Annotated in this window: 41 protein-coding genes and 1 riboswitch (1 of these 42 running past the window's edge); of the genes, 33 read left to right on the top strand and 8 right to left on the bottom strand. The window is 35.0% G+C overall.

What is annotated here, in order from left to right; genetic code table 11:
• The 12 genes from pdxR to RTP52_RS15420 all read left to right on the top strand — a co-directional run.
• Positions 1 to 882, top strand: the 3' portion of a protein-coding gene (gene pdxR / locus RTP52_RS15475; protein ID WP_312103431.1) for a MocR-like pyridoxine biosynthesis transcription factor PdxR. 525 nt of this gene lie to the left of the window's left edge; only the last 882 of its 1407 coding nucleotides appear in the window; the start codon falls outside the window, past its left edge; its stop codon occupies positions 880 to 882.
• Positions 883 to 1305: 423 nt separating this feature from the next.
• Positions 1306 to 2970 carry a Na/Pi cotransporter family protein gene (locus RTP52_RS15470; RefSeq protein WP_312103428.1) on the top strand — a complete coding sequence of 555 codons (1665 nt, stop codon included), beginning with the start codon at positions 1306 to 1308 and terminating at the stop codon, positions 2968 to 2970.
• A 151-nt stretch (positions 2971 to 3121) separates the two neighbouring features.
• Positions 3122 to 3388, top strand: a complete 267-nt coding sequence (gene rpsO / locus RTP52_RS15465) for a 30S ribosomal protein S15 (RefSeq protein WP_312103426.1) — start codon at positions 3122 to 3124, stop codon at positions 3386 to 3388.
• Positions 3389 to 3560: 172 nt separating this feature from the next.
• Positions 3561 to 4922 carry an MATE family efflux transporter gene (locus RTP52_RS15460; RefSeq protein ID WP_312372350.1) on the top strand — a complete coding sequence of 454 codons (1362 nt, stop codon included), beginning with the start codon at positions 3561 to 3563 and terminating at the stop codon, positions 4920 to 4922.
• Positions 4923 to 5034: 112 nt separating this feature from the next.
• A riboswitch (THF riboswitch) is annotated at positions 5035 to 5132 on the top strand.
• A gap of 144 nt (positions 5133 to 5276) precedes the next feature.
• On the top strand, positions 5277 to 5843 hold the full coding sequence (locus RTP52_RS15455; protein WP_312372349.1) for a folate family ECF transporter S component: 567 nt from the start codon (positions 5277 to 5279) through the stop codon (positions 5841 to 5843).
• A gap of 241 nt (positions 5844 to 6084) precedes the next feature.
• Positions 6085 to 7359, top strand: coding sequence for a bifunctional folylpolyglutamate synthase/dihydrofolate synthase (locus RTP52_RS15450; protein ID WP_312372348.1), 1275 nt, complete (start codon positions 6085 to 6087; stop codon positions 7357 to 7359).
• Between the two features lie 340 nt (positions 7360 to 7699).
• Positions 7700 to 9022: an ABC transporter substrate-binding protein gene (locus RTP52_RS15445; protein ID WP_312372347.1), complete on the top strand. Its 1323-nt coding sequence runs from the start codon at positions 7700 to 7702 to the stop codon at positions 9020 to 9022.
• Between the two features lie 208 nt (positions 9023 to 9230).
• Positions 9231 to 10100, top strand: a complete 870-nt coding sequence (locus RTP52_RS15440; RefSeq protein WP_312372346.1) for a carbohydrate ABC transporter permease — start codon at positions 9231 to 9233, stop codon at positions 10098 to 10100.
• Between the two features lie 13 nt (positions 10101 to 10113).
• Positions 10114 to 10941, top strand: coding sequence for a carbohydrate ABC transporter permease (locus tag RTP52_RS15435; protein WP_312107676.1), 828 nt, complete (start codon positions 10114 to 10116; stop codon positions 10939 to 10941).
• A gap of 284 nt (positions 10942 to 11225) precedes the next feature.
• Positions 11226 to 13010: a sensor histidine kinase gene (locus tag RTP52_RS15430; protein WP_312372345.1), complete on the top strand. Its 1785-nt coding sequence runs from the start codon at positions 11226 to 11228 to the stop codon at positions 13008 to 13010.
• Positions 13007 to 14524, top strand: a complete 1518-nt coding sequence (locus RTP52_RS15425) for a response regulator transcription factor (RefSeq protein WP_312372344.1) — start codon at positions 13007 to 13009, stop codon at positions 14522 to 14524. Before RTP52_RS15430 ends, RTP52_RS15425 begins: the two co-directional genes overlap by 4 nt.
• A gap of 477 nt (positions 14525 to 15001) precedes the next feature.
• The gene (locus RTP52_RS15420; RefSeq protein ID WP_312372342.1) at positions 15002 to 17095 is read left to right on the top strand and encodes a polyribonucleotide nucleotidyltransferase; all 2094 of its coding nucleotides are present in this window, start codon (positions 15002 to 15004) and stop codon (positions 17093 to 17095) included.
• A gap of 217 nt (positions 17096 to 17312) precedes the next feature.
• Here the strand turns inward: RTP52_RS15420 and RTP52_RS15415 are convergent, their stop codons facing one another.
• On the bottom strand, positions 17313 to 17501 hold the full coding sequence (locus tag RTP52_RS15415; protein ID WP_312372340.1) for a hypothetical protein: 189 nt from the start codon (positions 17499 to 17501) through the stop codon (positions 17313 to 17315).
• Between the two features lie 358 nt (positions 17502 to 17859).
• On the opposite strand from RTP52_RS15415, the gene RTP52_RS15410 reads away from it, so the two are divergent.
• The 6 genes from RTP52_RS15410 (at position 17860) to RTP52_RS15385 (ending at position 27368) form a co-directional block, all read left to right on the top strand.
• Positions 17860 to 18726, top strand: a complete 867-nt coding sequence (locus RTP52_RS15410) for a PTS sugar transporter subunit IIA (protein WP_312372339.1) — start codon at positions 17860 to 17862, stop codon at positions 18724 to 18726.
• Between the two features lie 174 nt (positions 18727 to 18900).
• Positions 18901 to 20271: a M16 family metallopeptidase gene (locus RTP52_RS15405; protein ID WP_312372337.1), complete on the top strand. Its 1371-nt coding sequence runs from the start codon at positions 18901 to 18903 to the stop codon at positions 20269 to 20271.
• A 182-nt stretch (positions 20272 to 20453) separates the two neighbouring features.
• Positions 20454 to 21731 carry an O-acetylhomoserine aminocarboxypropyltransferase/cysteine synthase family protein gene (locus tag RTP52_RS15400; protein ID WP_312372335.1) on the top strand — a complete coding sequence of 426 codons (1278 nt, stop codon included), beginning with the start codon at positions 20454 to 20456 and terminating at the stop codon, positions 21729 to 21731.
• 846 nt (positions 21732 to 22577) lie between these two features.
• The gene (locus RTP52_RS15395) at positions 22578 to 23306 is read left to right on the top strand and encodes a ClpP family protease (protein WP_442913542.1); all 729 of its coding nucleotides are present in this window, start codon (positions 22578 to 22580) and stop codon (positions 23304 to 23306) included.
• A 225-nt stretch (positions 23307 to 23531) separates the two neighbouring features.
• Positions 23532 to 24353, top strand: coding sequence for an undecaprenyl-diphosphate phosphatase (locus tag RTP52_RS15390; protein WP_312107581.1), 822 nt, complete (start codon positions 23532 to 23534; stop codon positions 24351 to 24353).
• Positions 24354 to 24533: 180 nt separating this feature from the next.
• Positions 24534 to 27368, top strand: a complete 2835-nt coding sequence (locus tag RTP52_RS15385; protein WP_312372333.1) for a DNA translocase FtsK — start codon at positions 24534 to 24536, stop codon at positions 27366 to 27368.
• Positions 27369 to 27491: 123 nt separating this feature from the next.
• On the opposite strand, the gene RTP52_RS15380 is transcribed toward RTP52_RS15385, so the two are convergent.
• Positions 27492 to 28823, bottom strand: a complete 1332-nt coding sequence (locus RTP52_RS15380; RefSeq protein WP_312372331.1) for a hypothetical protein — start codon at positions 28821 to 28823, stop codon at positions 27492 to 27494.
• Positions 28824 to 29197: 374 nt separating this feature from the next.
• Here RTP52_RS15380 and RTP52_RS15375 point away from each other — a divergent pair, with 374 nt between their 5' ends.
• From RTP52_RS15375 to RTP52_RS15360, 4 genes are all read left to right on the top strand, one after another.
• Positions 29198 to 30097, top strand: a complete 900-nt coding sequence (locus RTP52_RS15375) for an ATP-grasp domain-containing protein (RefSeq protein WP_312372329.1) — start codon at positions 29198 to 29200, stop codon at positions 30095 to 30097.
• Entirely contained in the window at positions 30091 to 30954 is an 864-nt protein-coding gene (locus tag RTP52_RS15370) for an ATP-grasp domain-containing protein (RefSeq protein ID WP_312372328.1), read from the top strand. Before RTP52_RS15375 ends, RTP52_RS15370 begins: the two co-directional genes overlap by 7 nt.
• 617 nt (positions 30955 to 31571) lie before the next feature.
• The gene (locus RTP52_RS15365) at positions 31572 to 33281 is read left to right on the top strand and encodes a methyl-accepting chemotaxis protein (protein ID WP_312372327.1); all 1710 of its coding nucleotides are present in this window, start codon (positions 31572 to 31574) and stop codon (positions 33279 to 33281) included.
• A 154-nt stretch (positions 33282 to 33435) separates the two neighbouring features.
• Positions 33436 to 35106: a formate--tetrahydrofolate ligase gene (locus RTP52_RS15360; RefSeq protein ID WP_312372326.1), complete on the top strand. Its 1671-nt coding sequence runs from the start codon at positions 33436 to 33438 to the stop codon at positions 35104 to 35106.
• Between the two features lie 315 nt (positions 35107 to 35421).
• Here the strand turns inward: RTP52_RS15360 and RTP52_RS15355 are convergent, their stop codons facing one another.
• Together RTP52_RS15355 and pyrB are read right to left on the bottom strand one after the other, a co-directional pair.
• Positions 35422 to 35853, bottom strand: a complete 432-nt coding sequence (locus RTP52_RS15355) for an aspartate carbamoyltransferase regulatory subunit (protein ID WP_312100082.1) — start codon at positions 35851 to 35853, stop codon at positions 35422 to 35424.
• A gap of 67 nt (positions 35854 to 35920) precedes the next feature.
• Positions 35921 to 36844, bottom strand: a complete 924-nt coding sequence (gene pyrB / locus RTP52_RS15350; protein ID WP_312372325.1) for an aspartate carbamoyltransferase — start codon at positions 36842 to 36844, stop codon at positions 35921 to 35923.
• Positions 36845 to 37126: 282 nt separating this feature from the next.
• On the opposite strand from pyrB, the gene RTP52_RS15345 reads away from it, so the two are divergent.
• Complete coding sequence (locus tag RTP52_RS15345; RefSeq protein WP_312372324.1) at positions 37127 to 37915, top strand: carbohydrate-binding protein; 789 nt, start codon at positions 37127 to 37129, stop codon at positions 37913 to 37915.
• A 164-nt stretch (positions 37916 to 38079) separates the two neighbouring features.
• On the opposite strand, the gene uxaC is transcribed toward RTP52_RS15345, so the two are convergent.
• Entirely contained in the window at positions 38080 to 39480 is a 1401-nt protein-coding gene (gene uxaC, locus RTP52_RS15340; RefSeq protein ID WP_312372323.1) for a glucuronate isomerase, read from the bottom strand.
• A gap of 71 nt (positions 39481 to 39551) precedes the next feature.
• Positions 39552 to 40553 (bottom strand): LacI family DNA-binding transcriptional regulator, encoded by a 1002-nt coding sequence (locus RTP52_RS15335; RefSeq protein ID WP_312372322.1) that lies wholly within the window; start codon positions 40551 to 40553, stop codon positions 39552 to 39554.
• Between the two features lie 518 nt (positions 40554 to 41071).
• Here RTP52_RS15335 and RTP52_RS15330 point away from each other — a divergent pair.
• The 6 genes from RTP52_RS15330 to RTP52_RS15305 all read left to right on the top strand — a co-directional run bounded on the left by RTP52_RS15330 (position 41072) and on the right by RTP52_RS15305 (position 49192).
• The gene (locus RTP52_RS15330) at positions 41072 to 42529 is read left to right on the top strand and encodes a tagaturonate reductase (protein WP_312372321.1); all 1458 of its coding nucleotides are present in this window, start codon (positions 41072 to 41074) and stop codon (positions 42527 to 42529) included.
• A 100-nt stretch (positions 42530 to 42629) separates the two neighbouring features.
• Positions 42630 to 44111 (top strand): UxaA family hydrolase, encoded by a 1482-nt coding sequence (locus RTP52_RS15325; RefSeq protein ID WP_312372319.1) that lies wholly within the window; start codon positions 42630 to 42632, stop codon positions 44109 to 44111.
• Between the two features lie 250 nt (positions 44112 to 44361).
• Positions 44362 to 45393 (top strand): sugar kinase, encoded by a 1032-nt coding sequence (locus tag RTP52_RS15320; RefSeq protein WP_312100093.1) that lies wholly within the window; start codon positions 44362 to 44364, stop codon positions 45391 to 45393.
• A gap of 331 nt (positions 45394 to 45724) precedes the next feature.
• Positions 45725 to 46555 (top strand): 5-dehydro-4-deoxy-D-glucuronate isomerase, encoded by an 831-nt coding sequence (kduI, locus tag RTP52_RS15315; protein WP_312372317.1) that lies wholly within the window; start codon positions 45725 to 45727, stop codon positions 46553 to 46555.
• Positions 46556 to 46660: 105 nt separating this feature from the next.
• A complete protein-coding gene (locus tag RTP52_RS15310; protein ID WP_312372315.1) occupies positions 46661 to 47569 on the top strand; it encodes a glycoside hydrolase family 88 protein in 909 nt (302 codons plus the stop codon).
• A gap of 66 nt (positions 47570 to 47635) precedes the next feature.
• Positions 47636 to 49192, top strand: a complete 1557-nt coding sequence (locus RTP52_RS15305; protein ID WP_312372314.1) for a glycoside hydrolase family 28 protein — start codon at positions 47636 to 47638, stop codon at positions 49190 to 49192.
• Between the two features lie 245 nt (positions 49193 to 49437).
• Here the strand turns inward: RTP52_RS15305 and RTP52_RS15300 are convergent, their stop codons facing one another.
• Together RTP52_RS15300 and RTP52_RS15295 are read right to left on the bottom strand one after the other, a co-directional pair.
• Positions 49438 to 50157, bottom strand: a complete 720-nt coding sequence (locus RTP52_RS15300) for a rhamnogalacturonan acetylesterase (protein WP_312372313.1) — start codon at positions 50155 to 50157, stop codon at positions 49438 to 49440.
• A gap of 19 nt (positions 50158 to 50176) precedes the next feature.
• Positions 50177 to 52486 carry a helix-turn-helix domain-containing protein gene (locus tag RTP52_RS15295; protein ID WP_312372312.1) on the bottom strand — a complete coding sequence of 770 codons (2310 nt, stop codon included), beginning with the start codon at positions 52484 to 52486 and terminating at the stop codon, positions 50177 to 50179.
• A gap of 447 nt (positions 52487 to 52933) precedes the next feature.
• Between RTP52_RS15295 and RTP52_RS15290 the strand changes: the two genes are divergently transcribed.
• From RTP52_RS15290 to RTP52_RS15275, 4 genes are all read left to right on the top strand, one after another.
• Positions 52934 to 54535, top strand: coding sequence for an extracellular solute-binding protein (locus tag RTP52_RS15290; protein WP_312372311.1), 1602 nt, complete (start codon positions 52934 to 52936; stop codon positions 54533 to 54535).
• A 131-nt stretch (positions 54536 to 54666) separates the two neighbouring features.
• Entirely contained in the window at positions 54667 to 55617 is a 951-nt protein-coding gene (locus RTP52_RS15285) for an ABC transporter permease (protein ID WP_312372309.1), read from the top strand.
• A 12-nt stretch (positions 55618 to 55629) separates the two neighbouring features.
• Positions 55630 to 56484: a carbohydrate ABC transporter permease gene (locus RTP52_RS15280; protein ID WP_312372307.1), complete on the top strand. Its 855-nt coding sequence runs from the start codon at positions 55630 to 55632 to the stop codon at positions 56482 to 56484.
• A 314-nt stretch (positions 56485 to 56798) separates the two neighbouring features.
• Positions 56799 to 57608 (top strand): polysaccharide deacetylase family protein, encoded by an 810-nt coding sequence (locus RTP52_RS15275; protein WP_312372306.1) that lies wholly within the window; start codon positions 56799 to 56801, stop codon positions 57606 to 57608.
• Positions 57609 to 57671: the final 63 nt, after the last annotated feature.

The following is a 57671-nucleotide window of genomic DNA, read 5'->3' as shown; positions in this document are numbered from 1 at the left end:
GGTGCAGATTATCTATTGGTTTTATTATCTCAGATTCTAGGTAATGATCAAATTATTGCAATGGAGAATCCAGTTTATAAACGAGCTTATCGCATCTTTCAAGGAGTTCCCTATCCGGTTCGACCAATTACCGTAAATACAGATGGAATTAGTATTGAGGAATTAACGAGAACGGATGCTTCGATTGTTTATGTAACACCATCTCATCAATATCCTCTAGGAACTGTTATGCCAATAAAGCGAAGACTTGAGCTTTTGCAATGGGCAGCAAAGGGTGAGAATCGATATATTATTGAAGATGACCATGACTCGGAGTTTCGGTATAAGGGAAAACCGATCCCTTCCCTTCAAGGAATTGATGAAAACGATCGGGTGATTTATCTTGGAACATTTTCTCGTGCTATAGCACCTGCCATTCGTATGGGTTTTATGGTTCTGCCGCAGAGGTTATATCAAGTCTATAGAGAAAAGTATTCTTTTTATGCTTCCACCGTATCAAGAATTGATCAAGCGATTGTGTGCGAGTTCTTAAATGGTGGTTATTTTGAGCGACACGTTAACAAGATGAGAAAACGCTACAAAATGAAGCATGATTTATTGCTCCATGAGTTAAAACCATACGAAGATAGAATAACAATCACCGGTGAGAACGCTGGTCTTCATATCGTGGTAAGTTTTCATACTTCATTAACGGAAGAAGAGATTCTAAAAAAAGTGCATAAGAAAGAAATTGAGTTATATCCATTAAGCAAACATTATATAACGGATTATAAACCTACCTACCCAACATTTTTGATGGGTTTTGCTAATCTTTCCGAAGAATTAATCATAGCAGGAGTTAATTTGTTAATAAAGGAGCTTTTTTTAGAACCCAATCAATAAGATCCCCAATCAATAAGATTCGAAGATTCCAATCAATAAGATTCGTAGGTTCCAATAAATTAATTTTGTAGACTGTTGATACTATATAACAGTCTCTTTTTTTGATGTAGTTAAGTAATAGATTAAAATTTAAGCGTATAATCATCTTTTTCTTGTTTAATTTGTTCAAAAAAGGGAAAGATTGCAAAGCGTACTTATATCTGTTTTATTATCTTGATTAGAGACAGCAAGGTTAATTATGGAAGATATGTATATTATAAGAATCAAAAAATCGTGATTATATGTAAAATATAGATATAAAATGTGTAAATTACATATAAATTGACGAAGTTTAAAATTTTCCTTGTAACTTTATAGAGGTTATATTAAAGTTAAAAAGTGAGAGTTTAAAAGACACATTTATATCAAAGGAGAAGACGTCACATGAAAATGGAGAGTTTACTAGCGCTAATCGCTGGTCTTGGCCTATTTTTATACGGTATGAAACTTATGAGTGATGGCCTTGAAAAGGCTGCTGGTGCCAGACTTCGTAGTATACTGGAAATGTGTACAAAAAATCAGTTTGTAGGGATGATAGTCGGTATTTTATTTACCGCAGTTGTACAATCCTCTAGTGCCACCACAGTATTGGTTGTAAGTTTTGTTAATGCCGGATTGTTAAACCTAATGCAAGCAACAGGAGTAATTCTTGGTGCGAATATTGGAACAACAGTAACAGCGCAATTAATCGCTTTTAATTTATCAGCTGTTGCACCAGTATTTTTAATGTTGGGTGTCTGTATGGTAATGTTTGTTAAGAAGCCAATGATAAAAAGAATCGGCGAAGTAGTTTTAGGATTTGGTATGTTGTTCTTTGGCATGAGCATCATGTCTGGAAGCATGGATTCCCTTCGTTCTTCCGAGCAAGTAATGAATATAATTACTTCTATGGATAATCCATTCCTTGCTGTATTAGTCGGTTTTGTAATTACTGCAATTATTCAGAGTTCTTCCGCAACCGTAGGTATTGTATTAGTGATGGCCTCCCAAGGGTTGATTCCATTAAATATTTGCTTTTATATTATCCTTGGTTGTAACATGGGATCTTGCGTCTCTGCCTTACTTGCTAGTATCGGTAGTAAAAAAACAGCAAAAAGAGCTGCTTGGATCCATTTGTTAGTAAATATAATTGGTTCCTTCGTAATTTTTGTAATCTTATTATTCTTTGAAAACCAGATAGAAGAATTTATTATTGCAATTTCTGGTGGAAAATCTCAGGAGATAGTAAATGGTGTAAACCAAGCGATAGCCAGAGAAGTAGCGAATACTCACTTAATTTTTAAAGTATTCGAGGTAGTAATTTGCTTCCCAATCACGAAATTAATTGTTAAGGCTGCTACTTTCATTGTACCAGGAGAAGATAAGAAAGTGGATAGTATGCAGTTGGAATATATTACTGATCATGGAAGCTTTCAAACAACTACAGCGGTACCAAGTGCTATCAACGAAATTGTCCGTATGGCACAAATCACCTTTCATAATTTAGGAACAGCTCTTTCTGGTCTTTTAACCAGAGATGAAAACCAAATTTCAGAGGTTTATGTAACAGAGAATTCTATCAATTATTTAAGTCGAGAGATTACAAATTATTTAGTTAGTGCCAATCAGCATTCCTTACCTATTGATGATCGTAAGGTATTAGCTAGTCTATTCCATGTTGTAAATGATATTGAGCGAATCGGTGACCATGCAGAGAATGTCGCAGATTTTGCAAAACAAGCCATAGATGGTAATCTATATTTTAGTCCAGAAGCAGTAGAAGAAATCAATAAAATGTCAACTGCAGTACAAAAGTTATTAAGCTACTCGATTGAAATGTTTGAGAATAAAAACAGAGAGTACCTGGAAGAAATATTAAAATTTGAAAATTCAATTGATGATATGGAGCGACGTTTCCAGAAAAATCATGTGGTTCGTCTTACAAAAAATTCATGTAGTGCGGAAACAGGGATGATATTTTCTGATTTATTATCTAATTTAGAACGTGTCGCTGACCATGGAACCAATATTGCATTTTCTATCTTGGATGAAGATCCAGAGGATGTTTAAGAGAAAACGAATTAAATCATAAATTACCCCTTTACAAGAGGGAAATGCTATGGTATAGTTTTTGATGTGTAAAACAGCCTATACTCAGATTTTGGACACTCCGACCAGTCTCTTAGTGTATGGCGATTAAAATTATAAGGAGGACTAATCCATGATTAGCAAAGACAAAAAGCAAGAGATTATTAACGCATATGGTAGAAATGCGAACGACACAGGTTCACCTGAGGTTCAGATTGCACTTTTAACTGAGAGAATTGCTGAGTTAACAGAGCATTTAAAAGACAACAAAAAAGATCATCATTCCAGAAGAGGTCTTCTTAAGATGGTAGGTCAGAGAAAAGGTTTACTTGAGTACCTTAAGAAAACTAATGTTGAAGGATATCGTGAATTAATCGCTCGCTTAGGCTTAAGAAAGTAAGAACTTGTAATGTGGAGACTGTACTTTAGTACAGTCTCTTTTTTTCTAGATAGGGAAAACAAGAATACATAAACTGATATTTTGATTGTTAAATGGAGGTAATCAAGTTTGTGCTGCGACAAACTTGAGCCATTAGCTGCTCCTAAAGATAGTCGCAGCATGGAGGCTAAGTATGAATTTAATTCACGAAATGAAGCAAGACAAAGCCTTTCTAAAAAAGGCAGCAATGATAGCAATTCCAATAGCATTACAAGGGCTTTTAAATAATGTTTTAAACTTTGTTGATACCCTAATGATTAGCCGCCTTGATACGACAACAGTGGCTGCAGTAGGAATTGCAAATAAGATTTTTTTTATAGTGAGTCTTCTGTTATTTGGGATTTGCAGTGGCTCTAGTATTTTGACATCTCAGTATTGGGGGATGAGAGATATGAAAAACATCAAGCGTGTTGTCGGATTATCCATGCTGCTTGGTGTAACGAGTGCTTTTTTATTTAGCTTAGTCTCATTTCTAAAGCCTCAATTTGTAATGAGTATTTTTACAAATAACGAACCTACAATAATAATTGGTGCGAAATATTTAAAGATTGTATGTATTAGTTATGTAATAACAGCAGTTACCCAGATTTTTATGTCTGCACTTCGAAGTGTGAATCAGGTAAAACTACCAGTTGTGATTAGCTGTGTTGCGATAGTAACAAATGTTATTTTAAACTATGTCCTGATTTTTGGTAAATTTGGATTTCCAGAGCTAGGAGTAGAAGGTGCAGCTATAGCCACATTGATTGCAAGAATTGTAGAGGTTGCAGCAATGGTTTTACTCGTATATTACAAGAAAAGTCCGGCTTCAATTAGCATGTCGCACCTTTTCTTTTACGATAAAGATTTATACTCCATCTACTTTAGAACTGCATCTCCGGTTATAATGAATGAATTTATGTGGGGACTTGGAATTACGATGTACTCCCTTGTATATGGTAGAATGGGCGATAATGCGATGGCTGCTATCACAATAACTCAAAATATTGAGCAATTATTACAGGTTGTATTTATGGGAATCAGTAATGCAACAGCAGTTATTCTTGGTAATGAACTTGGTGCAGGAAAATTAAAAGATGCAGAGACTCATGCAAAATTTATTTTAATATTGCAAACTATGGTAACGGTGATAATTATTGCACTAGGAATAATCTTTATGAATCCTTTGATTGCAGTTTTTCAAATGGAACCAGTTGTTTCTGCATCTATTCGAAAGTGCCTATTTGTGTTCCTTACTTATTTATTTTTTAAAGTATTTAATACGGTTAATATCGTTGGTATCCTCCGAAGTGGTGGAGATACTAAGGCTGCCTTATTTCTTGATGTCACAGGTGTTTGGTTGATAGGTATACCAATGGCATTTCTTGGGGGTTTAGTATTCCATTTCCCAATTGAAGCAGTCTATGCAATGGTTTTGTCAGAAGAAATCTATAAGATGGTGCTTGGATTTCCTAGGTATCGTAAGAAGAAATGGTTGAGGAAAATCGTGGCTTAGGGACGTATTTCCTACAAAGTTTTCGTATAATCTTCGTAAAAATTGTATAATTTTCTTATAGTATTCTAGAAAAACCTATGTTAGAATTACTTTGTCGATGAGCAAATATTGTTGCAGAGTAGGATTTTGTGCGTTAAGTGTCAGGCAGACGGGGAGTTGCTGCCTGGACGAAAAGTTTAACTTGCGGTACAAAATTCGCATCCCGCTGCTACATAAAAAGATCTCCTTTTGTTGTAGCAAAACATGGATTCTTTTCGAATGCATGGTTGGCCGCATTGTGCGGACAATAGGTTGCGAGACAAATATAGCTTTATGATAGCTTAGCTATGGAAAAGCTTGGAAAGGAGGTATTTTATGCTAAATCAAGAGAAAAATAGTAAAAACAAAGATTTTAAAAAAGGAAAAAAGTTATTTACATTAGAGACTTTCATAGTATTAGCATTACTGGTAGCCATTGAGGTGATATTAACTAGATTTTTTTCACTAAAGCAATGGAATCTACGATTTTCCTTTGGTTTTATTCCAGTTGTAATTGCAGCAATTTTATACGGGCCAATAGCAAGTGCAACAGTTGCTGCCTGTTCTGATTTTTTAGGAGCAATCCTATTTCCTATGGGTGGAGCATATTTTCCTGGATTTACAATCACTGCATTTATAAGTGGTATTATCTATGGATTATTTCTTCATAAAAAACAAAGTTTACCGAATATCGTCGGTGCGGCAGTTGTAACTCAGTTTATCTGTGGATTAGTGATGAATTCTTATTGGCTTTCCATTATATCGAGTAAGTCTACCTTCTGGGGATTGATCTCTGTTCGATCTATACAAACTGTAGTGATGTCGATCGTAATCATCAGCGTAACTTATGTTTTGAGTAAAACAATTGTCCCAATCATTAAAAAAGCAATCGTTATAATGTAATTTTATTGTTATGGATGTCATAGGCTGTGGCGCAGTCTTTTGAAAATTAACTGCTAGCAAAGTAGGATATCTCAAAAGACGGCCACAGCTTTTTTGTTGAGTACAACAAAAAGCTCATGAATGATATTCTTATGTTTTCTGTTACAAAAGAGATTTTTCAGTCATCCTACTGTCTGTATGGGTGAACAACAGGTGATTTCCTTATTAGGGATAAGGATAGTGAAGGAAGCGAGGAACGGATATGAATTATCAAGAAGCAATTAGATATCTGAGAAGTTACAAGAGAAATACTGGAGAATTGTCACTGAAGAACTTAAATAAACTATTAGATTACATGGATCACCCAGAAAAGAAATTAAAATTTATCCACGTTGCCGGGACCAATGGCAAGGGTTCTACATGTAAGATGTTATCCTCTATCTTACGCCTTGCTGGGTTTAAAGTAGGATTATTTACTTCACCTTTTTTAGAAACTGAGAATGAACAGATTCAGATCAATGGAGAAGTGATAGGAAATGAAGATTTTGCTAAAGTCTGTAAGAAGGTGAAAGACTTTACTTCGTATCTCATGCTTGATGAGATACCAACAGAATTTGAATTGACTACCGCGATGGCATTTCAGTATTTTTACGATACCAAATGTGACTTGGTTGTTTTAGAGGTAGGGCTCGGTGGTGAGCTAGATGCGACAAACGTGATTGAGACGCCTTTGGTTTCGGTGTTAACGAATATTGGCATAGATCATGTCGACTACTTAGGAACAACATTAGAAGAAATTGCTTCTAAAAAAGCAGGAATCATAAAAGAAAATGGAATTGTTGTAAGTTACGAGCAGGCAAAAGAAGTAGAAGAAGTGATAAGACTAGCTTGTGAAGAAAAACATAATAAACTTGTGTTTGCAGAATTTTCTGAAATAAAACTTCATCAGGAAAATTTGTCCAGACAAAAGTTTTCTTATAAACAAAATACGAACCTATCCTTATCTTTGATAGGAGAGCATCAAAGAAAAAATGCGGCATTAGCCCTTGAAGTAATTCATCAGTTACAAACTTTGGGATATAAAATTTCTGATAATGCTATTTCAGAAGGATTTAATTATGTTACTTGGCCAGGAAGATTCGAGGTTTTATGTAAACAACCGTTGGTAATTTTAGATGGTGGGCATAATGTTCAGTGTGTAGAAGCATTCTCAGAAGTTTTAAAACAATTTATTCCAGGGAAAAAAGCAATAGTAATTCTTGGTGTCTTAGCTGATAAAGATTATAAAGGAATGATCCCATATCTTGTTCCTTTAACAAAAAGATTTATTGCTGTAACTCCGAAAAACACTAGAGCATTACCATCAGAGCAACTAGCAGAAGAGTTATTAAAGCATCTCCCTTTGGTTTCGCACTACACAACACCAGTCGAAGGTATTATGGCAGCTTTAAGAGATGCAAGAGAAGATGAAGTTATCTGTGTCATTGGTTCGTTATATATGGCAGCAGAGATTAGGGATTGTTTTATTGATGAATAGGGTAAGGTATTAAGGAGTTAACTGTATTCCTAATATATTGGAATAACCATAAAGGGTAAAAATATTAGTAGCAATTTCATGGGAAGTGTTATAACATGAGATAGGAATAAATGATTAAATGATGGCCGATAGTCCTAGTAAATAATAGGGCTATCGGCCTTGTTGGTGTGGGAACGGGGATTAAGTTTCCTGGTGTTTGATATTCTCATCCATTTCATTAAGTGAATTTCAAGAAAAGTAAAAAAAATGCACTACTAAAGTCATATTTGTGAGTATTACGCTTTTCCTCATGATGTTATAATACCAATGTAAACTATTCAAAACTTTAGGAGGGAAAGTAATGAAGAAAGGTATGAAAAAGTTTTTAGTAGCTTTACTGACTGTCAGTATCTTGACCGGATGTGGAAGCAATGCTACTAAAGACACGAGTAAAAAGGTGGATAACACACAGACAGAGGATACAGCAGCACCTACAGAGATAGCAAAGAAAGGTTCTATTACACTGATGGCATCCCAAAACTGGATTAAGGATGTTGACAGAGAGCTGTTTAAAGCATTTGAAGAAGAAACAGGGATTGAAGTTAAGATCTTATTGACACCGGATAACGGGTATTTAACTTTGCTAGGAACTACTTTATCAGGTGGAAGTAATGCTGTGGATATTTTTATGTATCCCGCAGGTTATGAAATGATTTCTGCAGGACTTCCTGAAGTGGCATTGGATTTAACAGGGGAAGCTTGGATTGATAATTATGAGGATTGGGCGAAGGAAGTTAACTCCTATGAAGGAAAAGTAATTGGATTTAGTACATGGGGAGTTGATTACGAAGGTATTCTTTATAACAAGACTCTGTTTAATGAAAAAGGCTGGAAAATCCCAGGCAGCTGGGCTGAATTCATGAATCTTTGCAATACAATTAAAGCAGAGGGTATTACACCTTTATACGAAGGTATTAATGGTGTATGGCATACACAATCTTGGGTTTACGGATTAACCCCTGCAATTAGTGCGGAAAAAGCAGATTACATAGAATATCTTAATGCTGGAAAAGAAAATAAATTTGCAGATATCACAAGCTTTAAAACTGGATTGGAACAAATTAAGAGTTTATTTGCAGATACAACAAACTACACAAATGATGGTCAGGCAGAAGACTGGTTTGGTAGTTACCCAGCATTACAGAATCGTGAAGTTGCCATGATGTTTACTTATTCCGCATATGCGGCAGAACTTAAGGCAAATGGAAGTACAGACGAATGGGGAATGTTCTCGGTGCCATTACTGGATAATAAAATTGGAGTATCAAACGGCGGTGGTATCGCTAAATATATCAATAAAAATAGTGATTATATTGAAGCAAGTAAAGAACTGTTATCCTTCCTTGCAAAAGATGAAAATCTGGAAAAATACTATAGCGCCAGAACAGATCTTGTAACATCTTCATTTAAGAATGTTGAGAGTGTAAACGCAACAACAGCAACTACAGAAATGTTAAAAAATACAGCAGCTATTCCGGAGGTAATGTTTATTAAAAATGTATTATATTGGGATCCAAATGTATATCAGTATTTACAGGGATTTTCAACAGGTACTGTTACGGTAGAAGATTTTATTGCAAATGTAGATGCTTACAGAGCAGAAATGTTTGATATAGCGAAATAGTATATTAATATATCATTAAGTAAAAAGAGGTGTATGGAGTAGAAAGGTAACATCTTAACTTCATACCCTTTTTTTTGCTTAAATTATGTCAAAAAAGTGCACATGAAGATGTCTAAGAGCGAAGGGGTTAGAACACGGACGGAGGGATATATAAGTAGAAAACTAAAGTTCAACTTATATAGAAAGAAAAAAGAAGAGGAGAAATAGTATGCATGAAAAGAAGATTTACAAGGGATATTTTACGGTTCCGGCAGTACTAATGTATACCATATTGTTTATTGTACCAGTGGTGTTAAACATTATTTTTTCTTTTACAGATTGGAATGCCATTAAAATTACAGGAGAAACTGCAACCTATAATGGATTGTCCAATTATAAAAAGATTTTTCAAAACAAAGAATTGACCAAGGTAATACTAAGGACCATTTATTATGCATGTGTAACCACAATTTTTAAGAATATTATTGGTTTTCTTCTAGCTTTAGCATTTAACGAAGGACTTAAGACAAAAAATATACTGCGGGCAATTTTCTTTTTACCGGCGATGCTGTCTCCGCTAATTATAGGCTTGATGTTTGGTACTATTTTTATGAAGAATGGCTTTTTTAATCAGTTGTTGCAAATGATTGGATTCGGAAATGTTTCTGTTGCCTGGCTTACTACGAAAGGAACGGCTCTTAATACAGCCATGTTTGTTGAAGTCTGGAAACAGGTTGGGTTTAATATGGTAATTTATCTGGCGGGACTTCAGTTTATTGATAAAAGCTATTATGAGGCAGCAAGCGTGGATGGAGCTACAAAATTTCAGGAAATCTTATACATCACAGTTCCACGTATTATTCCTTCCTTTATTATTAACCTGCTATTAAATCTTTCTCAGGGATTAAAAGCCTTTGATATTGTTTTTGTTTTAACGGGAGGTGGACCAGCAGGTGCTACAGAACTAATAAATACTTTTGTATTTAAGGAATTTGGAAAGGGTCTTTATGGAATGTCAGCAGCTTACGGAGTAATTGTATTTATTATAACAGCTATTTTTGGAGTAATTGTATTACAGATTAAGGATAATAATGATTGAGGGGAGGAAAGAGATGCGTTCAAAAAAGAAAAGAACAATATATTTCATAAAGGGTTTGGGATTCTGGCTTTTATCGCTTGTGGTAATTGTTCCTTTTTTAATTGTTATATTTAATGCTTTTAAAACAAAAACAGAAGCCATTACCATGTCATTAACAATACCAAAACAGCTACATTTTGAAAATTTTAAAGAGGTATGGAAAACGGGTAATATTTTAAATTCCTATAAGAATAGTTTGTTCATTAGTGTTACCAGTGTTGCAATCAGTGTTTTTATTTCTGCCCCGGCAGCTTATGTACTGAATCGCGATAGATCAAAATTAAATAAAGCATTGTATACATATTTCGCATTGGGTCTGATGTTTCCAGTTAGTATGGTTACTATTGTTAAGGTGCTTAGGGTGTTACACCTTTATAACAGTCTGTGGGGAGTAATTTTACTTTATATTGCGCTTATTCTACCAATGAGTATTTTCCTGTACTATGGTTTTATTACTGGAATACCAAAGGAATTAGATGAGGCAGCAGTTATTGATGGAGCAGGTGCTTTTCGCGTATTCTTTCAGGTAATTTTCCCATTGCTTAAGCCGGCTACAGGGACTGTAGCCATGATTAATTTTTTAAATACTTGGAATGATTTTACGGTGCCGCTTTATGTTTTGCCGGATCCTGATAAGGCTGTGATTGTGCAACAGGTATATAACTTTTATGGAACATTTACTGCTAGCTGGAATTTAGTAAGCGTAACCATTTTATATGCCATTTTACCTATTGTTGTTATTTATTTGTGTGGACAAAAGTACATTATCGCAGGAATGGTATCGGGAGCCGTTAAGGGTTGATTATTTAAGCCTCACAGGAAAGTCCCCCGCCTCAGTAAGCGGGGGACTTTCCTGTGGAACCTGTGGAAGCAACTTTAAAAGAAAGCGATCATTAAATCCACTACATAAGGAGTTTAAAAACAATTTCAAACAGGCAAAAATGGAAAGAATTGGAATATAAAACTTGTTATTACTATTATAAAGAGGTAGAATAGCAGTAAGAAAACTTGGTGAAAATCCGTGTTTTCTAACTATATAAGTGATGATGAAATACCTGTGAATATCATAGGGAAAGGATTGCCACCATGAAGAAAGAATTTATAGTAAAAAAGCTTTTTCATACATATACTATATGGTTTGTTGGTTGTATGATCATTATGATTTTAGTCGCACTCTGGTATTTTGTCACACAAATAAATGAAACAATTGTTTTAACGCAGGAACAGATGAAAACTAACATTAGTGCCAATATAAAAAGCTATATGGATGACATGAACGATTTTTCAAGGGCATTAGTAAACTCAACTGATTTTTCCAAGGGGATTCTTGTAGAATTGCCGCACTGTTATAAGGAGGGAAAACAGACAACTACCTTGTTCTCTAATTTATATCTGAAGGCAAATAAGATGATTCAGAAAAAATATAATGTTGGTGTAGCTACGGATTCGGGCTATTACATCTGGATGGGAGAGAATTATTATATTGGCGCTATTCAAAAAGAAACGCCTAATTTGTATCAGGATTATGTAAGAGATGGCAGACCATTTATAAAAAGAGTAAAGCAGAATGAATACCTGTTAAACACATGGATTTATGATAAAGGTATGAAGAATACAGAAATGATTGTACTTGCTAGAAATATAAGTGCATTGAATGTTCTGGGTAAGGGAGAAGGGATTTTGGAAATTCAGATGAGTGCTGCCGATTTCGATAGACAAATCGATGCCTTGCTGGGTGAAAATGCAAAAAATCCCTTAATCATATCGGTGTATGGAAGTGATGATACACTGTTCTATGGGAAAGGCGACATCCCATATGAAGAAATCCAGGGACTCATGCCTGGGAAGAAAGCCATTTATGGTAATAGTATTATTATGTTAGATAGAATTCCTCAATTAGGTATAAGAATTGTATATAGAATCTCTATATCAAAATATTATGACCATCTAAGTAGATTCTTATTTTGTGCTGTAGCTTTTAGCATTGTAATGGGAAGTATTATTGTAATGGTTAATTATCGTATTTCGAATGAGTTATCAAGCCCGATAAAAAAGATTTGCACAGATTTGGAGAAGATAGATCTCAAAAACGAATCAACTTATCAGAAAGAGGAATTTGACATTTGGGAGATCGATTACTTGTCCCTTAGTATATCGGAATTAACAAATAAATTGCAAGAGTCGTTAAGAAGTATTATTGTTCTTAAGGATTTTGAAACACATTCTAAGCTGTTAGCGCTACAGGCTCAGATGCAACCACATTTTCTGTTTAATACCCTTACGATGATAGGATCCCTGGCGGAGGAGTCCGGAAATGATGATATTGCAGAGATATGCCAGAATCTTACTGGGATGTTTCGTTATATCGCCTCAGAGGAGAGTGGAGGAGTAGTATTATATGAGGAAATGCTACATATAGAGCATTATGTAAAAATCATGAAGAAAAGATTTCCTAATGCTCAGATTAACATAGATATTCCACTAGAAATACTACAGGTTAAGCTTCCCAAGCTGTCCATTCAACCTTTGGTGGAGAATTCATTTAAATATTGCAATCGGAATCATCCTTGTATTAAAGTGGAGGGGGTTATATCGCAGACAGAGTGGTACATTATTGTTTATGATAATGGTAATGGATTTTCAAAGGAAAAGGCTGATGAAATTATGAAAAAATGTAAGAATAGCGCTTTGGGCGTGCAGTCCCTGTCTGCGCAGATTGATGGAATAGGACTGGTAAATGTATACGTTCGTTTAAAATTATTTTTAAAGGATGCGTTTATTTTTGAAATAAAGCCATTTAAGGACGGATATGTAAAAATAGGGGGAGTATTGCCAAAAGAAGAGGATGAAAAAAAGGTGATGACAGGTTGAAAAAAATTAAGGTGTTAGTCGTGGAGGACGAAATTATAATTGGAAAGAATATTGCTAGTAAAATAGAAGAAGCAGATTCTTTATTTGAAGTGGTTGGAATGGCTGGAAACGGCAAGGAAGCCTTAGAGCTAATTCGTATTCATAATCCACGGGTAATATTCACAGATATTTGTATGCCTACCATGGATGGTATGGAACTAGCCCATCAGCTTCATCAGTTTTACCCAGGAGTAATTGTTGTTATTGTTAGTGGTTTTTCTGATTTCTCCTATGCACAGCAGGCCATAAAATATGGAGTTTTTAATTATATATTAAAGCCAGTTGAAAAGGATTCCTTAGCAGAGATTTTATACGATATTAGAAAAAGTATTGTGTCTGTGACTCATTCCATGGAACGAAAAATTATATATTCGGATTTTTATAATATGGAGCAGTATGATGCTAGCTACTATCAGATTGGTTTGTTATGTATAGGCAATTTAGTTTATGATGCAACAGAAGAAGAGGTTATCCAGTTCTATGACGCTTTATTGGGCAAGATTCCGTGGAAGGAGATTGTGGAAAAGGCAGTTCCGGAAGGTTGCCCATGGTACTTGTCAGATGAACATGTTTTTAATCAAAAGGTATTAGTCCTTAAGTATGAAAAGTCTCAGGTTGAGATTGAAAAGGTATTAAAAAAAATAAACCAGCGGCTGTCGGAATTTCTTGCGGAAGTGACAATCCATATTGTATATTCCCAGAATCAGATACCACGTGAGGAAATATGGGGAATAACAAAACAACTTCGGAATTTGCTGAAGCATCAGTTAAAGATTGAACAAAATCAGATTTACATTTTGGAACGAGAAAAGGATTACGTAAATAGTGAAATTATTGAAATCGTAAAAATGAAACTGAAGGAATATGTAAAATCCTATCTGAAGCATGGGAATATGCAGCAGTTCCTTGAGGATATTAATTGTATATTAATTTATATGATTCATAACCAAGCTACCCAGGATAGTGTGGAAAAGGTATCAATATACATGCTAAGATTACTTGAATTTAGTAAGCAAAAGTATGATTTGGAGATTATACAGAATCTACAGGAGGAGCTTCTTAAAAAAATTGGTGTTTCACTTACAGCAAACGATTTGGTTAAAAATCTGATGACAGTATTTAAGAAATTTGGTAGATATATTGAAAATTGGCAGGAACAAAAAATAGAAGATCAGATTTGTGAATTTGTGGATACAGCTTATTTAGAAATTGAAAGTCTTGAACAGGTTGCTGATAAATTTGGATATAATTATGCATACCTTTCACGCTTGTTTAAGAAAAAGAAAGGTATGCCAATGAATAAATATATTACAGAGAAAAAAATGAAAATGGCTATTTCAATTATGGAAAGTAATAAAGAATTAACAATCAATGAGATTAGTGAAATATGTGGTTATAAGGATTACCGATATTTTAGTAGGGTATTCAAAAATGAAACAGGCATGGCACCTAGTGAGTATAAGGAAGGACTTTGATAAGTTTATGGTATTTCAGGAACTATTATTACTTTGCTTCAAAAGGGAAAGCAACTACAAAAACTAGATTTGCCATTCATTATTAAAATATTAAAATAGTTTTTTTTAGTGTGCTTGCGTATATGGCATTTTCACACCTGAAACAGTATAAAAAACTTAGTTCACCTTATATATTCAAACCCCTTGATTATTTATCAGCGGGACATACTGAATTTTTGTGCAAAACAGTGTTTACAGTGAAATCAAGATATATTTTAGTAGCAATTTAATGGGTGGAGTGTTATAATTAAAAGAAGTGGGTTATCCTATGGATAGATATACTTAACCCATTGATAGAGTAAAGTGGAGATATTTCCCGAGACTTCTGAAAAAACCATTACTTCCTGTTTCTGATGGAGTGTAGTGATGTTTTCAGTTGTTTCGGAATCTCCACAAGAGGACAATAGTTCTCATATAATAATTAAAGGAGATTACAATATGTACAAAAGTTTTTCCATGGAACTTGCCGGCAGAACATTAAGTGTTGATGTTGGTAGAGTTGCAGCGCAAGCAAATGGCGCTGCATTTATGCATTATGGCGATACCGTAGTATTATCTACAGCTACAGCATCTGATAAGCCAAGAGAAGGAATCGATTTCTTCCCATTAAGTGTAGAGTATGAAGAAAAATTATATGCAGTCGGTAAGATACCAGGTGGATTTAATAAGAGAGAAGGTAAAGCAAGTGAAAATGCAATTTTAACTTCTCGTGTTATTGACCGTCCAATGAGACCTTTGTTCCCAAAAGATTATCGTAATGACGTTACATTAAACAACCTTGTAATGTCTGTAGACCCAGATTGTAGCCCAGAGTTAACGGCAATGCTTGGCTCTGCTATTTCTGTAGCAATTTCTGATATTCCATTCGATGGACCATGTGCAACAACTCAAGTTGGTCTTGTAGATGGTAAGCTTGTATTTAATCCAACAGCTACCGAGAAAGCTGTATCTGATCTTGCATTAACAGTAGCTTCAACAAGAGATAAAGTTATCATGATTGAAGCAGGTGCAAATGAAGTACCAGAAGATAAGATGCTAGAAGCTATCTTTGCTGCTCATGAGGTAAATCAGGAAGTAATTCAGTTTATTGATAAGATTGTTGCTGAATTTGGAAAAGAAAAACATGGCTATATTAGCTGCGAAATTCCAGAAGAGATGTTTGAAGCAATCAAAGAGGTTGTTACTCCAGAACAGATGGAAGAAGCAGTATTTACTGATGTGAAACAGGTTAGAGAAGAAAATATCCGTGAGATTAAGAATAAGTTAGCTGAAATCTTTGAAGAAAGTAATCCAGATTGGCTTTCTTTAATTGATGAAGCAGTTTATAAATATCAGAAGAAGACAGTTCGTAAGATGATCTTAAAAGATCACAAGCGTCCAGACGGTAGAGAAATCCACCAGATTCGTCGTCTTGCAGCGGAAGTAGATTTACTTCCTAGAGTACACGGTAGCGGTATGTTTACACGTGGTCAAACTCAGATATTAACAGTAACTACGTTAGCTCCTTTATCAGAGGCACAGAAATTAGATGGTCTTGATGAAGCTGAAAAAAGTAAGAGATATATGCATCACTACAATTTCCCATCCTATTCCGTTGGTGAGACAAAGCCATCTAGAGGACCAGGACGTCGTGAAATCGGTCATGGTGCATTAGCAGAACGAGCATTAGTACCTGTTCTTCCAAGTGAAGCAGAGTTTCCATATGCAATCCGTACTGTATCTGAGACTATGGAATCTAACGGTTCAACTTCTCAGGCGAGTGTTTGTGCTTCAACCTTATCCTTGATGGCAGCTGGTGTACCAATTAAGAAACAGGTTGCTGGTATTTCTTGTGGTTTGGTAACTGGTGATACAGATGATGATTATTTAGTGTTAACAGATATTCAAGGTCTTGAAGATTTCTTTGGCGATATGGACTTTAAGGTTGCTGGTACTCATGATGGTATCACTGCAATTCAGATGGATATTAAGATTCATGGCTTAACAAGAGCAATCATCGAAGAAGCGATTAAGACAACCAAGGAAGCAAGAGAATATATTATCAATGAAATCATGACTCCAGTAATCGCTGAGCCAAGAGCAGAAGTTGGTAAGTATGCGCCTAAGATTATCCAGATTCAAATCGATCCTCAAAAGATTGGTGATGTTGTTGGTCAGAGAGGTAAGACAATTAATGCAATCATTGAGCAGACAGGTGTTAAGATTGACATTAATGATGAGGGTGCAGTATCCGTTTGTGGAACAGACAAGGATATGATGGATAAGGCAATCAATATGATTCGTACTATCGTAACTGAGTTTGAAGAAGGTCAGGTATTTGAAGGTAAGGTTATCAGCATCAAAGAATTCGGTGCATTCCTTGAATTTGCTCCTGGTAAAGAAGGTATGGTTCATATCTCTAAGATTAGCAAAGAAAGAATCAATCACGTTGAAGATGTGTTAACCTTAGGAGATGTTGTTAAAGTAGTATGCCTTGGTAAGGATAAGATGGGCCGTATTAGCTTTAGTATTAAGGATTATAAAGAAGATTAATAATATAACTTATCAGAAGTTTGTTTTATAAACGTCTGATAAAAGGTGAGTTTTTTGCACCGACTATCTGATTATCGGAACACGTTTTTATTTCCGATCATATGTATTATGACAGAGACAAAAAAGAGGAGTCAGCTTGCTGATTCCTCTTTTTTGCTGCGCTGTATGTATCTAGTAAAGCGGATCCATCGGTCGTGACAGTCTTTATACTCTACTTTTACTCATCATCCTTGCCTAATACAATCCTAAAGATGATGGTTGATAAAACGATTGTAATTAAATAAACAAAAATCGAACTTTTAGACAACTCTGTTTTAAATATAAAGCTTAATATAAAGAGTACACCAAGATATACCACAATCTTAATAACTAGGTTTTTGAGCTCTCTTTTTATTCTTTTTTTCATTTTAATCTCCATTACGACGCCTTCGTTGGCGGCACAATTAGTGATGAAAAACATTTTCTTTGATATCCTCTTCAAATCCTGTTTTGGTTGATTTTTACATTATCAATTCCATTATAACTATTGAAAGAAAATATATCAATAAAAATACAAGCTACATATTTTTGTATGAAATACCATTAAAATGGAATACTATTGCCATACGCTCTTTAAACAGAGGAAGTTATCATTTAATTAGAAGATGAATATTATTCATAAAATAAGTAGGAAAGGTTAATCTTTCACACAGCAAGTTTACGTCAGGTCAGTGCCGTAACTACAAGCTTGATAATATAAAAACAGAAAAGAAATGAGGATAATTATGACACAGTATGATTATATAGCAATATGGGTTGGAAGTATTTCTCTAGCAGTTCTAGTTATAATGATAATCGCTTTTCTTGTATATAGGAAGAGGCATACGAATCATCATAGCAAAAGGGAACAAAAGAGCAGGAAAATGAAAGACCTGCCAGCAAAGAAAAAGATAGTGAAGAATGTCCAAGGAAATGATGGTCAAACAAAAAAAATAACGCCTGTTACTACTTTAGATACAGGTAATGCATCAGGAAATCAGCATTTAGATGGAGCAAGGGTATCCCATCGTCGTACTCATCCAGACCGAGTAGCAGAAGAATCCATGTGGAAAGAGAAAAAAGAACAGGAAGAGGATGAGATACTTAAGAAAATGGAAAATGAGCGAAAGAATAAAATGTTTATGATATATAGCCCTTGTAATGGGGAAATGGGTGATGTTGCGGAAAATGTTATGGATGCCATGGAAAGTGCCTTAGATTACCCAGGGGTTATTATTGCACCTTCGGATGATAAAGTCTATGCTCCCATTAATGGACGAATCTCGTGGAAGTCCGAAAATCCAAACATGGTATCTATTCAATCTGACACTGGTGTAGAAGTTCTATTATCGGTATTAAAAGAGGATGAAATTCTACAAACCGAGGTATTCACAATGAAGACTGCACAAGGTGCTTACATCGGTATGGGAGAACAGTTATGTCAATTTACTCAAGGATTAATACGTAAGGGAAACCGTATATATCAGATGAAAATGGAACTCTCATCTTATCAGGAGGGGCAGCTATTATTAGTGAAGCGATTTAGTTATATCTCTCATGGAGATAAATTAATGACCCTAAGAACGGATCGTAATGCGGTAGAAACTGCTTAAATTCATAAGGATTTATCTTGTCATTTCCAAATGGATTTGTTACACTACATTTATGTGTGCAACAGATTGCAGCCATCCTGAGAGCCAAGAGTGAAGGATAAATCATTCGCTCAGGAAGCTTGTGCTAGCGTAATCCTAAGCACAAACTTAAGATGCACAGGAATGGGGTTAATTATGGTTAAAGTAAATGTATTAAAAAATGGAATAAAAGTAGTCACCGAGGAGCTTTCCTATCTTAGGACTGTCTCCTTTGGTGTATGGATTCGCGTTGGTTCCGCAAAAGAGAATAAGGAAAACAACGGAATCTCACATATGATTGAACATATGCTGTTTAAAGGCACGAAATCAAAATCAGCAAAAGAGATCGCAGATATTATTGCATCCATCGGAGACGATGTCAATGCTTTTACCAGCAAGGAACAAACTTGCTATTATGGTACGACAATTACAGAAAGTCTTCCGATATTAGTTGAGTTAGTTGCAGATATGTTATGCAATTCTTTGCTATCAGAAGAGGATTTAAGAAAAGAAAAACGAGTAATCTATGAAGAGATCGATATGTATGAGGACTCAGCAGATGATATGGTACATGAGATTTTACAGCAGAATGTATTTAAAGATCATCCACTTGGTTATATCATCTCAGGCTATAAGAAAAATGTACGCTCTTTTAAAAGAAGACAACTGATTGATTTTATGGAAAAACATTATGTAGCCGAAAACATAGTCATATCGGTAGCAGGCAATTTTTCGGAAAATGAATTAATGAATCAGTTAGAAAGGTGCTTCGGAGGAATTCGTGGTACGAATCCGAAAGCATTAAACTCACTTACTTTACTTAAGAAAAAGAAGGAGGAGCTTTTATTAGCTCCATACGAAGAAAAGTATCAACAGAAACAGGATGAGATTCCAAGCTATCATACCTGTTTCTGTCATAGGCACAAAGACAATGAGCAATTACATATCAACCTTGCGTACCCATCCATACCTCTTGGTTCGGATGAGTCCGTTGTATTTGCAGTTGTAAATTCAATGCTTGGTGGAAGTAATAACTCTAGGCTATTTCAACGAATACGTGAAGAATTATCCTTAGTATATTCCATCTATACCTATGGAAGTTCATTTGAAAAAGCAGGTCTGTTTCATTTGGATATTACAGTAAATCCGCAGCAGGCTTTTCGTGTGCTACGTGAAACCAAACTGGTAATGGATGAGTTTTTGGCAACACCAATTACGATAGAAGAACTTGATACTCACAAAGCTCAAGTAAAGACAGAGTTTATTTTAGGCAGTGAAAGTGCAAAAGCACGTATGAACTCCAATGCAAAAAGTGTTTTAGTTCGTGGTTATGTGAAAACTTTAGACGAGGTTATCGAAGAACTAAATCGGTTATCTGCTGAGGATATTAATCGTTTTGCAAATAAAGTATGGGGAGATAGCTCGGCGAGTTTGTGTGTAATTGGTGCGGAGAGTGGAGTTAGTTTCCGGGCGTTAAAAAAAGAGTACCAGAATTTATTTCTCAAAAGTACTAATACAAAAGCATAGTCTTTTGATACTATAACTTTACAGAAGATGTCCCTCCCGCTTCTTAGCGGAGAGAAAGCGGGAGACATCTTCATCTCAGTGGGTGTTCAAGTATCCACTGAGATAGCAGCGTAGCTGCTGTCGTGTCACTGTAAGGGTAGTGACTATTTTAAGCACCGTCTTACATAAAGGAGGATTATGATATGGAGTATAATAAGTTATCTACGATATGTGTTCAATCAGGATACATACCAAAAAATGGTGAACCAAGAGTGCTGCCAATTTATCAAAGTACAACATTTAAATACGATTCTGCCGATACGGTAGGAAAACTCTTTGATTTACAAGAGGAGGGGTTTTTCTATACGAGACTTGCAAATCCAACGGTTGATTGTGTAGAAAAGAAAATCGCAGCTTTAGAAGGTGGTATTGGAGCAATGTGTACTTCTTCAGGCCAATCCGCTACGTTGCTTGCATTACTAAATATTTGTAATGCCGGAGATCACATAATATCCTCAAGTGCTATCTATGGTGGTACTACGAATCTTCTTGCAGTTACATTAAAGAAATTAGGAATAGAAGTAACTTTTGTAAATCCGGATGCTACAAAGGAAGAGTTAGAAGCGGCTGTAAAGGAAAATACAAAACTTTATTTTGCAGAGACCTTAGCGAATCCTTCCTTAGTTGTAATTGACATTAAGATGTGGGCTGAAGTAGCGCATAGAAACGGAGTGCCATTATTTATTGATAATACTTTTGCAACACCAATTAATTGCAGGCCATTGGAATTTGGTGCCAACATCGTTATTCATTCTACTTCTAAATATATGGATGGGCATGCGACAGCTTTGGGTGGAGTTATTGTTGATGGCGGTAACTTTGACTGGGATAATGGTAAATTCCTAGGATTAACAACACCAGATGAGTCCTATCATGGGGTGATTTATACAGAATTTGCGGGTAAAGCTGCATTTATCACGAAAGCAAGAACTCAGTTGATGAGAGATATGGGCGTAATGCCTTCGCCAAACAATGCATTTTTATTAAACCTTGGACTAGAAACATTACATCTCCGAGTGAAACGTCATTGTGAGAATGCTCTTATCGTAGCAAAATGGCTTTCTGAGAATGATAAGATAACATGGGTTAACTATCCTTTGTTAGAAGGAAATAAGTATTATTCTCTTGCAAAAGAGTATATGCCAAATGGTACCAGTGGTGTAATTTCCTTCGGTGTGCGTGGAGGAAGAGAAGCGGCAATGAAATTTATGGATCATCTTAAATTAGCAGCTATCGTAGTTCATGTCGCAGACGCAAGAACTTCTGTCCTTCATCCTGCTAGTACTACACACCGCCAATTATCTGATGAACAGTTAATTTCTGCAGGTGTTAGTGCTGATTTGATTCGTATGAGTATTGGAATTGAAGATGTTGAAGATATTATTGCGGATATAAATCAAGCCCTTGATTGTGTGGAGTAAAAGAAGATTCATACTTTTTTATAAATGACTCATATATTTCATGGTAAATGATTTGTTTTATCTAAAAGAGAGAAGAAAACTCCCAACTCTAAGCATTTCAATGTATACATATCTTATTGCATTTCATGATTTAAGTATGTAAAAAGATATATTACAATATTATCTTATTCAAAATATATATTTAAATGTTTAGCTCTATCTAAAGTGTGAAGCGATATTTTATGATTATGCTCATACTAAGGTAGAGCTATTTTTATATCTAGATATTTAGAGTTGATATTTAGATATTTAGAGTTGATATGTAGATATCTAGAATAGTTATTTAGAGTAGTTTAAAGAAAGCAAGAGATGCATATACCAACTATACCGTTGTAAGTTAGTTTCTATTAGTTTGTTTTATTCTGGCTAACGGTGCATAGAAAGATTCAAATCACCAAACAATATTTAAGAAATGCATTTTGAAAGAGGTGTACTTAAATGAGTGATGTGAATTTTATCTTATATGATAGTGAGCAAAAAATCCAAGCAGAAAATAGTGAATCCGTAAAAGATACGGTTAACATGAATTCTTTAAAAGAAAGTTCTATAGACAAGTTAAGTTCAGAGAATCAGAAAGCAACAAATACAGTAACAGATAATGAGATTGATAAGGCAACAAATAACGAAGCAGCTAGAGAAAAAGGTACGGTAGCAAATAATGCAATTGATAAAGCTACAGACCAAGAAGCAGATAAAGCAGCAGATAAAGCAGCAAATAAAGAAGTAGATAGTGAAACAGCAAAAAAGGATGATGTTAACAATACACCCCCAAAATCACCCACAGGGGATAAGCAGGGGAAGGAGAATATTAAGAAGGAAAACATTAAGAAGGAAAAACTAGACGAGGAAAATTTAAAGAAAGAAAATGAGAAACTAAAAGATCAAAAAATTGATGAATATGGTCAAGCCACCTTAGAGGATAATGGGAAGAATCATAAGATTCATCTGTTATCTATTATAGGAGAAATCGAAGGGCATGAAAGTTTATCCCAAAATACTAAAACTACCAAATATGAGCACGTATTACCTCAGCTTGCTACGATTGAAGATGATACAGAAACGGATGGACTACTTATTTTAATTAATACAGTTGGTGGGGATGTTTCCTGTGGATTAGCACTTGCGGAAATGATAGCCTCTTTAAGTAAGCCAACGGTTTCCCTTGTGATAGGGGATAGTCATTCAATTGGTGTACCGCTTGCAGTTGCAACTGATTATTCCTTTATTGTTCCAACTGGGACGATGATTGTACATCCGGTTAGAATGTCAGGGATGGTAATAGGAGCACCACAGACTTATGATTACTTTAAGTTAATTCAAGACAGAATTGTAGGTTTTGTTTCTAGTCACTCAAGGATTGAACAAGAAAAGTTAGAACAGTTGATGCTAAATACTGGAATGCTATCAAAAGACCTTGGAACGATACTTGTAGGTGATGAAGCAGTAAAAGAAGGCATTATTAATGAGGTTGGTGGTATTCGTCAAGCGATTGCAAAACTACATCAAATGATAGAAGAAAAAAATAGTAATAGATAGATGGCTATGAAATGAACTGACAATAGGAAGCTCTTATTGTCAGTTTTTATTCGTGACAAGGAAAAGTTCGCGAAGCCTGCTTTTTCTTGTAGATTCCTTCTCTATCATGTCAAAATATAAAAAAGCTATGCTACAGCTTTTTCTTAAAATAGATAATCTTTCTTGTTTTACAGTACTCAATATGTTAGAATATCATAGATTAAGTAATCAGATTGGAGAAGAACAATGGATTTTATTGAATTATTAAAGGTCATATTTCTTGGTATTGTCGAAGGAATCACAGAATGGCTGCCAATTAGTAGTACCGGTCATTTACTGTTAGTAGATGAATTTCTAAAAGTAAATTTAAGTAAAGATTTTATGTCTATGTTTAATGTAGTAATACAGTTAGGCGCAATTCTTGCAGTCGTAGTATTATTTTTTAAGAAACTATGGCCATTCTCAAAGGAAGAGAAAAACTATATTAAAAAAGATACATTTACTTTATGGTTTAAAATAGTTGTAGCTTGTATTCCTGGAATCGTGATGATACCATTTGACTCGAAGATAGAAGAGTTATTCTTTAATCCTCAAACAATCGCTACCACCTTAATCTTATACGGTATTTTATTCATTGTCATTGAAAATCGCAATGCTGGAAAGCAGCCTAAGGTTGCAAAGTTATCCGACATTACATACCAGATGGCGTTTATGATTGGTTTATTCCAAATTCTCGCAATGATTCCTGGTACATCAAGATCTGGTGCTACAATTATTGGAGCAATGTTACTTGGAGCTTCTCGTTATGTAGCTGCAGAATTTACTTTTTTCTTAGCGATTCCAACAATGTTTGGTGCAAGTTTTCTTAAATTATTAAAATTCGGATTTACGTTTACTGGTGCTGAAATAGTTGCTTTAATCACCGGTATGTTAACTGCATTTATTGTATCAATTATTTCAATTAAGTTCTTAATGGGCTATATCAAAAAGAACAACTTCAAGGTATTTGGTTGGTATCGAATTGTTCTTGGTATTATAGTGGCAGGGTATTTCTTACTTGCAAGATAAACTAATTAAAGTTATAATAATTTTAGGAGTGTATTAACAATCCTAGGGAAAGCAATAGGGCGCTCGTGTTTCGTGCGGTCTATTGTTTTTTGGTATTGGGATATTATCTAGTATCATTGTTTTTATCAATATAGACAAAATAGTATGTAAATAAAAAATTAAGAAAAAAGGAGGATTAATATGGCTTCAAAACAAACAGGAACTCGTTCTAAACAGTCACAAAGGCAAGCTTCGTCAAAACCAAAGACGAGTAATTCACAGCGAACGAATCAGACGAAGGGAAAGCAAACTGGGAGCCGATCCTCAAAAACTCAAAGAAATAGACAGGTACAAGAATATCTAGTAGAAAATGAATCGATTCGTGATGAAGTTGTTCTAATTATTACTGCGTTAACATCATTTTTGCTTCTGTTAAGTAATTTTGATTTGTGTGGCCCTGTTGGTCAACAAATTAAGAAATTTTTCTTTGGTATGCTAGGTCATTTTACATATGTATTCCCGTTTGCTCTATTCTTCTTTGTTGCTTTTGCGGTCTCGAATCGAGGTAGCGTAATAGCTCGAAGGAAAATAGTTGGAAGTATTGTACTAATCTTTACGTTAACCTCGTTGATTCAATTGTTAGAGGGTTACAATGATAAAATGAAATACTTTGATTATTATATTCAAAGTTCAAAGAACTATAACGGTGGTGGCCTTGTTGGAGGGACACTAGTATCTATCTTATGCCCACTGTTTGGTACAATAGCATCTGTTATTATTCTGATTGTGATGCTCCTTTTGTGTTTCATTTTCATTACAGGGAAAGCGCTGTTAACATTAATGAGAGAAAAAGGAGAACAAAAATTAAATGATCATCGCCAGATGAGAGATAGTTATGCAAAAGAATTTAAACAGCTTGATATGGAGGATGAAACTTACGGAGAGGAACGTAGAAAACCTAGAATTGTTAATCTACAAAAGCAAGCAACTGAGAAAGTGAAATCCTTTTTTGATGAGAATGAGGACGAGGATGATCTTCATGATGAGATCGATGATGGTCCAGTTAATTTTTTAGAGGAACTTAAGCGTAGGGGTAAGGATAAAAAGCAAAATCAGAAGAAGGAAGTAGTAGAAGAACCAATTTCCATGTTTGAAATGACTGAAATCAAGTCAGATCAAAATGATGGACTAAATTCGGAAATTAATTTCTCTCCATCGGAGGATATGCTAAAAGAAGTTAACTCAATTTATGAAGATGAGTTAAATCGTAAGTTTGGCCAGAATGAAGATGTTAATGAGGTGGAAAATAACACTTCTTATGAAGTAAAAAGCATTAAGCCACTTAACGCAAATGTGGAGCTTTACAAGGATGATGTCTCTAAAGAAACGAAAGATCAAAATATGAAGGAAGATTCGAAGATAAAAGATGGCACGACAGACTCTTCCTTTGATCCATCCCCTCATGTGGCTGAGGAAAATCATGATAATAAGGCAAATTCTAAGGAAGTAAAGGCAGCGAGTGTTACAGAAGATGTATTAACCGTAGATCAAAAACTGGAGCTCCAGAAAAAGTATGAATTTCCTCCAATTGATTTGCTAGGTAAACCGAAGGCAAATCAAAGAGGTATGACGGATAAAGACTTAAAAGAAACTGCTATGAAGTTACAAAAAACATTGGAGAGCTTTGGTGTTCGAGTAACAATTACAAATATAAGCTGTGGTCCTGCTGTAACTAGATATGAATTACAGCCAGAGCAGGGTGTTAAGGTTAGTAAGATTACTGGGTTAGCGGATGATATTAAGCTAAATTTAGCAGCAGCTGACGTACGTATCGAGGCTCCGATACCAGGAAAGGCAGCGGTTGGTATTGAAGTGCCTAACAAAGAAAACTCAGCCGTTATGTTACGAGAACTTCTTGAGTCGAAAGAATTTAACAGTCACCCGTCCGACATTGCATTTGCGGTTGGAAAGGACATCGGTGGACAGGCTGTTGTTACGGATATTGCTAAGATGCCTCATCTTTTGATTGCTGGTGCAACGGGTTCTGGTAAATCGGTTTGTATTAACACTTTGATTATGAGCATATTATATAAAGCGAATCCAGCGGATGTAAGACTTATTATGGTCGATCCTAAGGTAGTTGAGCTTAGTGTGTATAACGGAATTCCACATCTATTAATTCCTGTTGTAACAGATCCAAAGAAGGCTTCTGCGGCACTAAATTGGGCTGTTATGGAGATGACAGATCGATATAAGAAGTTTGCGGAATATGGTGTGAGAGATTTAAAGGGATATAATGAAAAAGTAGCAGAGATTGAACATCTTAACGATCCAGCATTTACGAAACTCCCTCAGATTATTATTATTGTAGACGAGCTTGCAGACCTTATGATGGTAGCTCCTGGTGAAGTAGAAGATGCAATCTGTCGTTTAGCTCAGATGTCAAAAGCAGCAGGCCTTCATCTTATCATAGCGACTCAACGTCCTTCGGTAAATGTTATTACTGGTTTAATCAAGGCAAATGTACCATCAAGAATTGCATTCTCGGTATCTTCTGCAATCGATTCCAGAACGATTTTGGATGGCGCTGGAGCGGAGAAACTTCTTGGTAAGGGTGATATGTTGTTCTTCCCATCGGGTTATCCAAAACCAGTTCGTGTACAAGGTGCCTTTGTTTCAGATAAGGAAGTAAGTGCTGTTGTTGATTTCCTAAAAAGTCAAGATCATCAAGTCACTTACAATGAAGAAATCAATGATAAAATTAAGAATGCTCAAGTTTCTTCCGCTGCGGGTGGTGCAAGCGGTGGAAATGATAGAGATGAATATTTTTTAGAAGCAGGTAAATTTATTATTGAAAAAGATAAAGCCTCCATTGGTATGCTACAGCGTGTGTACAAGATTGGGTTCAATCGTGCAGCAAGAATCATGGAACAGTTATCCGATGCCGGAGTTGTAGGACCAGAAGAGGGTACGAAGCCAAGAAAGATATTGATGTCGATGGAAGAATTTGAACAATACGTGGATGAATATGTATAAAAGTATATGAATGAAATAAGCAAAAGAATAGTGATGGAAGAAAGGGATATTAACTTTCTATTGATGTCTATCGCTGGAAGATATAAAAAAGCGTCTTGAAATGGCAAACAAGACGCTTTTTTTCTAATTATTTATGGCATATATACTAAATTTATGTTTTGTACCTTCTATTTGATTTAACCAAAATTGACCGTTACCGACCATGATACCTTGATAGTTAACAAAGAATTCATCTAATTTTTGATTTAGGAAAGTATTTTTAACATCCTCATTCATTATATCATCAAAGTTCTTAATGAATTCATCTTTATTCTTAATCTCTGTTTTTTTATCATTGATCCTTACTTTGATAGGATAAGCAATATAATCTGCAAAAGTATCCCGATCATTATCTCGTAAAGCAATTCTAAGTAGTTCATATGTTTCATCAAATTCATCCGCATCATCTATACCTGCTACTTGGTATCGATTTGGATCTTTTGATATTTCATTGTTTTCATTAAGATTACTGCTTGTATTTGCTTTTCTAAAACTTTCTACGTCATCGGTTAGTGTATAGTCATTTTTTTCAACTAATGCCATAAACTCACCTAATAATTTTAAGAATTCACTATCAACACTTTGAGTTAATGCGGTTGCATATGCTTGTTTAGCATCTTCATCCATTTTCTTTGATTCATAGTCAAATAATGGCGGATTATTTAAACCATATAATGTGATAAAAACATAATTGTCATATAACAGTTTTATGTAATCTGCTTTCTTGGATTCAGGATATTGATTTAGAAATTTTTCCATTGAAATAATACGGTTAACTACTTCATCCCAACCAATCATTAAAATTTCAGCTTTTGAAAATACGCAATCAGATTCTACCGTCATAATGTTGATATAATCTTTCATTTCAGGCGATGCATGAGAACTAAATTGTTTGTAAAAAGAATAATCGATAACCGGAAAATAATACCCTTCTACTGTTTCCATTTTATAGCCATTTTCTTTTAACTCTATAACTAATTCCTTAATCGTTTCGTCTTTTATAGAATCTACTTGGTTTATATCACTATTTGATGTTTGAATAGCATTGAGTCCTTTTTGTAATGCTTCAGTTAAATATTTCTCCTCTTCTTGTTCTCTTCGATTGATGTGATACTCTTCCAATTTGAGAATCATTTCTGACACTTCTTCCCCAGTTGCATCAGCGATCTTCTTATTCATAAAAGCTGTTATTTCTTTTATGCTAGATTCATCAGAGATGAGATTATGAAACTCATCAATAATACTCAAGGTATCTACTTGTTTCTCAACAAAATCAGATGTTTGATTCTCATCGATGTTAGATTCCTGATCATGCGGTAGGGTTACATTTATCTCATCTTTTTTAGGGAAACATGCTGTAATAGTAGTTAATGTGAAACCTAAAATAAAACCATAGATATATTTCTTTTTATTCATATAATTTTCTCCATTTCATAAGCTTAACTTTGAACTTTTACTTATCTTGTTCACAGTTATAAACTATATTATTGTACTTGTAAGTATACCAAGTTATAAAAAATGTGGTTTAAGATTTTATGAAATCTTTATTACAATTCAACTGTTTATATCATTATATAAATAGTTCTCTAGGATATTCGTTGTCCTTCATAGATTATAAATAAGAAGAAAGCTGCGGAGAATTATATTGCTTTATTGAGATAATGTGTTATAACATAAATGAATACATTTTTACGATAATAAATAGTGAATAACTTCATATAAATGGAGCTTAGTGTGAGAATGAGTTCTATAGCATTTAAATGCGGAGTTAAGAAGGAATGGAGGTTTTTATGAAAGCATGGTTAATTGCCAATCATTTTCTTATGAGTAAGAAATTTAGTGAACTTACTGACTGGTTGTTTCAGGCAGCAAAAGCCGCTAACATAGAGATGGTACTTATGTCAAATGCAGATTGTCTCGCTTTTTTAGGCAGAGGAGGTGTGGATGCTTTTAAACAATACCACGAAACACTTCCTGATTTTGTACTTTTTTGGGATAAGGATGTTAGGCTTGCCACTTATCTTGAAACCCTTGGAATACCAGTTTACAATTCTTCGAAATCAATTGCACTATGTGACGATAAATCAATGACACATCTTACGCTAGAGCAGTATGGGATACCAATGCCAAAAACAATTATAGCACCAATGACCTATGAAAATATCGGTTATACAGATTATGATTTTCTTACTATGGTTGAGAAAGAACTTCATTATCCATTGGTAATAAAAGAATGTTTTGGCTCATTTGGGGCGCAGGTTTATCTTGCAAAGGATGAGAATGAGTTGCTAGAAAAAGTGAAACAAATTGGTACAAAGCCAATGCTATTTCAAGAATTTATCAAAAGTAGTGAAGGTAGAGATATTCGGTTACAAGTTGTAGGAGATCAGGTGGTAGCTTCGATGTATCGATATTCTGAGATAGATTTCCGGGCCAATATTTCCAATGGTGGTAAGATGAAAGCTTATCAACCAACAGATGAGCAAATAGCTCTTGCTCTTGAGTGTACGAAGAGGCTCGGATTAACTTTTGCAGGCGTTGATTTATTATTTGGTGAACATGAGGAACCAATCGTTTGTGAAGTAAATTCCAATGCTCATTTTAAAAATATCTATGATTGTACTGGAGTAGACACTGCAAAGCAGATTATTAACTATATACTTTTAGAAAAGAGGAACCATAGATGTTAATTTGGATGATCTATCAGGAAGCAGACGCCAAGAAAAATGAATGGTACATTAAGGAACATCAAGAAATAGGGAAAACTTTGGGACTAGAGATCGAATTAAAACTAGTAGAGAATTTAGAAATCGGCGTAAAAGAAGGATCTTTAATTTTATCTGAAATTAAGAAAATAGTAGAGCCACCAAAAGCAGCAATCATTCGTACGATATGGCCTTTGTTAAGTGAACACTTGGAAGCTATGGGTACGAGAGTTTTTAATAAAGCTTCCATTGCATCCATGTGCAATGACAAAGCAAGAACCTACCGTGAAACCATGAAATTAGATATCCAGGTGATACCAACAGAGTTTGTAAAGAAAGAAAATTTATCTAGAAAAATAGCTATGGAAACAAAACCTTGTATTGTTAAATCGGTTGATGGCCACGGTGGGAGTGAAGTATTTCTTATAGAAAATGAAGAATATCAAGAAGATTTAACAAAGATTTTAAGTCTTAAAGCAAATAACTTTGTTATTCAACCATATATAGAAGGAAAGAAACAAGACTTACGTGTATACGTTCTTGGAAAGAGGATTCTTGGATGTATTCTTAGAACAGCAAACCTTGGCTTTAAATCCAATTTTTCTTTGGGAGGAACGGTCTGTGAATATCAGTTAAACTCAGAAGAAAATGAGCTTGTTCAAAAAATTATTAATGCATATGAATTTGATCTGGTAGGAGTAGACTTTTTAGTGGATGAGAAAGGGAATCTAATCTTTAATGAAATTGAGGATGTGGTTGGAGCTCGTATGTTATATCAATGTACGAAGATAAACTTAGTAAATGAGTACTTAAGTTATATTAAGAATGAGCTTTCGTTTTAACAAATGATATCGAATTATAATTAGGAGAAAAAATTCTGAAAAGAATTCTATCTTTCACGGAGTTTGCACTAAGATTTATGGAAGTTTGTATTAAGTTTATCTCAGTATTCTAAATTAAGTACTCCATGGTGGTATTACCAACAATTGTACGATGCAAAATAAATATAGTATGTTATAATTAATTATGTTCCAATAATGATGGCGAAATTTGCACGCACACCGGCAAGCTTCGTCTGATACGAAAGAGAAGATGTGGAAATACCGGGATCAATACATTATTACTGGCATAATAAAGTGTTGGGACTGTAATTACTAATTTACATGAAATGAAGGTAAAAAGTTAATAGCATGCGAAACTTTAAGCTGCAAAGGAAAAAGGAACTGTGCTAGGCTGGTCTTTGTGAAAACAAAAGATGGCCTGACGCAGTTTTTTGACGTCTAACTATTTATCTTAAAAAATGATTAAGATGCTATTAGAACTGTAGAAATGATATGAAAAAAGATTTATAATAGCTTCGTATAATCGGGAGATTTAGGATTGAAAAATAAAATATTCGCTTTGACTAAGGATTAAGTATGTCAAAATATTACTTACGTTCGCTGAAAGGAAGAAACAAATGAAAAAAGTTAGATATTCTCTAATGTTAAAAATTGTATTATTGTGTGTGGGTCTTGTTTTAATTTTTTCAACAGCAATGCGGATAAGCGCATATCAGACAGCAAAATCTTCTGTTGAAGATACCATGGGTCAATCTGCCTTATCGATTATTCGTTCTGTAGAAAATAAGGTAGACGCAGAGAAGTTTGATCAGTTACAAACAGCTGATGATATGAATAAAGTTTATTATAAGGAATTGCAACAGAAACTGTATGATATAAAAGAAATTTCCGGATTAAAATATCTTTACACTATGCGTAAAACCGCAGAAGGAAAATACATCTATGTAGTCGACGGAGAAGTTCCTGATGATGCTTCCAAGCTTGGTGCTGTCGAAGAAGATATATCTGATAAAATGCTTCTTTGTTTTAATGGACAAGAAAGCTACGAGCTAAATAGTGATCAATGGGGATCATTCATCTCAGGCTATGTACCAATTATGAATAGTAACGGTGATACCATTGGTATACTTGCAGCTGATTTTGAAGCTGGATATATGGTTGATAAGCTAAAGAAAGCAAATCACAGTATGTTAATCGTACAGATTATTTTAGTGCTCATTAGTATTGTTGTAACATATTCCTTTGCTTATTTTATCGTCCATTCCCTGAAGCATTTGCAATCTAAGATGCAGTTAGTAAAAAACGGCGATCTTACGATTAAGATGAAAAGTAACCGAAGGGATGAAGTTGGAAGCTTGTCCGAATCATTTCAGGATATGGTGGACAATATGGGAGGTATGATTAAGAATATTCGTAAGAATACCAATGAAGTAGTACATAATATTAACGAATTGAATGTGAATATTGATTTCTCAAAGCAATCTACGGAGGAGATTACTAAGGTTATTACTGAAATAGCTGCCGGAGCATCGGATCAGGTAGAAAGTGTTGGTCTTGTGAATGATTCCATGGAGCGGGTATTCAACGAGATTACATCCATTACTAACCATATTGATAAAGTGAATAATGATTCTGATATGGCAATGAAGGACATGCAGGAAGTTTCTAAAATTTTGAACGGTTCTATAAAACAGATCAATCTCGTAAATGATATGGTAGAAAATACTGCAACTATGATGGAGAAGTTACAGGATAAATTCCAAGAGGTTTTATCCTGTAGTAACAGCGTAACTGCAATTGCCAGCCGTACCAACCTCCTTGCTTTAAATGCATCTATTGAAGCAGCATCCGCAGGAGAGCATGGCAAAGGCTTTGCAGTAGTAGCGGGCGAAATTAAAAATCTTGCGAAGCAATCTAGTGACGCCAGCAAACATATTAATGAACTGATTGTAGCAGTACAGGAGGAAATCAGCAGTTCCTCAGAAGCCATCGACAGCGGAGTGGTTGAAGCAAGACATGGTGTGGACGTCATAGAACAGGTTGAAATCTATCTGGATAAGCTGTCACAGTCTAATCAAAAAGTAGATTATAGTATCAAAGAGATTGCAAAGGCGATTGTTCACATTGAAGAGGATAGTAAAAATGTCCTTGCGAAAACTACTGATCTGACCGATATCTCCGGAGAATTCAGTGCTGGAACACAACAGACGGCTTCCGAGGCAGAGGAACAGCTTGCAATCATGGAGACCATAAGAAGTGATCTTGCCATGGTAAAAGATAGGATGGAGCAGTTAGGTATGACTGTTAATCGATTTACGGTTGATTAACAGCTATAATTTTAAATATTGATAAAACGTTCAGATAATTAATTAGAAAATATTAAAACAAATATTAAAATAAATAATAATGATATCCCTTTTTTTCTTAAAATTATTTGTTATAATGAAAGAAAAGGAAGATAGAAGGTAGGAGGAGCTAGACATGAAATCTGATATAGAAATTGCTCAGGAAGCAAAAATGATACACATTCGTGATGTTGCAAAATCGTTAGGTATCACAGAAGATGATTTGGATTATTACGGTAAATACAAAGCAAAGTTTACAGATGAGCTCTGGAATGAAATTAAGGATAGAGAGGATGGTAAGCTAATCCTTGTTACGGCGATTAATCCAACCCCTGCCGGTGAAGGAAAGACAACTACTACGGTTGGTCTTGGGCAAGCGTTTGGCAGATTAAATAAGAATGCTGTTATCGCACTTAGAGAACCATCTTTAGGTCCATGCTTTGGAATTAAGGGTGGCGCTGCCGGTGGTGGTTATGCTCAAGTTGTGCCTATGGAGGATTTAAACCTTCATTTTACAGGTGATTTTCATGCGATTACTTCAGCAAATAATCTATTAGCAGCTATGCTTGATAATCATATCCAACAAGGAAATACCTTAGACATAGATACGAATCAAATTGTTTGGAAACGCTGTGTTGATATGAATGATAGAGTGCTTCGAAATATTGTTGTTGGACTTGGAAGAAAAGCAGATGGAGTGGTTCGTGAAGACCATTTTATTATTACCGTGGCTTCTGAGATTATGGCGATTCTTTGCTTAGCGAGTGATATGAATGATTTAAAGGATAGGTTAAGCAGGATAATTGTCGCATATTCTTACGAGGGTAAGCCAATCACTGCGAAAGATTTGAATGCGGTAGGATCAATGGCTGCGTTATTAAAGGATGCTATCAGGCCAAATCTAATTCAAACCTTGGAAAATACACCTGCCATTATTCATGGCGGACCATTTGCGAATATTGCTCATGGATGTAACTCAGTAAGAGCAACAAAAACAGCACTGAAGCTAGCGGATTATGTAATTACAGAAGCAGGTTTTGGTGCGGATTTAGGAGCTGAAAAGTTCTTAGATATCAAGTGCCGAATTGCAGATTTAAAACCAGCAGCAGTAGTATTAGTGGCTACTGTTCGAGCACTTAAATACAATGGTGGAGTTGCAAAAACTGATTTATCTACAGAGAACTTAGAAGCTTTAGAAAAAGGTATTGTAAACCTAGAGAAGCATATAGAAAACATTCAAAAATACGGTGTCCCAGTAGTTGTTACGTTAAATAAATTTTCAACAGATACCGAATGCGAATTATCTTATGTGAAACGGTTTTGTGAGCAAAGAGGATGCGAATTCTCCTTATCTGAAGTTTGGGAAAAAGGTGGCGAGGGTGGTATTGATCTTGCAAATAAAGTAATCAAGACCATTGAAACCAAAGAGAGTAACTATCATGTCTTGTATCCAGATGAGATGTCACTTAAAGAGAAGATGGCGACTATCGCAAAAGAGATATACGGAGCGGATGGAGTAACCTTTGATCCAGCTGCGTTAAAGGAATTAGGACGCTTGACCGAGTTAGGGTTTGGACATCTGCCTGTTTGTATGGCTAAAAACCAATACAGCCTATCGGACGATCCAAGCAAACTAGGAAGACCGACAAACTTTATCGTAAATATTCGAGAAGTATACGTTTCTGCAGGCGCTGGATTTGTTGTCGCAATTACAGGAACTGTAATGACTATGCCTGGATTACCTAAGGTTCCGGCAGCAGAGCATATTGATGTGAATGAAGAAGGAGTTATTACGGGACTCTTTTAAGTTTGTATGATAAAAGTAGGTAAAAAGTTAAAATTTTACTTATTAGAATCATATGATGACATAGGAATTTACTATTGGATGCATTCCGGGCATAATTCTTATTAAATTGGATACATTTTTAAGCACAACTTCATATTAAATGGATTCATGTCCAGATATAATTTCTATTCATATGTAATAGCAATTATAATGATATTATTAGATAGATACTCATTTTATAGGAACTTAAACTGATAAAAAATAGAAGAGCTGATAAAAGCTCTTCTATTTTCTATAAAGAACGTTAGAAAGGGATATCGCTTTTAAAATTTAAACTTAAGATTCAAAATTACTAAAAGCTTGTTCACAATAGATGCAGCGATATACACCTTTGTTCGGATCGGTTAATTTAAAACGATGAGGAAGTTCTTGCTCGATGGAGGTGATACATCTTGGATTTTTGCAACGTATGATTCCAGTTACTATTTCTGGAAGATGTAGATGACGTTTTTCAATAATAATACCATCTTCAATAATGTTTACAGTAAGAGTTGGATCTAAAACACCCAACATATCAAGATCAACCACAAGAGGTCCATCGATCTTTATGATATCTTTTTTTCCCATCTTATTACTTTTTGCATTTTTTATAATAGCAACGCTGCAATCCAATTTTTCAAGATGCAGATATTCATATATCTTCATAGCACATCCAGCTTGAATGTGATCTATTACAACTCCTTGATTCAGTCCACTAATGTTTAACATAGGTTCTCCCTTCCGACATGAAAATTAATGTTATGTTTCATTTTAATCTAATATGATTATCACAAATCTATTCTTGTGGTACTACATTGAGTAAGTTCATAATTAATGCCATACGAGCGTAAACTCCAAATTCGGCTTGTTTAAAGTAAACTGCACGCGGGTCATTATCAATCTCAGTAGCAATTTCATTGACACGAGGTAGTGGATGAAGTACTAGCATATCTTCTTTTGCACCTTCCATCTTCTTTGCATCTAAGATAAAGCTGTCTTTTAATCGGATATAATCTTCTTCATTGAAGAAACGTTCTTTCTGTACTCTTGTCATATAGAGAATATCAAGTTCTGGCATGACAGCTTCAAGATTTTTCACTTCTTCATATGGTATGTTTCCACGATCGAGAACTTCTTCTCTTAAATAAGCAGGAATTTTTAATTCTTCAGGTGAAATCAACACAAATTTTATTCCCTCATAACGAACCATTGCATTAATCAAGGAATGTACAGTTCGGCCGAATTTTAAGTCACCACAAAAACCGATGGTTAAATTATTTAAACGGCCTTTTAAATTTTTAATAGTTAATAAATCAGTGAGAGTTTGGGTCGGATGATTATGACCACCGTCACCGGCATTGATTACCGGAATAGAAGAATAAGTAGAAGCGACTAACGGAGCACCCTCTTTCGGATGACGCATCGCACAGATATCAGCATAACTGGAAACAACACGAATCGTATCAGCAACACTTTCGCCTTTCGAAGCGGAGGAGGAATCAGCGGAAGAAAATCCTAAGACACTACCTCCAAGGTTAAGCATCGCAGCTTCGAAGCTAAGTCTTGTTCTTGTACTTGGTTCATAGAAGAGAGTAGCAAGTTTTTTCCCTCGGCAACATTCGGAATACTGTTTCGGATTAGCGATGATTCTTTCAGCTAAGTTAAGGACATCCGATAACTCCGAAAGTGATAAATCTAATGGACTGATAATATGTTTCATAGGCACCTCCAATGTTTTTTCAACTACTCATTGTACTATATTCATTTCTTAAATTCAAGAAGTTTTTTAGAATTCATGGGCGCATCTAATAATACCGCTTTCCTTACTTAAGTGACGATTCGATTAATGGAAATCAATCCTAATTTTACTTCATAATATTCATTATAAAAATTCCTAGTTCAACAAAAATCATAAATTATACATAGAATGTCAAAAACAGAGACTTGAAGATTTAACCTTTTTGTATATAATAAATATATAATGATCTAAAAGGAGGGTATTATGCTAAAAATTGACATAATAAATGGCGAAGTCATAAAACAAAGTGAAGAAAAAGAAAATGAGGTTCATTTAGTATATAATAACGAATATGCAGAAGGTGATGCCATAAGAATTACGGTGGACAAGCCTAATGGCTTTTATATGATTCAATTGGATGATGCTATAAGGGAGAACCTTGTTTATTTAACAGACAATACCTTTACTTATGAAGTACCTTTTGGCGAAAAGAAAATCTGTCATTCTCCAAAGAGCTTTTATGGTAATTGCCATGTTCTTTTTGTGAGATATGCAACCACAGAGGAAATTGCACAGTACAAAAATTTATGTCTTAACAAATACGATATCAACTACATAGAATCCACTTGTTATCCTCATGCCAATGCCAATGTGGAAACCAGAGGAGAATCTGTATTTGCGGCAAAAAATGCGATTAACGGAAACTGTGCCAATGCTTCTCATGGAGCATGGCCATATGAGTCATGGGGAATCAACCGTGATGATAATGCTAAGATAAAAGTGGATTTTGGTAGGGATGTATTGGCTGATAAAATAGTTATGTATACAAGAGCGGATTTCCCACATGACAATTGGTGGATTCAAGTTACGGTGACATTTTCTGATGAAAGCCAAATTGTTTGGGATTTAGAAAAAAGTGACAGTGCCCATGTTCTTAACTTTGACAAGAAGGTAATCAGATGGATAGAGCTTAGCAAATTAATTAAGGCGGACGATCCATCCCCATTTCCTGCCTTAACTCAATTGGAAGTATATGGTGTGGAAGCAGTTTAAGAAGTTCTAGGATATAGGGTTTTTAGAAAGATAGAAACATAGAAACATAGAAACATAGAAACATAGAAACATAGAAAAGACATCTGCTTCCATTAGAAACGGAAAGCAGATGTCCTTTTATGCGTATTGGGAAATAATCAGTAGTTATCAATCAAATGTATTGACTAGAAACCAAAGTATCTCTTTGTATTATAGTAGGAGATATCTTGAACCATCTGTCCAAGGAACTCGATATCGTTTGGATACTCACCATTTTCAACCCAGTTACCGATCAATTCACAAAGAATTCTTCTAAAGTACTCATGACGAGTATAAGATAAGAAGCTTCTAGAGTCAGTTAACATACCTACAAAGTTTGCAAGTAGACCTAAGTTAGCTAATGATGTCATCTGATCAATCATACCTGTCTTGTTATCGTTAAACCACCAAGCAGAACCTTGTTGAATCTTACCTACAGCAGTTGAGTCTTGGAAACAACCGAGTACTGTACCAATTGCTGCATTGTCTGTAGGATTTAAGGAGTAAATGATTGTCTTTGGTAATTCATCAGAGGAATTTAACGCATTTAAGAAGTTAGCTAATTCTGCAGAGGAACCTTCTGTGTTGATACAGTCAAAACCAGTATCTGCACCTAACTGATTGTAACGGAATACGTTATTATCACGCTTTGTGCCATAGTGTAACTGCATAACCCAACCTAGTCGGTTATATTCTTTTCCTACGAATACCATGAATGCAGTCTTAAACTGTAATTCTTCCATTTCTGAAATAGTACCACCAGCTAATCTCTTAGCAAAGATTGCTTCGATTTCTTCTTCTGTTGCAGGTTTGTACATTACATAGTTAAGAGCATGGTCAGAAACCTTACAATTCATAGCGTTAAAGAACTCAAGGCGAACCTTAAGTGCTTCCTTTAAATCAGCAAAGTTTGCAATTTTCACACCGCTGACTGATTCTAATTTCGCTAAGTAATCAAGATATTCTGGCTTCTCTAAATTCATAGCCTTGTCTGGTCTCCAAGCAGGTAATACCTTCACATCAAAAGTAGTATCTTCTGCAATTGCTTTATGCCACTCAAGAGAATCAATAGGATCATCTGTAGTACAGATGGTTTCTACATTAGATTGTTTAATTAAACCACGTACACTCATTTCTGGTTTACTTAATTTATCATTGCAAAGCTTAAATACTTCTTCTGATGTTTTTGCATTTAAGGTACCATAGTAATCAAAGTATCTTTGTAATTCAAGGTGACTCCAATGATAAAGTGGGTTACCAATTGCCTTTTGAAGAGTCTCGGCCCATTTTTCAAATTTTACGATGTCACTAGCATCACCTGTGATATATTTTTCATCGATTCCATTGGATCTCATTTGACGCCACTTGTAGTGATCGCCACCTAACCAAACCTGTGTAATTGTATCAAAACTGCGATCTTTCGCTATTTCTTCTGGGTTAATGTGACAGTGGTAATCAATGATTGGTACTTTCGCAGCGTAATCATGATATAAAGTTTTTGCGGTTTCTGATGATAATAAGAAATCCTTGTCCATAAATGGTTTCATAGTAGTCCTCCCTGAGTATGTTGTTATATGATAAAAAAACCATTGGTCGATGTAATTAACTAATAAATAAATTAAAAATTCGTTGTTTTACGTACGATCAAATCGTTTGATATCGTCGTTTTATTTGGTACATCATTTCCATTTAATACACGCATTAAGGTAGAAATTGTGCTGATACAAAGAGTTTCAACGTGATTATCAATGGAAGTCAATTCAGGATCACAGCAGGTGGTTAATAAGGAATTGTTATAACCAATAATGCTAATATCCTGTGGAATCTGTTTTCCAGAATCTTTTATAAACTTAATTGTGCCAATTGCAAGTAAATCTTCAGCAGTTACGACAGCATCGTAATCTAAACCTTGCTTCGCCAAGGAAATTAATAAATTTTTAGTATCTGCTAAATTATTTGGACACATCTGCATTAAATTCTCATCGAGTGTTAGTTCATGTGCAGCAATAGCAGCTTTATAACCGCTTAATTTTTGTAAACCGCTATATGATTTTGAATTAAACAAATACAGAATCTTTTTTCTTCCCTGAGTAATAAGCTTACTAACTGCATCATAAACTGCTTGATGATCGTCACACAAAGTACAATAAATTCTTGGATGACTGAGATAACCGTTAATTAACATAATAGGTACTTCGTCAGCTGCTTCCATAATATATGCATTGTCTTTTTTGTTCGCTTCAAGAAAGCTAGAACCAACCATAACAATAGCGTCGACACGTTTAGAAAGTAGAAGTTTAAGGTATTTCTGCTTTGTATGTAGTTCGTAACCTGTACAGCATAGGAATGAATCGTAACCATTTTTCCGTAGGTTTTGTTCTAAATGATAAACTGCATTTGCGAGAAAGGTGTCAGAGGAATCGGAACACATAATACCGATTGTCTTCATTGTATTTAAACCAAGACCTCGGGCAAAAACATTCGGAGTATAACCAATCTCTTTCATAACATCAAGAACTTTTTGCTTTGTTTTCTCACTTACATTCGGGTTTCCATTTATAACACGGGAAACCGTGGCAATGGAGACGCCAGCTTTTTGTGAAACATCATAGATATTCATATGCGATTTGACTCCTCCTAGGTTATATTATCCTTCCCTCATAGAATTCCACACGCATCAAAATGTTCCACCAAATAAGTAACGATAAGTTTATATGTTAAATTCCGGTAGGTTATCGAGGCAATGTAAGCGCTTTTATTAGAGAAGATATGTAAGCGCTTTTATAAATTGGATTGTAAGCGCTTACAGATTAATCATATTATATGTTAAAATTCAACTTCTATTATACTATACCCCTAAAATGCTGACAAGAGTAAATTGCTAAAAGTTTTTCTTATATTTTTAGTGAATTTATATAGATAAAAAAATTCGATGAAAAAGCATTGACATACGACATGAATACAGGTAGAATTGGAGATGTAAACGCTTACATTAATGAACGAAAATTTTTCTAAATGATGAAATATTTTGAGAAAATACTATGTAAGGAATGTAAGTCTAGAAGTACTATTGACTTTTATCGAAAGTGGAAAACTCTTACGATAAGTATATAAAATGACAATAAAGGAGAATCAGAAATGAACATTCTTAACAAATCAATTTCAAAAGCAAAAGATAGACCCGTGAAGGTTCTTCAGTTTGGTGAAGGTAACTTCCTTCGTGGTTTTGTGGATTACATGATCGATGTTGCAAATGAAAAGGAGGTATTCGACGGTAGTGTTGTTGTTGTAAAGCCAATCGCTTTTGGTAATCTTGACATGTTCCACGAGCAAGAGTGTCAATACACACTATCCCTTCGTGGTAAGGAAGATGGTCAGACTAAAGTCGAAAGTCGTATCATCACATGTATTTCTGATGCAGTAGATGCCATCAATGAATTTGAAAAATATGAATCATTTGCAAAGTGCGATACCTTACGTTTTATCGTTTCTAACACAACAGAAGCTGGTATAGTATATGATGAGACAGATGAATTTAACGCATGCCCTCCTAAGACATACCCAGGTAAACTTACTAAGTTTATGTTTGATCGATTTACTTATTTTAATGGTGACGAGAGCAAGGGTCTTATCGTGATTCCTTGCGAATTAATCGAAAATAATGGTCCCGAGTTAAAGAAGTGCGTACTTCAGTTTGCAAAGCTTTGGAATCTTTCCGATGAGTTCGTTGCTTGGGCCCAGAATGCTTGTATCTTCTGTTCTACACTTGTTGACCGTATTGTAACTGGTTACCCAAGAGAAGAAGCAGAAGCTATGTGCAATGAGTTTGGTTATAAAGACAACTTAATTTGTACAGGCGAATTATTTGCTCTTTGGGTAATCGAGAGTGACAAAGATATTTCTAAGGAGTTACCACTTGATAAAGCTGGTCTTCCAGTTATCTTTACTGATAATCAGAAACCATATAGAGAGAGAAAGGTACGTATCTTAAATGGTGCTCATACTTCTTTCGTACTTGCATCCTTCCTTGCTGGAAATGATTTTGTAAAAGAATCAATGGAAGATGAGACAGTTCGTAAATTCATGATGAGTCCAGTATTTGATGAAATAATTCCAACTCTTTCTCTACCAAAGGCTGAGTGTGAAGAATTTGCAAATGCAGTAATTGAACGTTTTGAAAATCCTTTCATTAAACATGCATTATTATCTATTTCTTTAAATTCTGTATCCAAATGGAAGTCACGTTGTATGCCAAGCTTAAAGGGATATGTAGAGAAGTTTAATACACTTCCTAAGCATTTATGCTTCTCCCTAGCTGCATTAATGAGTTTCTATACCGGATCAGAGAGGAAAGATAATGCTTTAATCGGACACAGAGGAGAGGAAGAGTATACGATTTTAGACGATGCATTTGCACTTGAATTCTTTGCTGCAAATAGCGGAAAATCTTCTAAAGAATATGCGAATGCTTACTTAAGCAATGAAAAATTCTTTGGGGAAGATTTAACTAAGATCGAAGGTCTTGTAGACGCTGTTGCTTCTTATGTAGATGATATTCGTGCAAATGGTATGAGAAAAGCAATGGAAAATCTATAATCAAAGGCTAAGTGAGTTGCAAAACAATACACTTAGCAAACTTGTACTACCACCCAAATTCGTAGGGTGGTGGCACAAGGAGAGCGGAAGGGGGATTTTTATGCAAGAATTCGTAAAAATAAATAGCAAAGATAATGTAGCAGTTGCTCTTAGTGACTTAGCTAAGGGTATGACCTTAGAGGTTGATGGGGTAGCTGTTACGTTAATCGAAGACATTCCTCGTGGACATAAATTCACTTTAACTAACTTAAACGAAGGTGAGAATGTTATTAAATATGGTTTCCCAATAGGTCATCTAACACAATCAGCAGAAATGGGAGCATGGGTTCATACTCAGAATGTAAAGACTAACTTAGGTGAATTATTAACCTATAGTTATGAACCAGATGTTAACCAATTAATGCCTCGTGAAAAAGCTACTTTTATGGGATACAGAAGAGAGAACGGTAAAGTTGGTATTCGTAATGAAGTCTGGATTATTCCAACCGTAGGCTGTGTAAACAAAATTGCAGAAGCAATGGAAAAACAGTTTAAAGAAAAACTTACCGGTAGTGTTGAAGACATTATTGCATTCCCACATCCTTATGGTTGTTCACAGATGGGTGATGACCAAGAAAATACAAGACTAATCTTAGCTGATTTGATCAATCATCCAAATGCAGCTGCAGTGTTAGTACTTGGTCTTGGATGTGAGAACACGAATATCGCTGAACTAAAGAAGTACATTGGGGAATACGATGAAAACAGAATTAAATTCCTACAATGTCAAGATGTTGAGGATGAGATGGAAGTTGCAGAAGAGCTTATCGAACAATTAATATCTTATGCAGCAAAGTTTGAACGTGAGCCAATCAGTGCAGATGAATTAGTGATTGGTATGAAGTGCGGTGGTTCCGATGGTATGTCTGGTATTACTGCAAATCCAACCGTAGGTGTTTTCTCTGATCTCTTAATATCTCAGGGTGGAACAACAGTATTAACCGAAGTTCCAGAGATGTTTGGTGCAGAAACCCTTCTGATGGCTCGTTGTGATAACGAGGAGTTGTTTGAAAAAACAGTAGATATGATTAATGATTTCAAAAACTACTTTAAGAGTCATAATCAAACAATATACGAAAATCCTAGTCCTGGTAACAAAAAGGGTGGTATCTCAACATTAGAAGATAAGTCTTTAGGATGTACTCAAAAGTCTGGCTCTGCACCTGTTAAGGATGTCTTAAAGTATGGTGAAATTGTTAAGACTAAGGGATTAAACTTATTAAGTGCTCCTGGTAATGATTTAGTTGCATCTACTGCTCTAGCAGCATCTGGTGCACATATGGTACTCTTTACAACTGGTAGAGGAACACCATTTGCTTCTCCAGTACCAACTATGAAGATATCTACCAATACACCATTAGCAATGAAGAAGAATAATTGGATTGATTTTAACTGTGGTACTTTAGTAGAAGGTAAAACACTTGACATTTTAGGAGAAGAGTTATTCCAATATGTTCTTGCGGTTGCTTCTGGTAAGAAAGTGAAGTCCGAAGAAGCAGGATTTCATGATATGGCTATTTTCAAGACAGGTGTAACACTTTAGAAAATAGTATATATTTACACGTGGTTTTACTACCAAAGATGTGGTAAAATTAAAAGTATTAATTGCTCAATTCACAATTAGCTTATTGGTTAATTGTTTGAGGCCTTTAGGAAAGTTATTAAAAATAAAAATAACTTTTCCCTCAAAGGTTGCACTTACCTTCTGTACAGGTTACAATAGTTAGGTAAGTAGCAATGCGCGGCGCTTGCGCAAATAGAGAAACTATTGAACATAAAGGAGATATAAAACAATGGCAAAAGTAGTAACAATGGGCGAAATTATGTTAAGATTATCTACTCCAGGATATCAGAAATTTATTCAGGCAGACAGTTTTGATGTTTGCTACGGTGGTGGAGAAGCTAACGTTGCAGTTTCTTTAGCAAATTACGGACATGAGTCATCTTTCGTAACAAAGGTACCAAAGAACGAAATTGGTGATTGTGCAGTAGCAGCTTTAAATAAAATGGGTGTTGATACAAAAAACATCGCTCATGGTGGAGATAGACTTGGTATTTACTTCCTTGAGACTGGTGCAGCGATGAGAGCTTCCAAGGTAGTTTATGATCGTGCTCATTCTGCAATTGCAGAAGCAGATGTTGCTGATTTCGATTTTGATAAAATCTTTGAAGGTGCTGACTGGTTCCACTTTACAGGAATTACTCCAGCGGTATCTGATAAGGCAGCTGAGGTAACTGAGGCAGCTCTTAAGGCAGCAAAAGCTAAGGGAATTACAGTTTCCGTTGACTTAAACTTCCGTAAAAAGTTATGGTCCTCTGAAAAGGCTCAGAAAATTATGACTAACTTAATGCAATATGTTGATGTATGTATCGGTAATGAAGAAGATGCTGAAAAAGTTCTTGGATTCAAGCCAGGTAATACAGACGTAACAAGCGGTGACTTAGAGTTAGCTGGTTATGAAGATATCTTCAAGCAAATGGTTGCTAAGTTTAACTTTAAGTATGTAGTATCTTCCTTAAGAGAAAGTTACTCTGCATCCGATAATGGTTGGTCTGCTTGTATCTACAATGGTGAGACAGGTGAGTTCTATCATTCCAGAAAGTACAGAGTAACACCAATCGTTGACCGTGTAGGTGGTGGTGACTCTTTCGCAGCTGGTGTAATCTGTGGATTTGTTGATAATAAGGACTTTAAGTCTGCTCTTGAATATGGTGTTGCAGCTTCTGCATTAAAGCACACAATTCCTGGAGACTTCAACCTTGTAACTCGTTCCGAAGTTGACGCTTTAGTAGGCGGAGACGGTTCAGGTCGTGTTCAGAGATAATTGAAATAATGTAATAGCTATGGGTATTGTGTCGTTAAGAACAATACCCATATGTGATATTTAGAAAAAGATGTTTTTTTATTATAAACATGTAAAATAGGATTCATCTTTTTAAAATTACGATGTAACAATTATTCAATCATACTAGGCAAATCTATTACATACTGATTTGCGGATTGAAGAAAATGAGAAATATGCAAGTTTAATTCAGCGCTGTAGTTAAAACTTGCATAGGAAAGCGATTATTCGTTCAAATATCTAAAAAAGTAGCGTAAGCGAATTGCGAATATCTGCTTTGATTAGAGAGACAGCGCAGAAAGAAGGTAAAACTATGGAACTTAGAACAGCAGCATCTCCAAAGGATGTAAAACACTACACAACAGATCGTCTTCGCGAAGAATTTTTGATTGATGATTTATTTAAAGTAAATGAAATTAAACTTGTTTACAGTCATATTGACCGTATTATTACAGGTTCCGCTGTACCAGTAAATCAGGAGTTAAAATTAACCGCTGGTGATGAATTACGTGCAGAATATTTCCTTCAAAGAAGAGAGATGGGAATCATTAATATCGGTGGTAAAGGTACTATTACAATCGATGGTACTGTAAATGAGTTAGAGCATAAAGATGGTATGTACATTGGTATGGGAGCAAAAGATATTTCTTTTGCAAGTGTGGATGCTACAAATCCTGCAAAATTCTATATCAACAGTGCACCAGCTCATACTACTTATCCAACTGTATTAATCAAACCAGAAAATTGTGTTAATGTGGAACTTGGATCCTTAGAAGGCTCCAATCACCGTGTAATCTGTAAATACATCCTTCCAGGCCAGGTGGAGAGTTGTCAGCTTGTAATGGGTATGACACAGTTAAAGCCAGGTAGTGTATGGAATACAATGCCTTGCCATACTCATGATCGTAGAATGGAAGTTTATTTATATTTTGATATGCAAGAAAATGATATGGTATTCCATTACATGGGTGAGCCAACAGAAACAAGACATATCGTAATGAGAAATGAGCAAGCTGTTATTTCTCCAAGCTGGTCCATCCACTCTGGTTGTGGTACAAAAGCCTATACCTTTATCTGGGGTATGGTTGGTGAAAATCAAGACTTCGATGATATGGATGCTTGTGATTTGAAAGACTTAAGATAAGACGAATACAATATTTCTTGTAACGCCTGCGGTTTTAGGTAGTTGTCTATGATCGCAGGCATTTTTTTAGAAAAGTTTATGTAATCGAATCAGTTTGTCGATGAAATGAGAAAGGTACCGGTAACATATATGAATTTGGATCAATTCTTTCAGGATTATTTAGCAGAGTTTCGAAGCGAGATTTGTAATCTAAAGGGCTATGAAGTAAGCCTATTCCTACAAGGTTGTATGGGCATGTATCAAAAGACGAAGGAAGAGTGCTATATCGAAATTTTGAAAACATATGCAAATCAGCGAATTACAGAAGAAGGTGCTCTAAAAGAGAATTATAAAAACGATTTGAATATTGATAATTATCATTTTGGTATGCTTCTTTTCTTCTTACGGAATCAAACAGGGGAAACTTGTTACGAGAAAGCATTAGAGGAGCTTGGTAGTACATTTTCTTCAAATTATCAAGGTAATCCAATGTTTGGTAAGGAGGAGAAAAATTTATTAGATATTTATATGGTTCAACCTTTTTATACACTCTACGATACTATATATAATAAGAAGGAACACTACCTTGAAATTATGGAACAATTTCATGTTATCAATCAATTCCCGAATGATAGTAAAAAAGCTACTTTATTGGTAGATTGTTTTTCTGGAATGTCGGAAGAGATTTATGAACATTATTTTACGCTATTAAATCTAACTAAAACAACGATAAAAGAGATACTAGCACATGCTAAGGAACAAAAATTATTACTTGGTGATAACGATGTAGATAGTAGTGAAGCTGTAGAAAATACTATTTTTACTTCCTACGCTATGTTGAAGGCATGTCACAATAAGATATTGTTAGCAGAAAAGTATGAAGCAACAGGTGCTAATCTTTTTCATGCTGCAATGGAGAAATTTGTTTCTCATCAAAAACAAACAGTAATTACATCAGGTCAAGTATTCTTTGATAAGATAAAAATGATGGGCATCTTTATGATGGCGTATTCCTTTCTTTTGGAAACGCGCTAATATCGGAATTGAGGTTAGGTTTCCTCATGATTTACATGCGTCTAAAATACGCAGATGGGAGTTAAAATGAAGTTTAATGTGATATTAAAAACTGCTAGAACAGCAGTGATTGAAATAATAGATCAAGGATTATATTATACCAATGAAGAGTATGAAATCTATGTAAATAATAGTTTATATGCAAAAAGCAAAAAGGTGGTACAATCTATTCCTAATTTAAAACCAGATACTGAGTACAGCATTTATGTAAAAAATGATTCAGAAACTTCTGAAGTAGTAGTGATAAAAACAGATTATGAATTTGTTACACTCAATGTAAAAGAGTTTGGTGCCAAAGGTAATGGTGTTCATGATGACACCACAATGATACAGTGTGCTATTAATTCTTGTCCAAAGGATGGAAGGGTGTTGATTCCTGAAGGCTGTTATAAGATTTCGACATTATTTTTAAAGAGTGACCTGCGTCTTGAATTAGCGAAAGGTGCTGTATTATCCGCATTTACAGATCGTTCCAAATTTCCAATCCTTCCTGGCAGAATTGAAAGTTTCGATGAAACAGAGGAGTATAATTTAGGAAGCTGGGAAGGCAATCCACTCGATTCTTTTGCTGGTATCATAACTGGTATCAATGTATCTAATGTTGAAATTACTGGTGAAGGAACAATCGATGGATGCGCTGATGAAACAAATTGGTGGAATAATCCGAAAGTAAGGAATATCGCTTGGAGACCAAGACTTATTTTCTTAAATCATTGTAATAATGTTACGGTACAGGGTATTACGGTTAAGAATAGTCCATGTTGGAATATCCATCCTTATTTTTCAGATGATCTTAAGTTTGTTGACCTTACCATACTTAATCCAAAAGATTCTCCAAATACCGATGGACTTGATCCAGAGTCCTGTAAGAATGTCTTAATTGTTGGAGTGTATTTTTCCTTAGGTGATGATTGTATTGCGATTAAATCTGGAAAGATATATATGGGAGCAAAGCATAAACGTCCGTCTGAAAATTTAGAAATTCGTCAATGCTGTATGCGAGATGGACATGGTTCCATTACAATAGGAAGCGAGATGGCAGGAGGAGTTAAGAATTTAACAGTTCGTGAATGTCTCTTTATCCATACAGACAGAGGCCTTCGTATTAAGACAAGACGTGGCCGTGGTAAGGATGCAATTATCGATGGTGTATTATTTGAAAATATTCGTATGGATCATGTAATGACTCCTGTAGTTATTAATTGTTTTTATTTCTGTGATCCAGATGGTCATTCTGAATATGTTCAAAGTAAAAATCCTTTTGCGGTAGATGATAGAACACCTCATATTGGTGAGTTAACCTTCCGTAATTTGGATTGTACAAACTGTCATGCAGCAGCATCCTATATGTATGGACTGCCAGAACAAAAAATAGAGAAGGTAACCTTTGAAAATGTAAACGTATCATTTGCTGAAAATCCTATAAAATCAGTACCAGCAATGATGGATGGTGCAGATGAAACTAGTTTACTTGGATTATTTGCGAACAATTTAAAGACATTAGAATTAAAGAATGTGACTATAGAAGGTTGTGAAGGTGAGAAATTCTTATTAAGTAACATTGATAACCTGGTAGAAGAGTAATCATCGAAACAACTAGCAATATTTATTCAGAAAGCTTTTCATTTATAGGTGATTGCCAGCGCAGCTTCCTATAAACTGAAAAGCTTTCTGTCATTTAACCTATCAGTTATATAAAAAGCTCTGTACCTAGTATTTTGGCAAGTCCCATTGAACTTTACCCAAACACTTTGAATACAGAGCCTCAAATCTAATAGGATAGATGACAAAAAACTTACATAAGAAATTCTTTTGTTATCATATAAAAACTAATCAATTAATAACGCAACATCCTCTTTTTCTCCATCAATAGGGAGTAATAGATCGGCATATCTTTCGCCAAGTTTACGTAATTCTTCCGCGATGATTCCAGCAAAAGTTACGGCACCATCGTATTTAAGATGGGTATTATCGTTCTTTCCCTCAGGGTAATTCGGATATTCCATTGGTTCTAAATGCATAAACCATTTTCTTGATCTCTCATTCCCAGTCCTTTGTATCAATTCTTTGCTGATTGCACATAGGTCAATCACAGGTATCTTAAGTTCATTTCCAAGTGCAATCATTGCTTCCGGATAATCAAGATGTGTACATTCTACCAACTGACCATCTTCCTTAAAGAGACGTCGATAGAGTGGTGTAATAAGGATTGGATGTGCCTTATGGTCGATTGCTACCTTTATATATTGTTTTAAGTTCTCCTGAAAAGTAGTGAATGGTTCTGTATGACGTTCTTCGTCAGGTTTCTCATCATTATGTCCAAACTGTATCAATAAAAAATCATCTTCTTTTATGGAGTTTTCGATTGCTCGCAAGCGGCCTTCCGCAATAAAACTTTTAGTACTTCGGCCATTTTGAGCATAATTTTTAATTTGAACCCCTTTTTTAAGGTAGAGAGGTAGTCCTTGACCAACTCCGGTCTGAGGAAAACTTGTGAAGTCATTTTGTTTTACGGTGGAGTCACCGGCCCAGAATATTGTTTGATTCATATACATTCTCCTTTGTAATCTACTCGTTATCATGATTTGACATGCTATCTCGAATGGTTTTCGGTGCAACCCCATGTACTTTTTTAAATGCTCTACGAAATGAGTTTGCATTATTATAGCCAGTCTCTAAATAAAGGTCACTGACATTGATATCTGTAGTCTTTAATAAGTTCATTGCTTGTGTCATACGAATTAATTCCAAGTACTCTGAAAAATTTTGTTTTGTTTCTGCTTTAAATAAATAGGAAAAATAGCTTTCTGATATATCGAACTCATCTGAAATTTTCTTAAGGCTCAAAGAAGAGTCCTTATAATTTTCCTTGATATAAGCTTTAATTGTATGAATCAGCTTATTTCCATCCGCTTTTGGCTCAAATAAGCTACATAAGTTTAATGCAATATCCTCTAAAACAGAAATTGTCTTATTATCCTGAAAAGATGACTCTATAGATTCAATCACTTCACGATTCTCATCGGAAACACTAACTTGAAATCGTACCTTTAATAAGGTGTTTCTTATATCAGAAAGTAACCATTTTACTACCGTAATAGGTAGCGATCTACATTCGAAATTTTCCCAACGTATTAGGTGAAAAATTTCCTGAACTTGCTTTGTATTTCCAGTAGTAATAAAGTTTGATAACTGCTGAGCCATTTCGAAAGGATAGTAATAAGATGTTTTATCTCGTTTGATATCACGATAACTTTGGAACACATTACCTTCACGAACATAAGAAGCAGCTTGTATTGCTTGTTGGTATGATTTCCATAAATATGGAGCGTAACTGTTACGATTTCCTAATCCACCATAAATCCAGATAGAGTGTTCTTTCATTAAGCTATTATGAAGTTCTATAAAGGAGCTTTCAACATTTGCTATACTCTCTTCGATAGGCTCATCCATAGGGGATGGAAGCATGATGGCAAATGCATTAACTTCTGATTCATAGATGAGAATATCATCACCAAAGTATTTATAGAAATACGTCCTAATCAAATCTTTATATTGCTTTTGATTCCACTCGGCATCCGCATTATTCGTCTGGTCCTCAACATATATCTCTAATTGATCCTGATAAATACAAGCATAAAGAACACTATAACGAAAATCACCTATTTTTAAATCTAAGAATTCGGAAATTTTATTATATTCTTCTTGATTTGAGATAAGACCTTTCATAATTCTTGCCATATAAGAGTTGTAAATGATAGGTCTTTGTTCCTCTAATTCTTGTTTAAGATTTTTTTTCTCTTTCAAGGAATCTTGTAATTCCGTATCGATAGCAATGATAGGTTTAATATTCTTTTTTGATAAAATAAAAATCATAATTAAACAGAAAAGCAATGTTAATATAATAATGAGGATATAAGTATTCTGATAGGTTCCTAAATCATGAAATACTAGGTCAGCAGGTTGTACTAAATAATATCTCCATTGATTAACTTGAGAGACAGAAGTTGTAACAACAACGGTATCTTTCTCTAATTTTAATTCCTTATATTCTTGATCTGGATTCTCTTGCATAGAAGTGATAATATTGTTTAGTAAATCCTCGGTTAACTCTGGACTATGATCTGAAGTGATACGGAAAACTTCATTATTATCAGTATCAGTAACATATAAGAATCCGCTTCGAAAGAAGTCAAGATTTGAGAATATATTATTCAATTTATTACGATTAATTTCAAAACATATAATACCAAGTGGTTTATTCGTTGATAAAGCTGTTTGTACTGGTGTCTTATAAATATAAGGAGTAAAGCCATTTTCTTTATAGCTTTCATTCGACAACAATTGAAAAAAATTATTATAGGAAGAAAGCATTGTCTTCCAATCGTCATAGATAGTTTCGTTATCGTTATATGCTTTATAATGTTTATAGTAATACCATGTATCTGTTAACATACTAGATGACATTAAATAATCTAATTTAGGTAGATATATGTAATATCCACAATTTTCATCGATAGGTAGTGCATTTTCTAACGGAATAAAGTCGGTTAAAAAATTCATGGCTTCTTTCGCATCGTGGTAGAAATCCATAGATTTGGAATCATATTGAAGAACCTTCCTTATATTAGAATCATTCGCAATCTGAGTGGAAAGCGATTGTATAAGCTTTAAGGATTCATCCATATCTGATACGGAATTGTCTAAAACCGCCTTGTTCTGTTTATGCAGGTTATTGGTTGCATCCGTTATTCCGTATTGATACAAAAACATGCCCATAATAAGAACAATTATCAGCAATATGCTGTAAGAGGTTACAAATCGTATCAAAAATCTTTTATTATTATTTGTGTTGTTTTTAATAAACTTAATTTTCATATGATATTCCTTCTATTATTTAGTAAAAGCAAACAAAACATTGTGTAAAAATTATATCAAAGTGGTGCATTATTTGCAAGCAATAAGGACATATTTTTAGTTTGGAAAATAATGAAAGCGCATACAAGCACTAAAAAAATGAATTCATATCTTAAGAAACCCAGTAAATTCAAGGCTTTGAGAGCTAGCTTAAAAATTGCACAGTAATAATAAATATTGCTTCTTGTTAAAAAAGTACAAAGCATGTTAGTATGTAGATGTCAATTCGAACAAAACTAAACAACAGGTTACTAAAATCAAATTTAGTTTTTAAAACCTAACAATAGTTTTTGTAGATTGACATAAAGTATAAAGATTTGTAGTAAAGTTACATAATAGGAATGAAAACTACAAATTTTTAATACTTCCTACAATATTATAATTGATTCAATAAAGGAGGGTATTTAGATGAGAAAGTCTACACAGAAATTCTTATCACTTGGTTTAAGTCTTGCTCTTGTATTTAGCTTAACAGCTTGTGGAAGCAAGAAAGATGAACCAAAGACAGAACCAACAACAGCTCCAACAGAAGGTGCACAAAACAATGGTGAAGCAACTACTACTCCAGAAACTCCAGTTTCTGAAGTTGAGAAGCCATCAGTAATTACAGTAATGATGGATGGTACTGTATTTACAGAGCCTAACGGACGTGCTCAGTTCGAATCAGCACTTGAGGCTGAACTTGGTCTTGATATTCAGTTTACACAGCCAGATCACTCTGGTTACTATGATGCTGTAGGTCTTACATTTGCAGGAAGTAACTGGCCAGATGTTGTTCTTTTAGGTGGTTCCTACTATACTAACTATGCAAGTGCAGGTCTTTTAGCTGATATCACAGAGTACTGGGATAATTCAGAATTAAAAGCTTCTGGTAGAATCACAAATGTAGATGCAATGGAAGCAGTTAAAGTTGATGGAAAGCTTTATGGCTTTACACCAGCAAGAGGTAACGGATGTGTTACTTATGTTAAACAAGCTTGGTTAGATAAAGCTGGTTTATCTGTTCCTACAAATTATGATGAGTACCTTAACATGTTAAAGGTATTTACTGAATCTGATATGAACGATAGTGGTGACCCAACTAACACATATGGTGTTTCTGCAGCTGGTCTTGTCGGTGTTGAAGCTCCTTATGTTAACTATTTACCAGAGTTTTATCAGGATGCTTATCCAGATTTCATGCAAGATAATAGCGGTAAGTGGATTGATGGTTTCTCTACAGATGCTATGAAAGCAGCTCTTCAGAGATTAAAAGATGCTTACTCTGCTGGATATATTGATAAAGAATCCATTACAAATGGTACAAAAGACTGTCGTAATAAGTTCTTTGATGATAAGTTCGGTGTATTCACATACTGGGCTGGTACATGGGCTTCTAACTTAAAGAACAACCTTGAAAGCAGTGGTAAGGATGGCGAATTAGTTGTTCTTCCTCCAATCGCTGAAATGGGTAGCTATATTGAAAGACAGGCTCCAGCTTGGTGTATTACAAATAAGGCTGAAAATCCTGCTGGTATCTTCAAATACTTCCTTGAGCCAATGTTAGATGGTGGTGCTGTTCAGACACTTTGGACTTATGGTGTTAAGGGTGTTCACTGGGATGATAAGGCTGAGACAATTAAGTTATCAGCTGATAAAGAGGTTACTTTTACAGAAGGCCAATTCCACTTCTTAGCTTCTTTAGAGAAGCCAGATACATTATTAACTAAGAATCACCTTGACCCAATGTTAAGCTTTGCAACATACGTAGACAATGCTGATCCAGGCGCTGGTGCTTTAAATGAAGTTGCTAAAGATTCTGCAGATAAGTTCAACAGTTGGGCAGTTCCAGCTAAAATGGTTGTAAGTAATGATACTATCAATGAGTATAATGCTGACCTTTGGGATATTCGTACTCAGATTATAACTAAGGTTGTAACTGGCAGTATGAGTGTTGAAGACGGTATGAATGAATACACAAGCCAGTCTGCTGATATGGTACAGGAAATTTTAGATTCTTTAAACAAATAATCTTAGTTGAAATAACTAAAATAAGTTGTTGTTAATAAAGAGGGGTTTGAACAAAAGATAAGGTTCGGCCCCTCCTTATCACGAGAGATGCTCGTGAGAGGAAATTCTAATTTATGAAAGGAAGTGCTTCGATGAGCATTAAACGAGGACAAAAAGTACCAGGTAGCAAAAAACCGTTAGGCTTAAGAATTTACAACCACAGATGGTTCTATGTAATGTTTGCTCCAGTATTAGTATTTATAGCATTATTTAACTACTTACCAATGTACTTCATTAAGTACGCATTTTACGACTATAAGATGGCACAAGAGCCTGTATTTGTAGGATTAAAACATTTTGAAAAATTATTAAAGAAGCAAGATTTCATCCGTGCATTTACGAATACCTTTGAATTAAGTATCATTAAGTTGTTATTAAATACTTTCATGGCAGTTATTATCTCTCTGTTATTGAATGAAATTAAGAATTTGAAAGCAAAGAAGGCTGTTCAGACGCTTATCTACTTACCACACTTTATGTCATGGGTAGTAACAGCATCTGTATTCCGCTTAATTCTTTCTCCTTCCAACGAAGGTCTTGTAAATTCACTTTTAGTTAATCTTGGTGTTATAAACAAAGACCAAATGATATACTTCCTGGCGGAAGAAAAATGGTGGCGGCCAGTTTATTATATTGTTAATATATGGAAAGATACCGGTTGGGGTACTATCATCTATCTTGCTACATTATCAGGTATTAGCCCAGAGTTATATGAAGCTGCTCAGATCGATGGTGCAAATCGTTGGAATCAGATGCGTTTCATCACATTACCAAGCTTAGCAAATACAATTATTACAGTATTAATTCTTAACTTAGCAAAGATTATGAACCTCTTTGAATCAGTCTTCGTTATGTATAACCCTGCAGTCTATGCAGTTTCCGACGTTATACAAACCTATGTATATCGTCAGACATTCGGTGGTGGTATTCCAAACTATGGTTATACAACAGCGGTAGGTTTGATGAGTTCTGTTGTAGGTTGCGTGCTTGTATTAATGTGTAATTACGCAAGTAAAAAAGTCCGCGGACGCGGTATAGTATAGGAGGGGTAGACGATGAATTCTAATAAAAAAGCACGTAAAAAAATCAAACTCTTTCCTATTTTCAATGGTTTACTCTTTATTCTAGTATCTTTATTTATTCTTGTACCATTATGGAAGGTTTTTGTAGACTCTCTTGATATGCAAACAACTTATGGTATGCGATTATGGCCAAAAGAGTTTGGGTTAGCAGGTTATAAAGTTATCTTTACTTATGAGTCCTTATATAAACCATTTTTAATATCTTGTATTACAACTATTGCTGGTACATTTCTTGGTTTAACACTTTCAACATTAGGTGCATATGTATTAATTCAATTTGAAATGCCAGGTAGAAATTTATTCTCATTTCTATTATTATTCACTATGATCTTTAATGGTGGTATGGTTCCTTCCTTCTTAGTTATGTCTAAGTTAGGATTACTTGATACTTTATGGGCAGTAATCTTACCATTAGGTATCAACGTTTATAACCTTGTTTTAATGCGTAACTTCTTTGAAGGTATACCAAAAGGACTGTTTGAAGCAGCGTCTATTGATGGTTGTTCTCCAATGGGTACATTCTTTAAAATAGTACTTCCACTTTCCAAAGCAGCGCTTGCATCCATCGGCTTGATGTTCTCTGTTACATTTTGGAATGACTATACAAACTTTAAGATTTATATCCAGAAAAGTAGTTTATATAACTTCCAGCAGAAACTACGTAACTTAATTATGGATGGTGATACACCAAACACAACCGAGAATATTTCTCAGAATACAATGTTTAGTGCAGCCGTTATCGTAGCGATTTTACCTTTCATGATTATCTATCCTTTCTGTCAGAAGTACTTTGTTAAGGGTGTTAATATCGGTGCAATTAAAGAGTAATGTTATTTATACATTTGATAGGAAACATGAAAGCTGTTGCTGAAAGAATCAAGCGACTAGGAACCTAACCAACCGGGTTAGGGTTCCTTCCCTAGATTCTTTGGTGGCGGCTTTTTGAATTTAATCCCAAAGGGAAGTATTCCGCTTCAATTAGCGGGGGACTTGACTGTATTAAAAATGCCACATAGTGGCAATGAGGTAGAGCTGGTAGCGTAAGCGGATTGCGAATATCCGCTTTTACTAGGCACTTTTTAATTGTAAAAAAATTTAGATAATGATATGATAAACTACAAACGTACATAGGAGGGCTCATAATGAATAAAGTATATACCTGTTTTCCAGGGGGGAAACATAAAGTTTTGACCATGAGCTATGATGATGGGAAACAAGAGGATAGGAGATTATTAGCCATCTTTAATGAATTTGGGGTGAAAGGAACCTTTCATCTGAATTTTGGACTAATGGATCAGCCAGAGCGTATAAATAAAGAAGAAATTAATGAAATTTATCAAGGGCATGAAGTAGCTGCACATACATTTACTCATCCAACGATTTCTAGATGTCCTTCCTCCATGATTATTGAACAAATATTCGAAGATCGCAAAGGGCTTGAAAGTTTGGTTGAATATCCGGTTAGAGGGTTATCTTATCCAAATGGATCTTATGATAAACGAATTAAAGAATTATTACCTGGGCTTGGAATCAGGTATTCAAGAATTGTAGGGAATAGTGATGACTTTAATTTACCAACCGATTTCTATGAATGGAAGGCGACTTGCCACCATAATCATGACCTACTAAAGCTTGGTGAAGAATTTATAAGCCTATCTAAGAAACAATACCTGTATATGATGTATGTATGGGGGCATAGCTATGAATTTACCAATCACAACAACTGGGAGGTAATGGAGGAGTTTTGTAAGCTTGTTGGACATCGTGATGATATTTGGTATGCTACCAATATAGAGATCGTAGATTATTTAGAAGCAGCAGAGAGACTCCAATTTACAGCAAAGGGTGATCTTGTGTATAATCCATCCGCAACATCGGTATGGTTATCTGTAAATGATGCCGTAGCAGTAGAAATTAGGGCTGGTGAAACGGTAAGATTATGTGAAGTGTGAAGAGAATTTCTAAGGCACCAAAAGACGCTGCCTAAGAAATTCTAAAGCTTCACACGGATATTT

The sequence above is a fragment of the Lachnoclostridium sp. genome (assembly GCF_031997925.1).
Taxonomy (GTDB): Bacteria; Bacillota; Clostridia; order Lachnospirales; family Lachnospiraceae; genus Lachnoclostridium.
Note: the sequence above shows the minus strand (reverse complement) of the source record. Positions and strands in the feature narration are given on the sequence as shown.

What these genes read in the sequence shown, in the direction of transcription:
- RTP52_RS15470 (WP_312103428.1), top strand. Translation starts at nt 1,306, where the DNA reads ATGAAAATGGAGAGTTTACTAGCGCTAATCGCTGGTCTTGGCCTATTT.
- rpsO (WP_312103426.1), top strand. Translation starts at nt 3,122, where the DNA reads ATGATTAGCAAAGACAAAAAGCAAGAGATTATTAACGCATATGGTAGA.
- RTP52_RS15460 (WP_312372350.1), top strand. Translation starts at nt 3,561, where the DNA reads ATGAATTTAATTCACGAAATGAAGCAAGACAAAGCCTTTCTAAAAAAG.
- RTP52_RS15455 (WP_312372349.1), top strand. Translation starts at nt 5,277, where the DNA reads ATGCTAAATCAAGAGAAAAATAGTAAAAACAAAGATTTTAAAAAAGGA.
- RTP52_RS15450 (WP_312372348.1), top strand. Translation starts at nt 6,085, where the DNA reads ATGAATTATCAAGAAGCAATTAGATATCTGAGAAGTTACAAGAGAAAT.
- RTP52_RS15445 (WP_312372347.1), top strand. Translation starts at nt 7,700, where the DNA reads ATGAAGAAAGGTATGAAAAAGTTTTTAGTAGCTTTACTGACTGTCAGT.
- RTP52_RS15440 (WP_312372346.1), top strand. Translation starts at nt 9,231, where the DNA reads ATGCATGAAAAGAAGATTTACAAGGGATATTTTACGGTTCCGGCAGTA.
- RTP52_RS15435 (WP_312107676.1), top strand. Translation starts at nt 10,114, where the DNA reads ATGCGTTCAAAAAAGAAAAGAACAATATATTTCATAAAGGGTTTGGGA.
- RTP52_RS15430 (WP_312372345.1), top strand. Translation starts at nt 11,226, where the DNA reads ATGAAGAAAGAATTTATAGTAAAAAAGCTTTTTCATACATATACTATA.
- RTP52_RS15420 (WP_312372342.1), top strand. Translation starts at nt 15,002, where the DNA reads ATGTACAAAAGTTTTTCCATGGAACTTGCCGGCAGAACATTAAGTGTT.
- RTP52_RS15415 (WP_312372340.1), bottom strand. Translation starts at nt 17,501, where the DNA reads ATGAAAAAAAGAATAAAAAGAGAGCTCAAAAACCTAGTTATTAAGATT.
- RTP52_RS15410 (WP_312372339.1), top strand. Translation starts at nt 17,860, where the DNA reads ATGACACAGTATGATTATATAGCAATATGGGTTGGAAGTATTTCTCTA.
- RTP52_RS15405 (WP_312372337.1), top strand. Translation starts at nt 18,901, where the DNA reads ATGGTTAAAGTAAATGTATTAAAAAATGGAATAAAAGTAGTCACCGAG.
- RTP52_RS15400 (WP_312372335.1), top strand. Translation starts at nt 20,454, where the DNA reads ATGGAGTATAATAAGTTATCTACGATATGTGTTCAATCAGGATACATA.
- RTP52_RS15390 (WP_312107581.1), top strand. Translation starts at nt 23,532, where the DNA reads ATGGATTTTATTGAATTATTAAAGGTCATATTTCTTGGTATTGTCGAA.
- RTP52_RS15385 (WP_312372333.1), top strand. Translation starts at nt 24,534, where the DNA reads ATGGCTTCAAAACAAACAGGAACTCGTTCTAAACAGTCACAAAGGCAA.
- RTP52_RS15380 (WP_312372331.1), bottom strand. Translation starts at nt 28,823, where the DNA reads ATGAATAAAAAGAAATATATCTATGGTTTTATTTTAGGTTTCACATTA.
- RTP52_RS15375 (WP_312372329.1), top strand. Translation starts at nt 29,198, where the DNA reads ATGAAAGCATGGTTAATTGCCAATCATTTTCTTATGAGTAAGAAATTT.
- RTP52_RS15370 (WP_312372328.1), top strand. Translation starts at nt 30,091, where the DNA reads ATGTTAATTTGGATGATCTATCAGGAAGCAGACGCCAAGAAAAATGAA.
- RTP52_RS15365 (WP_312372327.1), top strand. Translation starts at nt 31,572, where the DNA reads ATGAAAAAAGTTAGATATTCTCTAATGTTAAAAATTGTATTATTGTGT.
- RTP52_RS15360 (WP_312372326.1), top strand. Translation starts at nt 33,436, where the DNA reads ATGAAATCTGATATAGAAATTGCTCAGGAAGCAAAAATGATACACATT.
- RTP52_RS15355 (WP_312100082.1), bottom strand. Translation starts at nt 35,853, where the DNA reads ATGTTAAACATTAGTGGACTGAATCAAGGAGTTGTAATAGATCACATT.
- pyrB (WP_312372325.1), bottom strand. Translation starts at nt 36,844, where the DNA reads ATGAAACATATTATCAGTCCATTAGATTTATCACTTTCGGAGTTATCG.
- RTP52_RS15345 (WP_312372324.1), top strand. Translation starts at nt 37,127, where the DNA reads ATGCTAAAAATTGACATAATAAATGGCGAAGTCATAAAACAAAGTGAA.
- uxaC (WP_312372323.1), bottom strand. Translation starts at nt 39,480, where the DNA reads ATGAAACCATTTATGGACAAGGATTTCTTATTATCATCAGAAACCGCA.
- RTP52_RS15335 (WP_312372322.1), bottom strand. Translation starts at nt 40,553, where the DNA reads ATGAATATCTATGATGTTTCACAAAAAGCTGGCGTCTCCATTGCCACG.
- RTP52_RS15330 (WP_312372321.1), top strand. Translation starts at nt 41,072, where the DNA reads ATGAACATTCTTAACAAATCAATTTCAAAAGCAAAAGATAGACCCGTG.
- RTP52_RS15325 (WP_312372319.1), top strand. Translation starts at nt 42,630, where the DNA reads ATGCAAGAATTCGTAAAAATAAATAGCAAAGATAATGTAGCAGTTGCT.
- RTP52_RS15320 (WP_312100093.1), top strand. Translation starts at nt 44,362, where the DNA reads ATGGCAAAAGTAGTAACAATGGGCGAAATTATGTTAAGATTATCTACT.
- kduI (WP_312372317.1), top strand. Translation starts at nt 45,725, where the DNA reads ATGGAACTTAGAACAGCAGCATCTCCAAAGGATGTAAAACACTACACA.
- RTP52_RS15310 (WP_312372315.1), top strand. Translation starts at nt 46,661, where the DNA reads ATGAGAAAGGTACCGGTAACATATATGAATTTGGATCAATTCTTTCAG.
- RTP52_RS15305 (WP_312372314.1), top strand. Translation starts at nt 47,636, where the DNA reads ATGAAGTTTAATGTGATATTAAAAACTGCTAGAACAGCAGTGATTGAA.
- RTP52_RS15300 (WP_312372313.1), bottom strand. Translation starts at nt 50,157, where the DNA reads ATGAATCAAACAATATTCTGGGCCGGTGACTCCACCGTAAAACAAAAT.
- RTP52_RS15295 (WP_312372312.1), bottom strand. Translation starts at nt 52,486, where the DNA reads ATGAAAATTAAGTTTATTAAAAACAACACAAATAATAATAAAAGATTT.
- RTP52_RS15290 (WP_312372311.1), top strand. Translation starts at nt 52,934, where the DNA reads ATGAGAAAGTCTACACAGAAATTCTTATCACTTGGTTTAAGTCTTGCT.
- RTP52_RS15285 (WP_312372309.1), top strand. Translation starts at nt 54,667, where the DNA reads ATGAGCATTAAACGAGGACAAAAAGTACCAGGTAGCAAAAAACCGTTA.
- RTP52_RS15280 (WP_312372307.1), top strand. Translation starts at nt 55,630, where the DNA reads ATGAATTCTAATAAAAAAGCACGTAAAAAAATCAAACTCTTTCCTATT.
- RTP52_RS15275 (WP_312372306.1), top strand. Translation starts at nt 56,799, where the DNA reads ATGAATAAAGTATATACCTGTTTTCCAGGGGGGAAACATAAAGTTTTG.